Here is a 40,413-nt window from a genome sequence, read left to right as displayed (position 1 = left end):
CCGCCGTCGAGGGGGACACCTCAAACCGGGCCGCCGCCCCACGCCGCGTCTGGCCGGCTGCAACATCGCGAACGATCCTAAGCCGCAAGTCCGATGAAACCGGTTTTCCCATGGTGCGCATCCTCCCGCGCTCCAGGGAATCAGAATACGCTTCCAAACGAAACTATGCGATTCAGACTTCTTACCGGACGCTCTATCACACGCGCCGCCTCTCCATCACGCCAGGCAACCAAGCTTTTCGACATCAAACGAAAACGGGCGGCCCGAAGGCCGCCCGCTCGATGCATGGGACGTGACGTCCGCGCTCAGTTCGAGGACGTCGTGTCGTTCTCTGCCGCCGCGCGGGCCTCTTCGAGCCAGCCGTTCCAGGTGTCCTGGTGACCCTTGATCCAGGCCTCGGTGTGACGCTCGATGTCGGCTTCGGAATCCTCGCCGTTCTGGATGAGAAGGTTCTCGGCGCTGATGTCGTTGGCCGGCAGCTTCATGATCGAGAACAGCTTGGCCGCCGCCGGATTGGCGTCGGTGAATTCCTTGTTGGCGGCGATCTTCTGAACGTTGACCTCGAAGCCATAGTTCGAGCCGTCCGGCAGCGCGGTGTCGACGCCGCTGCGCGAACCGGGCAGGGCCGACTTCGGCACGTTCAGCCAGGAGACGTCCTTGCCCGGGACGAGCACGCCGGAAACCCAGTAGGGCGTCCAGGTGTAGTAGAGGATCGGCTGGCCGTCCTTGTAGCGCGAGATCGTGTCGGCGATGATCGCCGAGTAGGAACCCTGATTGTGGGTCACGGTGTCGCGCAGATCGAAGGCATCCAGCTGATGCTCGATCACCTTCTCGCAGCCCCAGCCGGGGGTGCAGCCGGTCAGATCGGCCTTGCCGTCGCCGTTGGTGTCGAACAGCTTGGCGATCTCGGGATCCTTGAGCTGGCCGAGATTGGTGATGTCGTGCTCTTCGGCGGTCTTCTTGTCGATCAGGTAGCCCTGGAGCGCGTTGTCGGAATAGACGCCCTCGCGGAAGAGCTTTTCCTTGCCGCCGGCCTCTTCGAAGAAGTCCGCATGCAGCGGATCCCAGCTGTCGGCGAGGAAGGTGCCGTCGCCGTTGGCGACGGCGACATAGGCCGTGGCGTATTCCAGTTCCTTGATGTCGTTGACCGTGTAGCCGAGCTCTTCGAGGCCCTTCATGACCAGCATGGTCTGGAAGGTCTCGCCGGCGAGCGAGGACTTCAGCGGGGTGACGGTGATGCCTTCGCCCGGCTTGTCCTGGGCGGCGGCGGTGCCGGCGGCAAGAATCGCGGCGATGCCGGCCGACGCTGCGAGCGCCCGAAGTGCGCTTTTTCGGATCGGTTTGGTCATGCTCGATCTCCTGTCTATTGGTTTGGTTCACTGAGGATGGCGCCGGACGGATTCCGAGCGCCGGAAGATGCGGACAGGCGCGAGGCGCCCGCCCGCCATGCGGGGGTCAGGCCTCTTCGGGCCGTGTCGCGGCAGCCTTGCCCGTCTGGCCGTTGCGGCCGAGAAAGCGGGTCGCGAAGCCGATCGGTCCGGTGGCATGCCATGCGACGTTGCCGCGATCGCGGCGGGAGACGCCGAGCGACTGGGTCATCCGGTCGATGATGATCGCCAGGATGACGATGCCGAGGCCGCCGACCGTGGCGAGGCCCATGTCGAGCCTGCCGATGCCGCGCAACACCATCTGGCCGAGACCGCCGACGGCGATCATCGAGGCGATGACGACCATGGAGAGCGCCAGCATCAGCGTCTGGTTGAGGCCGGCCATGATGGTCGGCATGGCGATCGGCAGCTGCACCTTGAACAAAAGCTGGCTCTTCGAGGCGCCGAAGGCACGCGCCGCCTCGATCAGATCCGCGGGCACCTGGCGGATGCCGAGATTGGTCAGGCGGACCAGCGGCGGCAGGGCGAAGATGATGGTGACGACGACGCCCGGCACGTTGCCGATGCCGAACAGCATGACGATCGGCACCAGGTAGACGAAGGCGGGGGTCGTCTGCATGGCGTCGAGGATGGGCCGCACGACGCCCGCGACGCGGTCGTTGCGGGCGATCCAGATGCCGAGGGGCAGGCCGACGACGGCGCAGAAGAACACCGCGGTGATGACCAGCGACAGCGTCACCATCGCCTCGTTCCAGGCGCCGATGAGGCCGACGAAGGTCATCGCGACGACGGCGCCGACCGCAAGGCGCGGACCGGCGAGCTGCCAGGCGAGCAGGCCGATGAAGGCCAGCATGACGAGCGCTGGCGTACCGAGCAGGAGAGCGTCGACCCAGGAAAGCACGCCGTCGATCGGCCAGCGGATCGCCTGGAAGACCGGGCGGAACTGCGACACCACCCAATCGAGCAGATGCTCGACCCAGACCTGCAGCGGAATCACCGAATGGTCGAAGGGATGAAGCGGATCGAAATGCTGCACTGGCGCGGGAGCGGCATTGCTCAGCCAATCCGGCGTCGCTGCGGCATCGGCGCCGCCGCCGGCGGGAGCAGCCGCGCTGCCGGCCGCATCGGCGCCGGAGCCGCCACCACCGCCCCAGGGGTTCGGCGCCGCGGCGCCGCCAGCGGTCGCAGCGTCGGGGGCAGGGGCGGCCGCGCCGGCCGCTTCGCCAGAGTTTCCTGCGCCCGCCGTGGAGTCTGAGCCCGTCGCCCATGGGTTCGAGCTCTGGGCCAGCAGCACAGCGTCGCCGTGGCCCGTTGTCTGGATCGACGGATGTGTCACTGCGTCAGTCAGGGATTCAGTCATGGGCGGCCTCCGCGCGGTCGAGCGCCTGCAGCAGCCGGCTGCGCGAGACGACGCCGAGATAACGGCCGCCGGCGTCGACCACCGGCAGCCCGCAGGGCGCCGCGGCCACCGGGGTGATGATCGAGCCGATCGTGGCGCCGGCCTTCAGCGGCTCGATATTCGGCAGGAAGGCCGTCTGCATGCTGGCATTCTCGCGCCGCAGAGCTGCCTCCAGCGAGGCGACCGAGACGACGCCATGGAATTGCTGCCGGGCGTCGACGACATAGGCGAACTCACGATCGGCCTCGGTCACGCGCTTCAGCGCGACACGCAGATTGTCGTCGCGCTCATAGACGGTGACCTGCTTCTTGGCGGCGATGTCTCCGGCGGTGATGATGTTGGTGACGTCGACGCCCCGGAAGAAGGAGCGGACATAATCGTCGGCGGGATTGTTGAGGATCTCGTCGGGGGTGCCGACCTGGACGACGCGGCCGCCCTCCATGATGGCGATGCGATCGCCGATGCGCATGGCCTCGTCGAGATCGTGGGAGATGAAGACGATCGTCCGCCGGTGTTCGGCCTGAAGCTCGAGGAGCTCGTCCTGCATTTCCGAGCGGATCAGCGGATCGAGAGCGCTGAAGGCCTCGTCCATCAACAGGATCGACGGATCGTTGGCGAGCGCCCGGGCAAGGCCGACGCGCTGCTGCATGCCGCCGGAAAGTTCGTTCGGGTAGGAACTGCCATAAGGGGCAAGACCGACCTGCTCGAGCGCCGCATTGGCGCGCTTCTCGCGGGTCGGTACGTCGACGCCGGAAAGCTCGAGGCCGAAGGCGGCGTTCTGCAGCACGGTCAGATGCGGCAGCAGCGCGAAGGACTGGAACACCATCGACACGTGCTTGCGCCGGAACTCCATCAGTTCCTTCTCGGACATCTTGGCGATGTCGGCGTCCTTGACGATGATCTCGCCGGCGGACGGCGCGATCAGGCGGTTCAACATGCGCACGAGGGTGGACTTGCCGGAGCCCGAAAGGCCCATGACGACGAAGATCTCGCCTTCCTTCACCTCGAAGCTGGCGTCGGAGACGCCAAGCATCATGCCGGTTTCGGCGAATATCTGGTTCTTGTCCTTCCCGGACCGATAGAGTTCGATCGCGTCCTGTGGGCGATCGCCAAACACTTTGAAGAGGTTGCGAACAGTGAGCGCGTTCGTTTCACTCAAATCGACGGCCTCGGTCTCGATAATGGAATGCGGCGGAAATCTTTGCGGTGCGGGATGATCATGGCCGTTGTCTAGGAAATTATGGTGGTGCTGTCGAGTCTGTGGCCGGGCGCCAGCTTCCCTTCGTGGAGCATTGCCGCACTGCGAAGGGGCCGGAGCCGACGCAGAAAGCCCGGCGCGATGGTCGCGCCGGGCCTCGTTCTGCCGGCAACCCCGAGAAAAGCGGGGCCAGAGCGGGTCGGATCAGTTCGACGAGCTGTCGCTGCCGTCGTTCTCGGTCGAACCCGTCTTCGTCGCGTCGTCGTTGTCCGAGGACATGCCGCTCGTGCCCGACTGACCACTCTGCGCGCCCTGGCGCTGCGAGCCCATCACGCGACCGCTGGTGTCGATCATCATCACGACCTGCTCGCCATCCGGAGTGGTCGCGCCGACGAGATAGGCTGCGTCCATGATCGAAGCGTCCTCGTAGCCGGCGGACTTCAGCGCGCTCAGAACCTTCTTCTGGGACGCTACCATGTCCTCGGCCGACATGTTGCTCACGCCGGACTTGGCGTCTGCGCCCGAGGTGGTCGTGCCGGTGGTGCCGGACTGGTTCGTCACGTTGGTCTGGTCGCTCTTCGCCGCGTTCGACCCGGCGTTGCTCGACTGGGCGAGCGCCGGCGCAGCGGTGAATGCGAGGATCGTCGTCGCGAGAATCGTCTTCTTCATAATATTTCCTCCAATTGTTGCTGCGACGCGACTGTGCGCGTCACTCGTGAAGGACAATCCGGGTTGTCGGCGATCGTTCCTAGATCTGCATTACGAGATCATTACAATACATTAACCCGCGAAACGCCGACGGCGATGCTGTTCCTGTTCTTGGGGAGCGGGAAAGTTGCACCGGACAAGGCCAGCCGCGCAGCCCGCAGCGATAGGTGCAAAGGTCCGCGCGCGCGGCGCCTTCGAAGAGAGGCGTAGCCGGCCACGCAGCCCTGCGCCTCGGCGCCCGACTGGCAGGCGACGGTTTTTCCCATGCCGGGAAACGGAGGGCCTGGGAGCGGCGGCCGGGACGGCGCGGGAAAGGTTCAGATCACCGGGCCGGTGATTTCATCGGCGAGGCGGCCGGCGGCGTCCTGGGCGGATTTGAGCGCCGGATAGACGGCGAGCACCTGCATATAGGTGTCGAACGCCTTTTCCTTTTCGTCGAGGCGCTCGAGGATCATCGCCAGTCCCATCATCGCGCCCCAGTGGCGCGGTTCGCGCGCCAGGGTCTGCTCGATGTCGGCGAGCGACTTGCCCCAGCGGTCCATCGAGAAGTTCAAAGTGGCGCGGCGATTCCATGCCTCCGCATAGCCGGGATCGAGGACCAGCGTCTGGTCGAGGACGTCCATCGCCGCGGCGTTGTCCTTCTTGCCCATCGCCTTGGCCGCCCGCTGCATCAGGAGGTCGATGGTGGCGCTGCCCGACCGGCGCCATTCTCGCTCGATTCGCGCGGCGAGCCGACCGGCCTTGGCGCCGTCGGGCTCCTTGCGCAGTTCCGAGAACAGCCGGTCGATCTTCTCCTCGGGTGTCTCGTCGGGCTTGGCGGCGTCCTCCGCCTGATCGATCGGCGCCGCGTCGGGCTGGTCGTCTGGAATCGGTGCGCTGCCGAAGGCGTCCGGGGCATCGTTCGGCGATTCGTCCGGCGGCGGGACGATCATCGGCGAGTTGTCGTCGCCCGGTGGAGGGAGGAGATCCGGTGCCTTCCCGTCGCCCGGCGCGCTGTCCGGCGGCGCCAAGAGTGGCGGAGCGCTCTCCTGCGCGGCGGCAGGGATGGCCGGTGACAAGGCGAGCGCGAGGGCTATGGCGACAGACGAGGTGATCCGCATCGGGAAAGATTCGTCCATCGCCCCGCCGCTGTCAATTTGACGATGTCGTGAGGCATCCAATGCGAAAAACCCGCCCGGGACGAATCCGCGGGCGGGTCTCAAGGATTGCAAGGTCAGCGCGCCCGGCGACGAGCCGGGGCTGCGGCTTCAGCCCTGGCGGGCCTTGAAGCGCGGCGCTTCCTTGTTGATGATGTAGATACGGCCCTTGCGGCGAACCATGCGGTTGGCGCGGTGGCGGGACTTCAGGGCCTTGAGGGAATTCTTGATCTTCATGACTTCACCGGATCGATCGTCGCGACGATCGGGTCCTTCCGCTCCGCCGCATGTTGAATAGCGTACCGTCTCGGGCACGTCGTGTGGCTGCGAGATAGCCAGAAGACGAAATGATGTCAATCTCGATCACCGGGAAATCGCGGCCACATTACCGAAAAAGCAGGGCTCAGACGCCGCGCGAACGCGGCAGGACGCGGGTGACGTGGCCCATCTTGCGGCCGCGGCGGGCCTCCGCCTTGCCATAGAGGTGGAGCATGCTGCGGGGCTCGGCGACAAGCTGGGCGAAGCGGCCGACGTCGTCGCCGATGAGGTTTTCCATCACGCAGTCGAAATGGCGCTCGGGGCTGGCCAGCGGCAGGCCGGCGACGGCGCGGATATGCTGCTCGAACTGAGAGGCGAGGCAGGCGGCCTCGGTCCAATGTCCGGAATTGTGGACCCGCGGGGCGATCTCGTTGACCAGGAGCGCGCCGTCTTTGGCAACGAAGAATTCGACGCCGATGACGCCGACATAATCGAGCTTCGTCAGGATTTTCGCGGCGACGTCCCCCGCGGCCTGCGCGAGCGCCGGGGTGACCTGGCCGGGGACCGTCGACGTCTTCAGGATGCCGAGGCTGTGGACGTTTTCGGCCGGATCGAAGGCAGCGATTTCGCCGTCGCGGCCGCGCGCGGCGACGACCGACATCTCGAAGCTGAAGGGCACCTTCTTTTCGAGGATGGCCGGGGCGCTGCCGATCGCCTCGAAGGCGTCGGTGAAGGTGGTGTCGGCGCTGATCCGGGCCTGGCCCTTGCCGTCATAGCCGAAGCGCCGGGTCTTCAGGATGCAGTCGCCGCCGAGATCGAGGAGGGCGTGGCCGAGCTCGTCCGCCCGGTCGATCGCCCGCCATTCTGCGGTGGCAACGCCGATGCCGTTGAGAAACGCCTTTTCGACCACCCGGTCCTGGGAGACTTCCAGCGCCTCGGCGGGCGGGAAGAGGGGCGTCTGCCCGAGCGCCTGGCGGAGCGGGGCGACGGCGACGTTCTCGAATTCGTAGGTGACGACGTCGGACAGTGCGGCGAGGCGCTTCAGGCAGGCCTCGTCGTCATAGGGTCCGACGACGGTGGTGTTCGCCACCTGGCTCGCCGGGCAGGCCGAATCGGGGTCAAGGACGGCGATCTTGTAGCCGAACCTGGCGGCGGCCATCGCCAGCATGCGGCCGAGCTGGCCGCCGCCGACGATGCCGATGGTCGATCCGGGCTGCAACGCGCTCACGCTTCGTCCCTCGGCGTTTCCTCCACCGAAGCCGTCTGGGCGGCGCGATAGGCGTCGAGGCGCTCGGCCAAGCCCTCATCGGACAGCGCCAGGACTGCGGCGGCCAGCAGCGCCGCATTGACGGCGCCGGCCCTGCCGATGGCGAGAGTCCCGACGGGAATGCCGGCGGGCATCTGGACGATCGACAGGAGGCTGTCCTTGCCCGAAAGCGCGCGGCTTTCCACCGGCACGCCGAACACCGGCAGCGGCGTCATCGCCGCGGTCATGCCGGGGAGATGGGCGGCGCCGCCGGCCCCGGCGATGATCACCTTGAAGCCTGCCTCGCGCGCGCCCGCGGCAAAGCGATAGAGCCGCTCGGGCGTGCGGTGGGCCGAGACGATGCGGGCCTGATGGCCGATGCCCAGCTGCTCCAGCGTCTCGGCGGCGTTCTTCATCACCGGCCAGTCGGACTGGCTGCCCATGATGATCGCGACGGGTGTCGACGGCATGCTCACGCGCTGATGTCCGGAATGATCTGATCCTCGAGGTCCTGCAGCCGGTCCTTGATGGCGAGCTTCTTCTTCTTCATGCGCTGCACGCGCAGGCGGTCACATCCCATCGCTTCCATCGCGTTGACCGCCGCGTCGAAATCCGCATGTTCCTGGCGAAGCCTCGCCACTTCGAGCCTGAGGCCCGCCTGCTCCTGTTCCCCCATCTGTTTCCTTTCGAGACACTTCGTCGCGGGGCCGAACGGCTTCCCGAGGAAGCTCTTGCCACACCGTCACAATTTGTAAACCGGCCAAGTGCGTGACCCGGCGGAATCTTGCTTCCTCGTTCGACAGTACCAAAGTTCTATGACACGCTCGCCCGGTTTCAGTCACGGCTGAAGTCTGGCGTGCCGGACCCCAACCCTCGAAGGGAGATGCCCATGTCCTTGAACACCCACATCACGACGCTGGAGCAGCGCCATTCTGCCCTCGATCAGGAGATTACGGCAGCGATGGTCTCGAAACCAGCCATGAGCGATGCGGAACTCGGGGAGATGAAGCGCAGGAAGCTGAAGCTGAAGGAGGAGATCGAGCGGCTGAGGCGCGAAGAGCAGTAAGAGGAGAGCAGTCATCGAGACGCGTCGAGCCGCGATGCGTCGACGCACTGCCGAACGTGGCGTCAGCCACGTTCGGATCGCGAGGGGCCGTCGAGGCCCTTTTTCTTCGCCCTCCGGATCACCGGCCGCCTCACTCTTCGGTCATCTTCCTCAAGACGTATTTCTGGATCTTGCCGGTCGAGGTCTTCGGCACCTCGGCGAAGCGGATCTCCTTCGGACATTTGAAGCGGGCGAGTTTTTCGCGGCAGTGGGCGATCAGCTCTTCGGCGGTGACCTGCCGGCCGGGCTTCAGCTCGACGAAGGCGAGGGGCACCTCGCCCCATTTGTCGTCGTGCCTGGCCACGACGGCAGCGGTCTGCACCGCCGGGTGCTGATAAAGGGCGTTCTCCACCTCGATGGACGAGATGTTCTCGCCGCCGGAGATGATGATGTCCTTCGCCCGGTCCTTCAGTTCGATGTAGCCGTCCTCGTGGCAGACGCCGAGATCGCCCGAGTGGAACCAGCCGCCGCGGAACGCCTCGGCCGAGGCTCCGGGGTTCTTCAGATAGCCGCGCATGACGATGTTGCCGCGGAACATGACTTCGCCGATCGTCTCGCCGTCGGCCGGCACCTTCTCCATCGTCTCGGCATCCATCACCGCCAGATCCTCGAGCGCCGGATAGCGGACGCCCTGGCGTGCCTTCTTCGCGGCCTGACCCGGCCCGTCGAGCGCATCCCACTCCGCCTTCCAGGCATTGACCACCGCGGGCCCGTAGGTCTCCGTCAGGCCATAGAGATGATTGACCGCGAATCCGGCGTCGCGCATCCCAGCCAGCACCGACTGGGGCGGCGGGGCGGCGGCGGTGTTGAAGGTGACGGTGTGGCTGAAGTCCCGCTTGTCGGCCTCATCGGCGTTCACCAGCGTCGCCATGACGATCGGCGCGCCGCACAGATGCGTCACGCCGTGATCGGCGATGGCGTCGTACACCGCCTTCGGCCGGACCCATCTGAGGCACACATGGGTGCCTGCCTGCAGCGCCAGCGTCCAGGGGAAGCACCAGCCGTTGCAGTGGAACATCGGCAGGGTCCACAGATAGACCGGATGGCCGGTCATGCCGGCCGCGACGATGTTGGCATAGCCCATCAGCGCCGCGCCGCGATGGTGGTAGACGACGCCTTTCGGATTGCCGGTGGTGCCGGAGGTGTAGTTCAGCGAGATCGCGTCCCACTCGTCGGTCGGCATATGCCACTCGAACGCCGGATCGCCCTCGGCCAGCAGCGCCTCCCATTCGAGGCTGCCGATCGGCTGGCCCTTCTTTGCCGGCGCATCTTCGGGAAAGTCCGGATCGTCATAGTCGACGACGAGCGGCGTAACGCGCGCCTTGTCCAGCGCCGCGGCCATGACGGCGGAAAACTCGCGATCGACGACGACGATCTTCGTTTCGGAATGATCGAGCTGGAAGGCGATGATCTCGGCGTCGAGGCGGGTGTTGATCGACAGGAGGACGGCTCCGGCCATCGGCACGCCGTGGTGGGCTTCGAGCATTGCCGGCGTGTTGGAGAGCATCACCGCGACGGTGTCGCCGCGGCCGATGCCGCGCTGCGCGAGGGCCGAGGCGAGACGGCGCGAGCGGGCGTAGAAGTCGCGGTAGGTGCGGCGCAGCGAGCCGTGGATGATCGCGATGCGTTCGGGATGGATCTGGGCTGCCCGCGACAGATGGCTGAGCGGCGTCAGCGGCTGGTAGTTCGCGGCATTGCGATCGAGATCTTCGTCATAGATGCCCATCAGGTCCTCCCGTCGATTCGTCCGTCGGTCTCTGCCGACTTCCTTCCCATGTCCCGCGCCGTCACAAGAGCGCCGTCGCTCCGTCATAGACGAGTTTCAGCCCGATCGGCAGCAGCAGCCAATAGATGATTTTATAAAACAGTACCGTCTCGGTCCGCCTGACCAGCCAGACGCCGGCGAGCGTCGCGATCGGCGCGAGCGGCAACAGCGCGGCGGAGGTGGCGAGGTTGTCGTGGGAGAACTGGCCGAGCAGGAAATACGGCACGAGCTTCATGGCGTTGACCGCGGCGAAGAAGATCACCGACGTGCCGGCGTAGACCGGCGGTGCGATCTTCAACGGCACGACGTAGACCTGATAGGGCGGCCCCCCGGCATGGCTGACGAAGCTGGCAAAGCCTGCCGCCGCACCCCAGAAAGCGCCCTTCACCGGCTGTTGCGGCCGCGCCGCGCGGGCCCGCCGCTGCTCGCCGAAGAACCAGTTGGCGAAGAACCACAGCGTCAGAAGGCCGATGGTCATCCGGAAGGCATCCTCGGACACCGAACTGGCGGTGAGGTAGCCGGCGAGGACGCCGAGCGCGGCCGCCGGAAGCATGGTGAGGACGACGCCGCGATCGAAATTGCCGCGCCAGGCGACGAGGCCGATCACGTCCATGACGACGAGGATCGGCAGGAGGACGCCGGCGGCGGTCACCGGATCGACGGCGATCGCCATCAGCGGAACGCCGATCAGGGCTCCGGTGCCGCCGAAGCCGCCCTTGGACAGGCCGATCATGACCACCGCCGGAATGGCGACGAGGTAAAACAGCGGGTCGGTGATCACGGGAATGCGAGGTCCTTCTCCTGCGACCGGCTTAGGCGGGCGGCCTTTCGTCTGCAAGAGCGGTTCCGGGCATCGACGCGGCGACAGGGGCGTCCGTGCGCGGCTCTTTGCTATCGTCAGGATCTAATAAAGCTTCTATAAAACAGAGTTTTGGCGTCGATTAATGAAGTTCCAGATGAAGTCGAGTGCATGATGGAAGCGGACGGCGAACGCCGGTGACGCACCACATGCCTCGATCGCGGCCTTCGCCGGCGGCCTTCACACTCCCGCCCGACTGGAGTATCGACGACGCACCATGATTTCCAATCCGATCCGCCCCCAGCTCGTGCTCGTCACGACGCCGCTCACCGACGCCGACGCCGAATCCAGGATGCGCGCTGCGCTGTCCGGCGGCGACGTCGCCTCCGTGCTCATCGATCCGGCCGGACGCGACGACGACGCGTTCCAGGCCTTTGCCGAGACGCTCGTGCCGCTGATCCAGGCGGCGGGGGCGGCGGCGATCGTCATCGACGACAGCCGCGCCGCCGGGCGGACCAAGGCCGACGGTCTGCACCTGTCGGGGGGCGACCTGGAGACGCTGGGCGATGCGGTGTCGCGTCATCAGCCACGGCTGATCGTCGGGGCGTCGGGTTTCGAGACCCGGCACGAGGCGCTGGAAGCCGGCGAGCTCATGCCCGACTACATGCTTTTCGGTCGTTTCGGCGCGGAAGCGGAGGCCGCGCCCCATCCCAAGAGCCTGGCGCTGGCCGAATGGTGGGCGGAGATCGTCGAAGTTCCGTGCATCCTTCTGGGCGGCGGCGATCTGGCGACGCTCGAGGCGGCGGCGGAGACGGGGGCGGAGTTCATCGCCCTGTCTGAGGCCGTATTCGGCGCGGACGCCGATCCGGAGGCTGCCGTCCGTGCCGCCAACCAGACGTTCGACGCCTTTTTCGAGCGGATATCCCAATGACCAGCCGGGTTTGCCGCAATCATCGGCCGAGCCGCCGCTTTGCCGGCCTTGCGGTGGCGGGCGTCGTGGCGGCGCTTTTCGGCGGTGGTGGGGCAGGGCTGCCGGCGGCGATCGCGGCTGACGCAAGCGTGGCAACGCCGTCCGAACGGCCGCAGCGGGACAAGCCCCCCGCCGACGCCCCTCGCACGGCTCAAGCCGTGGAGACGCCCGCCACCGCCAAGGACCCGGCAGGTGCCGCCGAAACCCCGGCGAGCGAGGCGGCAAAGCCGGCGCCCGGGCCGACCAAAACCGATCTCGCCTATGGCGCCTTCCAGCGCGGCTATTATCTCACCGCCGTGGAACTCGCCGAGCCGCTCGCCAATCTCGGCGACCCGGCGGCGCAGACCCTGCTCGGCGAGATCTATTCGCGCGGGCTCGGCGTCGCGCGCAACCTTCAGGAGGCGGCGCGCTGGTACAAGGCGGCGGCCACGGCAGGCAATTCCGAGGCGCAGTTTCGCTACGCGATGATGCTGATCGAGGGGTCGGCCGTCAAACAGGACGAGGCGCAGGCGCGCGACCTGATGAAGGCGGCGGCCGAGGCGGGGCTGCCGCTCGCCGAATACAATTTCGGCCAGATGCTGATCGAGACCTCGCCGGCCGGCGGCTTCAGCGAGGCGGCCCGCTATTTCCAGCGCGCCGCCAGCGCCGGCGTGCCCGAGGCGCAGTACGCCATGTCGCAGCTCTATGCGAACGGCCGGGGCGTCACCGCCGATCCCGCCAAGGCGCGGGCCTTCCTGCACGCTGCGGCGCTCAACGGCTTCACCATCGCCCAGATCGAATACGGAATCTGGCTGATCAACGGCAAGGGCGGCGAGGCCAAGCCCGAGGAAGGCTTTCGCTTCCTGAAACATGCCGCCGACCTCGGCAATCCGATCGCCATCAACCGCGTCGCCCATCTCTACAAGGACGGGATCGGCACCGAGCCGGACGTTGCCGCTGCGGCCAAATGGGCGGTGCTCGCCAAGCGGATGAAGAACAGCGACCCGGGACTCGACGATTTCTTCCGCGGTCTGGACGCCGACGCGCAGAAGGCGGCGCTGGAGGCGGCCAACCGCTTTCGCAGCGGTTGAACGGCCGCTCCTGCCACCCGCGGCTTGAACGGGACGTGGATTTATGGTCTTGAGCGCCGACCGGAGGCGAGAGCAGCGAGCGGCGAGCGCGGCACCAGCGAGGGTGCATGGCGACGTAGCGCCACCGCGCCCTGAAGCCTTCTGAAGATTTGCGGCCGGCGATCCATCTGCGGCCGAACCCGAACGACACGAATTCGAGAGTTCCCATGAAGATCAACGGCAACGAAATCCGGCCCGGCAACGTCATCGAGCACGATGGCGGCCTGTGGGTGGCGGTGAAGACCGCGCATGTGAAGCCCGGCAAGGGCGGCGCCTTCGCGCAGGTCGAACTGAAGAACCTGATCGACGGCACCAAGCTGAACGAGCGCTTCCGCGCCGCCGAGACGGTCGAGCGCATCCGGCTCGAGCAGAAGGACTACCAGTTCCTCTATGCCGAAGGCGAGATGCTGGTGTTCATGGATTCGGAGACGTTCGAGCAGTTGGAACTGCAGCAGGCATTCGTCGGCGAACGATCGGCTTTCCTGCAGGACGGCATGACGGTGACGGTGGAAAGCCACGAGGATCGGCCGATCGGCATCAAGTTGCCCGATCAGGTGGTGTTGACCATCGTCGAGGCCGATCCGGTCGTGAAGGGCCAGACGGCGACCTCGTCCTACAAGCCGGCGGTGATGGAAAACGGCGTGCGCGTCATGGTGCCCCCGTTCATCGAGGCGGGCGAGAAGATCCTCGTCGACACCAACGAGATCACCTATCTGCGCCGCGCCGACTGACGGCCGTCTCCGAAGAGGTCGGCGGGCGTGGATGTGCCCTCGACCGCATTGGCACATATCCTGAAAGGTCAAGATGGCCCGTTCCGCGCTGCTCAACGTCATGACGCAGGCCGCCATGAAGGCCGGCCGCTCGCTGATCCGCGACTTCGGCGAGGTGCAGAACCTGCAGGTCTCGGTGAAGGGACCGGCTGACTTCGTCTCGAATGCCGATCACCGGGCCGAGGAGATCGTCTTCACCGAACTGTCGCGCGTCCGCCCGGACTGGGGCTTCCTGATGGAGGAGCGCGGCACGGTCGAGGGCAGGGATCCGCAGCATCGGTGGATCGTCGATCCTTTGGACGGCACCACCAACTTCCTGCACGGCATTCCGAACTTCGCCGTCTCGATCGCGCTCGAGCGCGACGGTCAAATCGTCGCGGGGGTGGTGTTCAATCCGGCGCAGGACGAACTCTTCGTCGCCGAAAAGGGCGGCGGCGCCTTCGTCAACGATCGCCGCATTCGCGTTTCGGCGAGAACGCGCCTGCCGGAGGCGCTGTTCGGCGCCGGAGCACCCTTCCTCGGTCGCGGCGACCACGCCGGCTATCTCTACGAACTGCGCCAGGTCATGGCCGAGACGGCGGGCATCCGCCGGATGGGAGCAGCCTCGCTCGACCTCGCCTATGTCGCGGCCGGGCGGTTCGACGGCTTCTGGGAACGCGCCCTGAAGCCGTGGGACGTCGCGGCCGGAGCGATCCTGGTGCGCGAGGCCGGCGGCTTCATCACCGACATCGAAGGCGGCAGGTTCGACCACGTCACCGGCGACGTCGCCTGCGGCAACGAGCCACTCCACAAGGCCCTCGTCGCGCTGCTCGGCGAGGCAACGAAGAAGCGGGCCGCAGCCCGGGCGGGCGACGGCACGGCCCCTGGCCAATGAACGGCCCGGCTGGCGTCGCAATAGTGCCGCCGGCGGGATCATTTCGGCCGCTGACATTTCCATTCCGGACGATCTTTACTATGGTTTTCCGTGCTGGATCCGTGATCGCCCGCCAGAATCGGTTCCAGTCGTGGCGCAGCAGCGCCTGATCGGGACGCAGCCGGCGTGACGACGGATTTCCTTTGGCGGGCCAAAGAGTTGAGTGAAGCATCCGATGCAGGTCTTCGACGCGCCGACTGAAAAGACGGGAAGGCCGGTCGACTTCGATCCGAACCGGCTGTCGAGCCCGCTCGTCTTCCTCTGGTCGATGCTCGTCTTCCTGGCGCTGGCAGGCTTCGTCGCCGCGATCCTCGGACGGCAGATCTCGACCGCCTTCACCACCAATCCCGGTCTCAACGGCCTGATCGTCGGCGTCCTCTGCGTCGGCATCCTGCTCGCCCTCGTCCAGGTGATCCGGCTGTCGCGGGAGGTGCGGTGGGTGAATGCCTATCGCGACGGTTCGGCGGACTTCGAGAAGCTGCGCGATCCGGTCCTGCTTGCGCCGATGCGGGCGCTGATCGGGCGCCGGCGCTCGGTCTCGCTGTCGACCATGTCGATGCGCTCGATTCTCGATTCGATCGCGACACGTCTCGACGAAACCCGCGACATCGCCCGCTACCTCATCGGCCTTCTGGTCTTTCTCGGCCTGCTCGGCACGTTCTGGGGACTGTTGCGGACGATCGGCTCGATCGGCACGACGATCCAGGGGCTCGACCCTTCGGCGGGCGACACCAATTCGATCCTCAACTCGCTGAAGGCCGGCCTGTCAGCGCCGCTGGCGGGCATGGGCACGGCGTTCTCGTCCTCGCTCTTCGGCCTTTCGGGGTCGCTCGTCCTCGGCTTTCTCGACCTTCAGATCGGCCGGGCGCAGAACCGTTTCTACACCGAGCTCGAAAACTGGCTCTCGTCGATCACCGACGTCGGCTCGGACATGGTTCTGCCGGCTTCGCCGGTGAAGGATGGCCGCGACGGAACGGAAGAGTTGCGGCTTCTGTCCGACCGGCTGAACAAGATGATCAGCGAGCAGAGCGCCAGCCCCCGCACCAGCGCGGCGATGGCCAATCTCGCCGAGAGCATCCAGGGCCTCGTCCAGCACATGCGCTCGGAGCAGCAGCTGTTGCGGGACTTCGTCGAGGGGCAGGCGGAAGAGCAGCGGGAACTGCGCATCGTGCTCGACAAGCTGGCCGGCCAGATCGGCCACGACAGGCCGTCGCTGTCCGGCGAAGGCGGGGCAGGCAGGAAGTTCCGTTCCGACCAGGAGATCTGACGCGCCATGGCCCTGTCCCGGAACCGTCGCAGCGAGCGGACCATCGATTACTGGCCGGGATTCGTCGATGCCCTGTCGACGCTGCTCCTCGCCATCATGTTTCTCTTGTCGGTCTTCGTCCTGGCGCAGTTCCTGCTCAGCCAGGAGATCAGCGGCAAGGACGCGGTTCTCGACCGTTTGAACAGCCAGATCAACGAGTTGACGCAGCTGCTCTCCCTGGAACGCTCGACCAGCCAGGACTATCAGGACCAGATCGCCACGCTCCAGGCCTCGCTCTCCTCCGCCGAGGAGGCGCGCTCGCGGCTCCAGCAGGCGCTCGATAGCGGCAGCGGCTCGGCCGCCACCGCCAACGCCCAGGTGGCCGAGCTCGAAGGCGCTTTGGAAGACCAGCAGGCGGTGTCCCAGCGGGCGCGCTCGCAGATCGAACTCCTCAACCAGCAGCTCTCGGCGCTGCGCCAGCAGATCGCAGCGCTGGAGGATGCGCTGGAGGCTTCCGAATCGCGCGACAAGCAGAGCCAGACCCGGATCGCCGATCTCGGCCGCAGGCTCAACGTCGCGCTGGCCCAGAGGGTGCAGGAGCTGTCGCGCTATCGCTCGGACTTCTTCGGCCGGCTGCGCGAGATTCTGTCCGATCGCGACAACATCCGCGTCGTCGGCGACCGCTTCGTGTTCCAGTCGGAAGTGCTGTTTCCCTCGGGCTCGGACGTCCTGCAGCCTGCAGGAACCGAGGAGATGGCCAAGCTTGCCGACGCGGTCAATGAACTCGTCAAGGAAATCCCGTCCGACATCAACTGGATCATCCGGGTCGACGGGCACACCGACAGCGTCCCCGTCTCGGGCAACAGGTTCCAGGACAACTGGGAGCTTTCGAGTGCGCGCGCCGACGCCGTCGTGCGCTTCCTGATCGAGCAGGGCGTGCCGCCGACCCGTCTCGCCGCCACCGGCTTCGGCGAATTCCAGCCGCTGGAGGAGGGCGACAGCCCCGAGGCGCGGGCCCGCAACCGCCGCATCGAGTTCAAGCTGACCGAACGGTGAGGGGTGGGGCGTCGCCTTCGCACTCGCCTCGCGACCCTCTTCGTGCCATTTCGTCGCTGGTGAAAGCGGCGGCGAGTGCGCCCATATTGCGATGATGACAAATCTGATCGTCTGGCATGACGGATCCTGCCCTCTCTGTCGCAGAGAGATTGCGTTGATGCGGCGGCTCGACCGGCGCGGCGCGATCACCTTCGTCGATGCGACGAGCGCTGACGATGTGTCCTGTCCGATCGATCGGGCCGACCTCCTGTCGCGCTTCCACGCCAGCGAGGACGGGAGGCTCCTGTCGGGCGCTGCGGCCTTCGCCGCCATGTGGCGGCAGATCCCGGTTTTGCGCCCGCTCGGCCTTGCCGCCCGCGCGCCTTTGGTCCTTGCGATGCTCGAACGGGGCTATGTCGCGTTCCTGAGGATCCGGCCGCGCCTTCAGCGTCTCGTTGCTCGGGAGGAAACGGCATGAGGCCGGTTCCGGACCGCCCCCTGCCGGGCCAGGAGAGCGTCTGGGACTTTCCCCGACCGGCGATCGCCGAAGCCTGCCCGGCGCGTGTGGTGATCGAGCATCGCGGTCGGATCGTCGCCGACACCACGGCGAGCGTCCGCACGCTGGAGACCAGCCATCCACCGAGCTACTACATCCCGAAGGCGGACATCGCCCCCGGATTGTTGCGGCGGGCCGCGGGAACCTCGTTTTGCGAGTGGAAGGGCTCGGCGGTCTATTTCGACGTCGTCCTGGACGGGCTGGAGCTCCCCCGCGTCGGCTGGAGTTATCCAAATCCCAGTCCGGCGTTCCACTCGCTGCGCCATCACGTCGCCTTCTACGCCGCGCCGTTCGATCGCTGCAGCGTCGACGGGGAGACGGTGTCGCCGCAGCCCGGCGACTTCTACGGCGGCTGGATCACCGACAGGCTCACGGGGCCGTTCAAGGGCGTTCCCGGCAGCCGCGGCTGGTAGATGGCGAGCGGGAGACCGCGGGTCGGGTCGAACTCGGCGGACGTCGCGACCCGAGACGGGGCCGGCATACGGCGCCGGCCCCTGGCAGTCATCGGACTTCGCGACAGTTGTCGCCTCAGTTGGCTGTGATCGTCGCGGTGACGAGCTTGCCGTCGACGCGGATCGGGCCGTCCTCCTTGGCGCCGAGCGTATATTCGAAGACGCCCATTTCCTTGCCGCCGGCCTCGGAATGGACCATCAGCATGAGCATGTCGCCGGATGCGACGTCCTCGGTGAGTTCGGCGGAAACGTTCTCGTTCATGCCTTCCGTCAACGGCGCGTGGCCGACAACCGGGCCCGGCTTCATCTCCGCGTCGGTGCGGTGGATGACGAGCCAACCCTGCTCGGGCGCCGTCACGGACGTGGCCATGACCGAGCCGCCGGACACGTCCTGATCGGTAGCGGTGACGCCTGGCGTCATGTCCTGTGCGAAGGCCGCGCCAGTGAGACCGGCGGTGGCGAGGAGGGCGATGGTGATGCGTTTCATGGAGAAACCCTTTCTCTGGTGAAGAACGTGGCGTTCACCAAAAGATACGTTTCGCATTCTGTATGGATTGCCTTTTCACGACGCTGTCAGATACTTCGAATGCGCGATGACAATCTTGTCAGAGCGGCCAGAAAATCCGGTCGATACGTTGACAGTACTATTTTCCAGTACGGTTATAGGTTGCTTGTCCGGAACATTCATGTTGTGGCGGCACCGACAATCCAGGCGTTCCATTGCCGTTTGAATGACGAAGCCGGACGATCGAAGACAGCGTCAAGGACGACATGCTCGCGTTGTCGGCTCAAGATGTTGCGAGCGCCGTGGCCGCCCACTCCGCGCGGCCTTCGTCGCTCCCGTCGGTAAAGGTCGCGATGGTCGGCGACTTGTCGACATCGGGAAAATGATGGACGGCGTTGACCGAGTGGGGCCCGCCGCCGGAATGGCCGATCGCCCGGCCGGCGCCGTCCAGTGTGCCGATCATCAGACCGAGGCCATAGCCGTGGGACGTCCATGGCCGGCCGGGGATCGCGCCGCCGATGGCGTGTCGGTGGAGCATTGCCGTCAGCGTGTCCGGCGACAGCAGCCGGCCGGGGATCATCAGCGCCGACAGGATCGCGGCGGCATCGCCGGGGGTGCCGACGACGAGGCCATGATAGACCCAGCGGGGATCGTAGCTGTGCAACGCCGGCCAGTGGATGTCCACAAGGTCGCCCGGTTGCATCGCGACCCGGGCACTGGTGAGGCCGAGCGGCGCGAAGACGAGACGGCGCAGCGCCGCGTCGAGGTTTGACGCCGTCGCCGCCTCGATGGCCTCGCGGACGAAGAGATAGCCGACATTGCTGTAGGCCCAGCTCGTGCCCGGCACAAAATCCAGCGTGTCGACGCCGACGGCAGCAAGAAGACGCGCGCGGGGCCATGCCGCTTCGCCGCGCCCGACGGCGGCGTGATATTCGGCAAGCTGGCCGTAGTTCGGCACGCCCGCCCGATGCTGGAGAAGTTGGCGCAGCGTGTAGCGCTGGCCCTGAAAGGGCGCGTCGAGGTCGAGCAGGCGTTCTTCGGTCAGCCGCAGGGCGGCGATCGCGAGGATCGTCTTGGTGAAGCTCCACCAGGGAAAGATCGCGTCGGTCCGGCCGAAATGGTCGGCCCGGCCGTCCGCCGCCAGTCTGACCGCATGAATGTCCGACAGATCCATCCGCGCCATGTCCGTTGCCGCCCGCCGAAGCCTCATGACGACGAGGGGAACGCCCCGTCCGCCCCGCCAGCCTTTCGTGACAGTCTACTCCGCCGCGTCGTCGAGCCGCCCGGCCTCGAATTGCAGCTTGGCGAGGCGGGCATAGAGGCCGCCCTTGGCGGTGAGGCTCTGGTGGTTGCCTTCTTCGGCCACCCGACCTTGGTCGAGGACGAGGATGCGGTCGGCCTTCAAGACCGTCGACAGGCGATGGGCGATGACGAGGGTCGTGCGACCGACCATCAGCTCGTCGAGCGCCTTCTGGACCAGCACCTCGCTCTCGGCGTCGAGGGCGGAGGTCGCCTCGTCGAGGAGGAGGATCGGCGCGTCGCGCAGGAGTGCCCTGGCGATGGCGATGCGCTGGCGCTGGCCACCGGACAGCGTCACGCCGCGCTCGCCGAGAAGGGTGTCGTAGCCGCCGGGAAGCGCCGTGACGAAGCCGTCCGCAAGCGCCTGACGGGCAGCTCGCGTCACCTGTTCGGGGCAGGCCTTGGGATCGCCGAAAGCGATGTTGTCCCGCGCCGAGGCGGCGAAGATCGTCGTATCCTGCGGCACCAAGGCGATGCGCGATCGCAGATCGACGAAGTCGGCATCGCGCAGATCGACGCCGTCGACCAGGATGCGGCCGTCCGAGGGATCGTAATAGCGCTCGATGAGGGCGAAGACCGTCGACTTGCCGGCGCCGGACGGGCCGACGATCGCCACGGTCTCGCCCGGCTCGACGGCAAAGGAAAGCCCGTTCAGGGTCGGCAGATCGGGCCTGCTCGGATAGGCGAAGGACACGTTTTCGAAGACGACGCGGCCCTTGGAAGGAGCGGGCAGGGCGATCGGGCTTGCCGGGGCGACGATCGCCGGTTCTTCGGCGAGAAGCTCCGACAAGCGCTCTGCGGCGCCGGCGGCGAGCGAGAGTTCGCCACAGACCTCCGACAGCTGGCCGAGTGCTCCGGCGGCAAAGACCGCATAGAGCAGGAACTGGCTGAGCGTGCCCGCCGACAAGGTGCCCGAGGTGACGCGGGCGGCGCCGATCCACAGGACCGCGACGACCGAAGCGAAGATCAGGAAGATCGCGATGGCGGTGAGCAGCGCCCGCGCCTTGATAGAGGAGCGGGCGGCGCCGAAGGCCTCGTCGACCGAGGTGCCGAAATGGCCGGCGACGACGCGTTCGGAGGTGAAGGCCTGGACGGTGCGCATCGCCCCGATGGCTTCCGACGCATAGGCGGTGGCCGTCGCCAGCGTGTCCTGGGCATGGCGCGAACGGCGCCGGACGCCGCGGCCGAAGGCGACAAGCGGCAGGACGATGAAGGGAATCGCCGCAATGACGATGAGCGACAGCGCCGGGCTCGTCGCCACCATCATGGCGAGCGCCCCGAGGAAGAGAATTGCGTTGCGCAGGAACAGCGAGGCGGTGGAGCCGACGGCGGCCTTCACCTGCGTGGTGTCGGCGGAAAGCCGCGAGACGAGCTCGCCCGACTGGGCGGTGTCGTAGAAGGTCGGCGACAGTTTCGTCAGATGCGAAAAGACCGCCTTGCGAAGATCGGCCACCACCCGCTCGCCGAGGGTGATGACGAAGAAGTAGCGGCCGGCGCTGGCCAGCGCGAGGACGGCGGCGAGCACCATCAGCATGCCGAAATAGGCATTGATCAGCCCGGAGTCCGATTCGATGAAGCCGTGATCGATCACCCGGCGAACGGCCAACGGCACCGACAGCGTCGTCACCGCCGCCAGGGCCAGGAAGAAGCAGGCCCCGGCCACCATGGCCTTGTACTTCATCATGTAGGGAACGAGGCTGCCGAGGGGCTTCAGTTTCCGGCGCGTTTTGTCCCGGCCTTGGATCGCCGTCTCATCGTCGCGCAAAACAAACTCCGTCATCCAGTCAGAGGCGTCCGTTCACGAGCGGTCCATGTCGGGCCGCCCGGACCTTGTGCCGGCCCCGGGTCTGATGTATAGGCTCGAACCCGATTTTGGAAGCGATCAAAGCTCTGCGATCCCCGCGACATCCGGACAGGCTCTTCGGCGACAGGCCGTGGCTTTCCGATGCGTCGGGGATGTTTTGGCGAAAGAAGTTCAAGGACCAGGCGCGATGAAGAAAGACATCCATCCCAAGTACCACGCCATCACCGTGGTGATGACCAATGGCACCGAGTACCAGACCCGCTCGACCTGGGGCTCCGAGGGCGACAAGCTGAACCTCGACATCGACCCGACCAGCCATCCGGCCTGGACCGGCGGCAACCAGCACCTGCTCGACCGCGGCGGCCGCGTCTCGCGCTTCAAGAAGCGCTACGACGGTTTCGGGATCTGAGCTTTCGTCGGCAACGACAAACGAGTGTTTTCGACAAGGCCAGGGGCGGCAACGCCTCGGGCCTTTTCTTTGTTTGTAGCCCGCGTCCTTCAGTTCGATTCCACGCGCTCGGACCTGCGGTCTCGATCTTCCGATCGGTTCTCAGGCCCCGCGGCCTCTGGCACCCCGCTCGGCCAGCGTGATGCCGCCGAGGACGCAGGCCAGCGCCAGGACGTGGAACGGATGGAGCTCCTCGCCGACGATCAGGACGGCGAGCAGGGCACCGAAGACCGGCACCAGATTGATGAAGAGATTGGCGCGGTTCGGGCCGATCATCTCGACGCCGCGGATATAGAGCGACTGGGCGATCAGCGACGGGAAGATGACCGTGTAGAGGGCCGCCGCCGCGCCTTGGAAATCCGGCAGCTGCGTCATGCCGAGGGCGAATTCGATGCCTGCATAGACGATGGAGATCGCCAGCGAGGCGCAGGAGAGGACGAAGATCGTCGACAGCCAGTGAATCGGTGGCTTGAACCTCAGCGCCACCGTGTAGCCGCCGTAAAACAGAACGGCGAGCACCATCAAGGCGTCGCCGCGGTTGAGGTCGAGGGACAGGAGCGTCGACAGATCGCCGTTCGCCGTCGTCACAGCCACGCCGACCAGCGTCAGGGCGAAGCCGACGATCTGCAGCCAGGCGACGCGCATCCGAAACAGGATGAAATTGGCCAGGAAGACCACCAGCGGCATCGCCGACTGCTCGATGGTGATGTTGATCGCGGTGGTGAAGTTGGCCGCGAGATAGAAGATCGCATTGAACGATGCGAATCCGACCATCCCGAGGATCGACAGATAGACGAGGCGCGGGCGGATCACCGGCCAGTCGGTCCGAACGTGGGGCAGGGCGAAGGGGGCGACGATAAGCGTCGCGAAGAACCAGCGCACCAGCGTCAGCAGCATGGGCGATATGTGGCCTGCGGCCATCTTGCCGGCGACGGCATTGCCGGCCCAGAGAAGCGCAACTGCGGTGAGAACGAGATAAGGGTGGACGCGCGGCAATTTCTCTTCCCGATCGCCGACGCCATCCTCTCGTGCGCCGGAGGCAGTCGCGGCGGTGTCCCGTCTAGTCGGGATTGCCGGAACTGGCCAGACCCCCTTATTGTTTCACAGAACTCGCCTGGCCGACGCATTATTGGCAAGTTCTGTGAGTCTACGACGTTGATCGTCCGCCTTCATGGACAGGCAGGGCATCGACGCGTTACAGGCCAACTGGCATTTGGGCCGTCAAGCTTGACGAAGGTCTCGTATCGCAAACCTTCGGCGGCATCTCGTCGCCGTTGCTCGGCCGGCGCGCCAGGAGCGCTGCCGGTTGGATTTCGTGGGGAAGTACATGGCAAACGTCGTGGTCATCGGATCGCAGTGGGGTGACGAAGGAAAAGGCAAGATCGTCGACTGGCTCTCCGAGCGGGCCGACGTCGTCGTGCGTTTCCAGGGTGGCCACAATGCCGGGCACACGCTCGTCGTCGACGGTGTCTCCTACAAGCTGTCGCTCCTGCCTTCGGGCGTCGTGCGCCAGGGCAAGCTCTCCGTCATCGGCAACGGCGTCGTCTTCGACCCGCACGCCTTCGTCGCCGAGCGCAAGCGGCTGACCGAGCAGGGTGTGACGATCGATCCGTCGAGCCTTCGCATCGCCGACAACGCCGCGCTGATCCTGTCGCTGCACCGCGAACTCGACGCCACCCGCGAAAACGCCAATTCGGGCACCAAGATCGGCACGACCGGGCGCGGGATCGGCCCGGCCTACGAGGACAAGGTCGGCCGCCGGGCCATCCGCGTCATGGATCTCGCCCATCCCGAATCCCTGCCTGAGCGGATCGAGCGGCTGCTCGCCCATCACAACGCGCTGCGCCGGGGTCTCGGCCAGGAGGAGATCGACGCCGCGGCGATTCTCGAGGAGCTGACCTCGGTCGCCGGCGAGATCGTGCCCTATATGGACCGGGTGTGGCGGCTGCTCGACGAGCGGCGCAAGGCCGGCGCGCGCATCCTGTTCGAGGGCGCGCAAGGGACGCTTCTCGACATCGATCACGGCACCTACCCCTTCGTCACCTCGTCCAATACCGTGGCCGGCCAGGCGGCGGCGGGGTCCGGTCTCGGACCGGGCAGCCTCGGCTTCGTTCTCGGCATCACCAAGGCCTATACGACGCGGGTCGGCGAGGGGCCGTTTCCGAGCGAACAGGACAACGAGATCGGCCAGTTCCTCGGCGAAAAGGGCCGCGAGTTCGGCACGGTGACGGGGCGCAAGCGCCGCTGCGGCTGGTTCGACGCCGTGCTGGTGCGCCAGGCGGTGGCCATCAACGGCATCGACGGGCTGGCCCTGACCAAACTCGACGTGCTTGACGGGCTCGAGGAAATCAAGGTCGTCACCGGCTACGAACTGGACGGAAGGCGGATAGACTATCTGCCGGCAAGTCTATCCGAGCAGAAGCGCGTCGAACCGATCTACGAAAGCTTCGAAGGCTGGCAGGCGACGACGGCCGGCGCCCGCAGCTGGAGCGACCTGCCGGCCCAGGCGATCAAATATGTCAGGCACATAGAGGAGCTCGTGGCGGCGCCCGTGACGCTGTTGTCGACGTCGCCCGAGCGCGAGGACACAATACTTGTTCGCGATCCGTTTCAGGACTAAAGTCGAAATCGGACGGACTTAATCCACCACGACAAGCGAGTGACTGCATTCCATGGCGGATCTAAGCGGCGTTCTACGCAAGACCATCGACGGCCTTCCGCGCGCCTCGCCGCAAATGCGGGAGAAGGTCTACGAAAAGGCCCGGGCCGCGATCCAGCGTCAGATCGGCGCGGCCAATCCGCCGCTGGCCGAGAACGTCGTGACGGCGCGGCTCGCCGCGCTCGAAGACGCGATCACCCGCACCGAGGAGCACTACGTCGCCCAGGAGGCGGCCGCCGCGGAGCAGGCGGGAGCGTCGACCTCGCCCGCCGCAGCGCAGCCCGCCGCGCCGAAACCGGCTGGCGCCTCGTCACCGCAGCCGGCGCGCCCGCAACCTGACCAGCCATCCGCCGCCCAACCGGCCCAAGTGCCGCAGCCCCAGCCTCCAACGGTGACGCAACCTGCCGCGAATCGGCCGGCGGCGCAGGGCCCGAATCCCGCACAGGTGGCCGCTCCGGCGCCCCAATCACCGCCGGTACGGAAGCCGGAACCCGAACCGGCGAAGGCCGCGCCGGCCCAGCCGCCGCAGGCACGCCCGGCGCCGGAACAAGGACCGCCCAAGGCCGAGCAGGCTCCCACCCAACCGGCGCCGAGGCCGGCGGCTCCCCCGAAGGCCGACCAGCCGGCACCTGCGGCCCCCGCGGCGGCGCAGCGGCCGGGCGATGGCGGCGCAAGCCCGAGGCAGGCGCCGCCGCCACCGGCGCGACCGACGCTTCCCGCGGCGACCATGCCGGGCGCAGCACAAGCGCCTGCCGACGCGCGAGGCGAGGCGGCTGCACCGTTTTTCCCCCCCGAGACAGTGGAACCCGATGCCGGCGATCACCCGCCGGCAATCGGCGCGCCGTTCCTGGTGCCGGAGGAGCGAAGCGCCCGCCGATCCGGCGCCCCGGCATCCGGTCCCGCGGCGCACGAGCCGGCGCGGGACGAGGCGGTCGACGGCGACGACGACCTGCGCGTTCCCCACGACATCCGTCTCGACGACAACGACATTCCGGAGGCGGACGTCAGCGCGCCGCGCTATTCCGCGCGCCGCTCGGGGCGCTCATCCGGCCGCGCCGGCAAGGTCGCTGCGGCGGCTGCCGTCGTGCTGCTGCTCGGTGCCGCGGGCACGGCGGGCTGGATCTATCGCGAAGACATCGAGGCTCTTCTCGTCGCTCCAGCGGATATCGGCACGATCGCCGAGCGGTCCGGCACCGAAACGCCGCCCGCAGCGAACGAGAGCACCACGACCGCGGGCGAGGCGGAGAGTGAGACTGCCTCCGCCGAGGAACCACCGGCATCGACCCGGCGGTTCACGCAGCGGCTTTTGCCGGACGGAACGGAGGTGGACGAGGGACCGGCGCGGAAGACGCCGAATGCCTTCGACGAGGGCACCAACGTCGCTGCGGCGACGAACGTCGACCCGGGCGCGGCACCAGCTGGCGCGACGCCGACGATCTCGAGCGAGATCGGCGAGAACCCGGCCATCGTCGGCGCCGAGGCGCCGGGCGTCGCGACGCCTGAAACCGGTGCGGCCGCGGATGCGGAGAATGCGGACGGCGCGGCGACGGAGCCCGCCGCTTCCACGCCGTCGGACGAGCCGGGCGTCGCCCAGAGCAGCGCCGGCCTGCCCGTCGCTCAGAAGGCCGTATTCTATCAGGAAAAGACCGAGGATCTTCCGGCCACGCAGGAGACCGGAACGGTCGTCTGGTCGCTGGTGGACGAGCCTGGATCGGACGGCTCACCCGCCGAGCCTGCCGTGCGCGCCGTCGTCGACGTGCCGGAAGAGAAGCTCAAGATGACCATGACGATCAAGCGCAATGCCGATTCGACGCTACCGGCCAGCCACGTCATCGAACTGGAATTCGACGTGCCGTCGGACTTTTCCGGTCGCAGCGTCGCCAACGTCCAGCGGCTGGCGCTGAAGGAGACCGAACAGGCGCGGGGCGAGCCGCTGATCGGCGTCGCCGGCAAGATCTCCGACAATTACTTCATCATCGCGCTGAACAATCTCGACCAGGCCGTCCAGAACAATCTCTCGCTGCTCGAGAACCAGAAATGGATCGACATTCCGATCGCCTATCAGAGCGGCCGCAGAGCGCTGATCTCGGTCGAGAAGGGCATTCCGGGCGAACGCGTCGTCAAGGACGCGCTGAAGGCCTGGCAGGCGAAGACGTGATGTGGAGCGGCAAGGAGGCTGACGCGTCCGGCCGCAGAACGCACCACACCGGGCCTCGACGTCGTCTTGATCGCTACCCCACGTGACGTGAGTTGCGAACCGCCCGGGACGAGGGGATCGTAGCCGGGCGGAGGCCCCCAGCAGCCACACATGGCGGCTTGCCACAAACAGGTGCCACCGCCTTGCGGTGCCCGTCTCAGCCGGCTTGCGGGCCGAGCCGTTGCATCAGTGCGATGGCGCCGTGGGGCGCACGGGGTTTCCCGGAGCGGATGAAATAGGTGAAGACGTCACGCGGCGTCTTTTCGGCAGACACCTCCGGATCGGCCTTGCGCAGGTCGCCGGGCTCGCCGCCCGCGGCAAAGGTCTCGAGCCGCTGCGCCCATTCGTCCAGCACGTCGGGATGATAGCAGCTCTCGACGCTCTCGTCGCCGCGCTGCAGCCTCAGATAGACGAAATCGGCGGTGACGTCGGCGATCTGCGGATGGTCGTCGCTGTCGGCGCAGACGATGGCGACGCCGGCCTTGCGGCAGAGTGCGGCGAATTCGGGAACGACGAAGCTCTCGTGGCGCGGCTCGACGACATGGCGAAGCGGGATGCCGCCGGCAGATTTGGGCAGCAGCGCCAGAAAGCCGGCGAAGTCGGCCGGATCGAACTGTTTGGTCGCGGCGAATTGCCAGAGGATCGGGCCGAGATGGTCGCCGAGTTCGGCGATGCCGGAGTTCACGAAGCGCTCGATCGATTCGCCGCCTTCGGCCAGGATCTTGCGATTGACGGCAAAGCGCGGCGCCTTCAGCGAGAAGACGAAGCCCTCCGGCACCTCGCTCGCCCATTTGGCGTAGGTTTCCGGCTTCTGGCTGCGATAGAAGGTGCCGTTGACCTCGATCGTCGTCAGCTTCGAGGCGGCATATTCCAGCTGGCGCTTCTTCGGCAGATCGGCCGGATAGAAGGACTCGTTCCAGGGATCGAAGGTCCAGCCGCCGATGCCGGCGCGGATGGTGCCGCTCATGATCGTCTCCCGATTGTGGTTGGCGGATACGCTCGCTACATTGATGACGTGTCGATGGAGCAGACGATGACGGTCGTCACCATTCAAAAAGCCGAGACAGGCCTGTCCGAACTGCTCAACCGGGTCGAGGCGGGCGAGGAGATCGTGATCGCACGGGGCGACGAACCGGTGGCGAAGCTGGTGCGGGTCGATCCCGCCAAGCCCAAGGTTCGGGGATATGGCGCACTTGCCCATCTGCGCGACAAAATCCCGTCCGACCTGTTTCTCCAGCCGATGTCCGAAGACGAACTGGCGGCTCGGGAAGGCGAGTACTCGTTCCCCGGCGATAATGGCGAGTGAGAGTCCTTCTCGATACTCACGCATTTCTCTGATGGCTCACCGCCGATCCGCATCTCAGCGATTCGGCCAGATCGGCAATCGAGGACATCGAAATGGATCGTTATGTAAGCGCAGTCACGGCCTTCGACCTTGCGAATAAAGTCCGAACTGGGAAGCTGGAGGCTGCGCGGGATATCATTGAGAGGTTCGATGACTTCATTGCGCAAGGCTGTTTCGCCAAATTGGACGTCACCCATTCCCATGCCCTCCTGGCTGGCCAGATGCTCAGGGTTCATAAGGACCCGTTTGACCGTCTTCTCGCCGCGCAGGCGAGGACCGAAGAACTGGCTTTGATTACAGTAGACCAAGCCTTCGACCAGTTTGGTATCACACGACTGTGGTAGGCGCGGATGCCCCAGTGGCGCTGGCGCTGCAGCCTGCAAACGTCACTCCGCCGCCTCCTTCTTCACCCGTGGCCGCCGCTCCAGCAGCTCCTTCATGAACTGCCCCGTATAGGACCGCTCGACCTTGACGATGTCCTCCGGTGTGCCGGTCGCGACGATCTGGCCGCCGCCGTCGCCGCCTTCCGGGCCGATGTCGATCACCCAGTCGGCGGTCTTGATGACCTCGAGATTGTGTTCGATGACCACCACCGTGTTGCCGCGGTCGACGAGGTCGTGCAGCACTTCGAGGAGCTTGGCGACGTCGTGGAAATGCAGGCCGGTCGTCGGTTCGTCGAGGATGTAGAGCGTCTTGCCGGTGGCCTTGCGCGACAGTTCCTTGGCGAGCTTGACCCTTTGGGCCTCGCCACCGGACAGGGTGTTCGCCTGCTGGCCGATCTTGATGTAGCCGAGGCCGACCTCGTTCAGCGTCACCAGCTTGTCGCGAACGACCGGGACGGCGGCGAAGAAGCTCACGCCCTCCTCGACCGTCATGTCGAGGACGTCGGCGATCGACTTTTCCTTGAAGGTGACTTCCAGCGTCTCACGATTGTAGCGCTTGCCCTTGCAGACGTCGCAGGTGACGTAGACGTCGGGCAAAAAATGCATCTCGATCTTGATGACGCCGTCACCCTGGCAGGCCTCGCAGCGCCCGCCCTTGACGTTGAAGGAGAAGCGGCCGGGCTGGTAGCCGCGCGCCTTGGCTTCGGGCAGCGCCGCGAACCAGTCGCGGATCGGGGTGAAGGCGCCGGTATAGGTGGCGGGATTGGAGCGCGGCGTGCGGCCGATCGGCGACTGGTCGATGTCGATGACCTTGTCGAGGAGTTCGAGCCCCTCGATGCGGTCGTGCTCGGCGGGGATGTCACGGCCGTTGGCGATGCGGCGCGACGCCGCCTTGAACAGGGTCTCGATCAGGAAGGTCGACTTGCCGCCGCCGGAGACGCCGGTGACGCAGGAAAACACGCCGAGCGGCAGCTCGGCCGTGACGTTCTTGAGATTGTTGCCGCGCGCGCCGACGACCTTCAGCCGCTTGGCCTTCGCCGCCTTGCGGCGGGTTTCCGGCACCGGCACGCCGAGATCGCCGGACAGGTAGCGGCCGGTGAGCGATTTCGGATGGGCCATGATGTCGCCCGGCGTTCCCGAGGCGATCACCTCGCCGCCGTGGATGCCGGCCGCCGGGCCGATGTCGACGACGTAGTCGGCGGCGAGGATCGCGTCCTCGTCATGCTCGACGACGATGACGGTGTTGCCGATGTCGCGCAGATGCTTCAGCGTGTCGAGCAGGCGGGCGTTGTCGCGCTGGTGCAGGCCGATCGACGGCTCGTCGAGGACGTAGAGCACGCCGGTGAGGCCGGAGCCGATCTGCGAGGCGAGGCGGATGCGCTGGCTCTCGCCGCCGGACAAGGTGCCGGAGGCGCGCGACAGGGTGAGATAATCGAGGCCGACGTCGTTGAGGAAGCGCAGCCGCTCGCGGATCTCCTTGAGGATGCGGACGGCGATCGCGTTCTGCTTGTCGTTCATCGAGGCGGGCAGGGCCTCGAACCAGCCGGCGGCGTCGCGGATCGACAACTGGGTGACCTCGCCGATGTGCCGGCCGGCGATCTTCACGGCCAGCGCCTCGGGCTTCAGCCGGTAGCCGTTGCAGGCCGGGCAGGGCGTCGCCGACATGAAGCGCTCGATCTCCTCGCGCATGAAGGCCGAATCGGTCTCCTTCCAGCGGCGGGCGAGATTGTTGACGACGCCCTCGAAGGTCTTGGTCGTGGTGTAGGAGCGGATCCCGTCCTTGTAGCGGAACTCGATCTTGTCGCGGCCGGTGCCGTAGAGGATCGCGTCCTTCGCCTCGTCCGGGAGTTCCACCCAACGGTCGGTCTGCTTGAAGCCGTAGGCCTGGCCGAGGCCGTCGAGGGTCTGTCCGTAATAGGGCGAGGTGGACTTCGCCCATGGCGCGATGGCGCCGGCCTTCAGGGTCAGCCCTTCGTTCGGGACGATCAGCTTCGGGTCGACCGCCTGCTGCGAGCCGAGGCCGTCGCAGGTCGGGCAGGCGCCGAAGGGATTGTTGAAGGAGAACAGTCGCGGCTCGATCTCGGAAATGGTGAAGCCGGAGACCGGGCAGGCGAATTTTTCCGAGAACAAGAGCCGCTCGTGGGTCTCGTTCTTGCTGCGGTTGGCGCCGGCATCGGCCAGCCGCTCCTTCGGCAGCGGCTTGTCGGCGAATTCGGCGACGGCGAGGCCGTCGGCCAGACCCAGCGCCGTCTCGATCGAATCGGCGAGGCGGGACTTCATGTCTTCGCGCACCACGATTCGGTCGACCACCACGTCGATGTCGTGCTTGTATTTCTTGTCGAGCGCGGGCGCCTCGGCGATCTCGTGGTATTCGCCGTCGATCTTGACCCGCTGGAAGCCCTTGCGCTGCAGCTCGGCCAGCTCCTTGCGATACTCGCCCTTGCGACCGCGGATCATCGGGGCGAGGAGATAGAGCCGCGTGCCGTCCTCCAGCGCCAGCACCCGGTCGACCATCTGGCTGACGGTCTGGCTCTCGATCGGCAGACCGGTAGCCGGCGAATAGGGCACGCCCACTCGGGCGAAGAGCAGCCGCAGATAGTCGTAGATCTCGGTGACCGTGCCGACGGTCGAGCGCGGGTTCTTCGAGGTGGTCTTCTGCTCGATGGAGATGGCCGGGGAGAGGCCGTCGATCTGGTCGACATCCGGCTTCTGCATCATCTCGAGGAACTGCCGGGCATAGGCCGAGAGGCTCTCGACGTAGCGGCGCTGGCCCTCGGCATAGATCGTGTCGAAGGCGAGCGACGACTTGCCCGAGCCCGACAGGCCGGTCATGACGATGAGCCTGTCCCGGGGCAGATCGAGATCGACGCCCTTCAGATTGTGCTCGCGCGCGCCGCGAATGGAAATCGTCTTCAATTCGGCCATGCCGGTCCGTCTACTATCTCTGTCTGAAGGGCAGGCCCCTACTTAAGGCCCGGCCCGCGCGACTCCAAGGCGATGCGTTGGAGAAACGGTTTTTCGCGACTCGCCTCTTGCGTGTTCCTTCTTTGTTCTATAGCGTCCCTGCTGCCGGTGCAAGTGGCTCCGGCAGGCCGAGCATCGGCGGAGGTGAGGGCCGTACGGGACGGCGCGGGGCCTGTCTGGTGCAGGAATGTGGTGCGTCCAAGTTGTCGGGCTCCGCTCTGATGATTGCGTGTCGTGCACAAAATTGGGCTTGCGCGCGGAAGATGGGGATGGGACGGCCCGCCGGCTTTCGCCGGAGCGGGCGCTCGTCTAGGGTCTTGCCAAGTTTTTTCGAAGTTGGAGTTCGATCATGGCGGGAAGCGTCAACAAGGTCATTCTGGTGGGTAATCTCGGTGCCGACCCGGAGATCCGGCGGCTGAATTCCGGCGATGCCGTCGCCAATCTGCGCATCGCCACGTCCGAGACCTGGCGTGACAAGGCGTCTGGCGAACGCCGCGAACGCACCGAATGGCACAACGTCGTGATCTTCAACGAGAACCTCGTGAAGGTCGCGGAGCAGTATCTGAAGAAGGGCTCGACGGTCTATATCGAGGGCCAGCTCCAGACCCGCTCCTGGGACGATCAGTCCGGGCAGAAGAAATACATGACCGAAGTGGTCCTGCAGCGCTTCCGCGGCGAGATGCAGATGTTGGGCGGCCGGGGCGACGGCGGCGAAGGCGGCGGCAGCCGGGGCGGTGGCGGCTATGATCGCGGCGGCGGTGGTGGCGGCGGCGGTTACGATCGCGGCGGCCCCGATCGTGGCGGCGGCGGCAACGATCGCGACTATGGTGGTGGCGGCCGGTCCAACGACCTCGACGACGAGATCCCGTTCTGAGCCCCGTGATCGGGAGCTTGGTGCAGAGAGGCTGAAGCGGCGGAGGCGAGGCGGATGCCGACGAAACCGGTCGTAGCGAGGTCTGCGGCAGCCGTCGCGGTCGTCCGGCGAATGGCGCCGATGATCGCCCTGGCGGCAAGCCTCGCCGTCTCGCCAGTCGGTGGTGCTGCGAGCGCTGCTGCCGCTGCTGGTGCAGCAGGCGAGGACACAGCGACGCCGGGGGCGGAAGCGGCTGCGGTCTCGCAGGTGGAGTGGCCCGCCAAGAACCTGTCGCGGATCGGGGTGGTTTCGGCCTTCGAGCCGGAATGGCAAAGCCTCAAGGCCGACCTCTCCGACGCCGAGACGGTGAGGATCAACGGCGTCGACTTCGTGACGGGCAAGCTCGCCGGCAAGGACGTCGTGCTGTTCCTCAGCGGCGTCAGCATGGTCAACGCAGCGATGACGACGCAGCTGGCGCTCGATCGGTTCGGCATCGAGGCGATCGTCTTTTCGGGGATCGCCGGCGGCGTCGATCCGGCGCTCGACATCGGCGACGTCGTGGTGGCGGACCGCTGGGCGCAATATCTGGAAGCGGTTTTCGCCAGGAAGGATGGCGAGGACTGGAAGCTGCCCTCCTACGCCAAGAGGGCGATGCCCAATCACGGCATGATCTTTCCGCAGCCGGTTGAGGTTCGCTCCAGGCGGGCGGAGACCGCGGAGGAGATTTTCTGGTTCGAGGCCGACGGGACGCTTCTCAATGTGGCACGCCAGGTTGCCGGAAAGGTCGCACTCGAGCGCTGTGCCGGAGAGGCCTGTCTGACGCGGGCGCCGCATGTCGTTGTCGGCGGTTCGGGCGTCTCCGGCCCGGTCTTCGTGGACAATGCCGAGTTCCGGCAATATGTGGCCGAGGCCTTCGACGCTTCGGTGCTCGACATGGAGAGCGCCGCCGTCGCCCATGTCGCCTATGCCAACGCCGTCCCCTTCATCGCCTTTCGCAGCCTCTCCGATCTTGCCGGCGGCGGTGAGGGCGAGAACGAGATGGCGACGTTCTTCGCTCTGGCCTCGGAAAACTCCGCGCGGGTGGTGAAGGCCTTCGTCGCGGCGATGCCGACGGGCGGGAAGTGACGCAAGTCTCCAGCGACGGGCGAGGCGGCGGATGATGGGCGCCCATGCAATGTCGGGATGACACGCCTGAGACGTCGCTCGGCCAAGGGTGGTCCACGGCCGGCCACGGGTGGATGACGCGACACCGAGGACGCGGCAGCGATGCGTGTGAGATTCAACCGGCGGAATGCGTCTCCTGGTCCTCCCGGGCCAGATCGCGATGGCCCGATTGTGACTGCACCTCGACATAGACCTTGCGGACGATGGGAAACCGCTCGCGAATCCGCCGCTCGATCTCGCTGACGAGGGCCTCGATGCGTTGCGAGACGACGCCATCCTGGAAGTCGATGCTCATGGTGAGGAGGACGTCCTGCGGGCCGAGATGGAGGGTCTTGAACTCGTTGATCGCAAGAATTTCCGGGCGGGCGCCGAGCTTCTCGCGGATCAGTGCCTCGATCTCGGGGTCGGCCGTTTCGCCGATCAGAAGGCTCTTCACCTCGATGGCCAGCAGGATCGCCGTGACGCCGAGCAGGAGACCGATGAGGATCGAGCCGATCGCGTCGAAGACGTGGTTTCCGGTCGCCCATGACAGGCCGATGCCGATCGCGGCGATGACGATGCCGATGCATGCCGCCGTGTCCTCGAACAGGACGACGAAAATCGACGGGTCCTTCATGTCGTGAAAGTCGCGCAGCAGGCCCTTGCCGCGTCGCCGGTGCTGGAACTCGCGAAAGGCGATCGACCAGGAATAGCCCTCGAAGCAGAAGGCGAGGAACAGGACGCCCAGCGCGATGAGCGGCGAGGTCAGCTCCGCTTCCCCGGAGACGATGCCGATCACCCCCTCATAGGTCGAGAAGCCGGCGCCGAGGGCAAAGAGGAAGATGGCGACGAGGAAGGACCAGAAATACACTTCGGCGCCGTAGCCGAACGGGTGTTTCTCGTCGGCCGGTTTCTTGGAATGGGCGAGGCCGATCAGGAGAAATCCCTGATTGGCGGTGTCGATCACCGAATGGACGCCCTCGGCGAACATCGACGAGGAGCCGGTGAAGGCGGCGGCGGCGAATTTCGTGACGGCGATGGCGAGATTGGCGCCGGCCGCGGCGATGATGGCGCCCTTGCTGCCCTCGGAGCCGCTTGCGTCATGGCCCCCACGTCCTGCCTTCGCCATTCGTGCTCTCCAAGTCGTGATCGAGGACACAACACGGCAGGCGGCGAAACGTTGCGTTGATTACGTTCTTCGCCGAGCGTTCCGTGACCGGATGACCTCTCGAGCCGTCAGCCAGCCGTGGTCAGCCCGTCGCCCCGGCGGCAAAGCCGCCCGACCGGACGAGTACCGCCGCACCGTCGGCAACGAACTGCACCGCGAGCGCGGCGAGAAGGACGCCGAGGAGGCGGGAGATCACCGCCCGGCTGGTGACGCCAAGAAAGCGGTCCAGCTGGTGGGCGACGGCGAGAAAGGCGAAGGTCGCGGCGACGGCGACGAATATCACGCCGAGCAACGCGGCCGTGCCGACGACGCCCGGAAGATTGCCGGACAGCAGGATCACCGCCGAAATCGCGCCGGGACCGGCCATCAGCGGGATCGCCAGGGGGAATGCTGCGACGTCGTGGCCATCGGTATCCTCGACCGCCTGGCTGGCGCTTTTCTGCTTGCGCTCCGAGCGCCGCTCGAAGACCAGTTCGAAGCCGATCCAGAAGAGGAACAGGCCGCCGGCGATGCGGAAGGCGCCGAGAGTGATGCCCAGCACCTCGAGCAGCGCCAGGCCGGTGAGCCCGAAGAGGGCGAGGATGGCGAAGGAAATAATCGAGGCTCGCAGCGCGATGGCGCTGCGCTCGGTGGAACTCGCTCCCGGAGTCAAGGCGAGGAAGAGCGGGACCAGCCCGAACGGATCGAGGATCACGAAGAGCGTGACGAAGCCATTGAGGAGGATGTCGAACATTCGCTCGAGCCCCGTTCCGGAAGTGGTGAGCCCGGCGTAACAGCTTCCTGGCGAACGGGCTAGGCGCAGGTATCCCGCGCCGCGCGAAGCGGCGATTCGCCCGTCACGGCCCGCCGGCACCCGGCGAACACACAGCTTTTGCGGGTTTCTTTGGCGCTGCTCACAAGCGATTGATTTCGATGGACGTTTCGTCCCTTCGCGGCACCCGCGTCATTTGCGCTCGCGGCCCTGCCGCGCTATAGCGAAGCGAGCAAATTCCCGCTGATCAGGACCTCTCTTGGCAGACGAAAACGACAAGACACCGCCGCCGCCCCCGCCTTCCGGGTCTGGCAGCGGAATCGACACGATCTCCATCATCGACGAGATGCAGCGCAGCTATCTCGATTACGCCATGAGCGTGATCGTCTCGCGTGCGCTGCCGGACGTCCGCGACGGTCTGAAGCCGGTGCATCGGCGCATTCTCTACGCGATGCACGAGATGGGGCTGAACTCCACCAAGTCCTACCGCAAGTCCGCCGGCGTCGTCGGCGAGGTGATGGGTAAGTTCCATCCCCATGGTGACTCGGCCATCTACGATTCCCTCGTGCGCATGGCGCAGGACTGGTCGCTGCGCGCACCGCTGATCGACGGACAGGGCAATTTCGGCTCGATCGACGGCGATCCGCCGGCGGCGATGCGCTACACCGAGTGCCGGCTGCAGAAGATCGCCGACCCGATGCTCGAGGACATCGACAAGGAAACCGTCAATTTCCAGGAGAATTACGACGGCCGCGAGATGGAGCCGGTCGTCCTGCCGGCGCGCTTCCCCAACCTCCTCGCCAACGGCTCCGGCGGCATTGCCGTCGGCATGGCGACCAACATCCCGCCCCACAATCTCGGCGAGGTCATCGACGGCACCGTCGCGATGATCGACAATCCGGCGATCACGCTGGACGAGTTGATGGAGCACATCCCGGGCCCGGACTTCCCGACAGGCGCGCTGGTGCTCGGTAGGGCGGGCATCTATTCGGCCTATTCGACCGGCCGCGGCTCGATCCTGATGCGCGGCAAAGTGCATGTGGAGACGGTGCGCGGCGAGCGCGAGGCGATCATCGTCACCGAGGTTCCCTATCAGGTGAACAAGGCCTCGATGATCGAGAAGATGGCCGAGCTGGTGCGCGACAAGCGCATCGAGGGCATCTCCGACATCCGCGACGAATCCGACCGCGAGGGCTACCGGGTGGTCGTCGAGCTGAAGCGCGACGCTTCGTCCGACGTCGTTCTCAACCAGCTCTATCGCTTCACCCCGCTGCAGACCTCCTTCGGCGCCAACATGGTGGCGCTGAACGGCGGCAAGCCGGAGCAGTTGACGCTGTCCGACATGTTGTCGGCCTTCGTCGCCTTCCGCGAGGAGGTGGTGAACCGGCGGACGAAATACCTGCTGCGCAAGGCGCGCGAGCGCGCCCACGTGCTGGTGGGCCTCGCCATCGCGGTCGCCAACATCGACGAGGTCATCAAGCTGATCCGCCAGGCGCCGGACCCGGCGACGGCGCGCGAGCAGCTGATGACGCGCGAGTGGGACGCCAAGGACGTCGCCCCGCTGATCCGGCTGATCGACGATCCGCGCCACCGCATCACCGAGGAGGGCACCTATCGTCTCTCCGAGGCGCAGGCCCGCGCGATCCTCGATCTGCGCCTGCAGCGCCTGACGGCGCTCGGCCGCGACGAGATCGGCGACGAATTGAACAAGATCGGCGCCGAGATCCGCGAATATCTCGAGATCCTCTCCTCGCGGACCAAGGTGCGCGAGATCATCAAGGCCGAACTGATCGCCATCCGCGACGAGTTCGCGACGCCCCGCCGCACCCAGCTCACCGAGGGCGCGGCGGACATGGAGGACGAAGACCTCATCCCGCGCGAGGACATGGTCGTCACCGTCAGCCATGGCGGCTACATCAAGCGCGTGCCGCTCGGCACCTATCGGGCGCAGCGTCGCGGCGGCAAGGGCCGCTCGGGCATGTCGCTCAAGAACGACGAGGATTCGGTGACGCGGCTGTTCGTCGCCAACACCCACACCGCCGTCCTGTTCTTCTCTTCGCGCGGCATCGTCTACAAGGAGAAGGTCTGGCGGCTGCCGCTGGCGACGCCGCAATCGCGCGGCAAGGCGCTGATCAATCTCCTGCCGCTGGAGAAAGGCGAGCGGATCACCTCGATCCTGCCGCTGCCGAGCGACATGGACGCTGCCGAGCGGCTGAACGTCATGTTCGCGACCACCCGCGGCACGGTCCGGCGCAACAAGCTGTCGGATTTCGTCCAGGTGAACCGCAACGGCAAGATCGCCATGAAGCTCGACGAGGAGGGCGACGAGATCCTCGCCGTCGCGACTTGCAGCGAAGACGACGACGTGCTTCTCACCGCCACGTCGGGCCAGTGCATCCGCTTCCCGACGACGGATGTGCGCGTCTTTGCCGGCCGCAATTCCGTCGGCGTCAGGGGCATCTCGCTGGGCGAGGGCGAGACGGTCGTTTCGATGGCGATCCTCAGGCATGTCGACGCGACGCCCGCCGAGCGCGCCTCCTATCTGAAGATGCGCCGGGCCGTCGATTACGACGCCGGCGCCGATCAGAACGGTGAGACACCGGCGGTCGAGGAGGAGGGCGTCGAGGACGTCGCCCTCAGCCCGGAACGCTACGGCGAACTCGGCGCGCGGGAGGAATTCATCCTGACGATCAGCGAGTTCGGCTACGGCAAGCGCTCTTCGTCCTACGAATTCCGCACTTCCGGACGCGGCGGCAAGGGCATCCGCGCCACCGACACCAACCGGCTCGACAAACTCGGCCAGCTGGTCGCCGGCTTCCCGGTGGAGCGCGAGGACCAGCTGCTGCTGGTCACCGATCGCGGCCAGGTGATCCGGGTGCCGATCGAAGGCATCGGCATGAAGGGCCGGGCAACCGGCGGCGTCACGATCTTCCGAACTGCGGATGGCGAACGCGTCGTCTCGGTCGAGCGCATTCCCGACCAGGGAGCGGACGAGGCCGGTGAGGCTGAGGAGGACGTGACCGATCTTAGTGCCGTTCCTGAGGATGGCGGCCCGGAGGATGGCGGCAGCGCGGCGCCGGACGTCGATCCCGATGCTTCTGAAGAAGACGGGCCCGAGGATCCGCAGGGCTGATCAAGCACGGCCGATCCGAAGACGACAGGCTCGAAACGACGAAAGGCCATTCCGCGGCAATGCGGAATGGCCTTTTGGTTATCAGACTGTGGTTGTTGCGCGCCTACCGCCGGCAGGCTCCACCACTCGCGCCGGCCGTTACAAACCGATGCTCGTCAAGATGACGGGCAAAGAGTGTGGGCGGATGGATAGGAGGGAGCACCCACACCGAAACGCGACAGATCTTCGACACATAAAAGCGAGAGATCTCCCGAAAGTCGCGGGCAAAGATGGTGCATGGTATCGACGAACGTAACAGCGGCCTCGGTACCGCTGGTAATTCGTTTGATCGCCACGGACGGCGTCGTGGCGATGATGCGGTTTTCTTTCCCAAGCCAATGGGCTCGGCTAATTATCGGACGGTTCGACGCCTCAGCGGCGGCCGACGCCGAAACCGGAGCGGCTCTTGGCCAGAACTTTTACCCGGGCATCCTGGCGTTCTTCGTTGAGCGCGATGGCAGTCGCCGTCACGAGGGTCACGATCATGGTCATCGACAAGGCGATCATCAGCATTTGCGCATCTCCATTTTGACCCTCAAACTGCCGAAGGATGCAATTCGTTCCAAGTTTTAGCGACTGCGTGCCATGACGGGGTTGCTTGCCGACACGCAGACACATTCATCATCCGGCCGCGGACCTCATGAAAGTGTATATGCGGCTCGTCGGATGCCAATAAAATTCCGTCTTTGATGCGCAACTCGGCGTGATGAGGAGTGAGACATGACTAGACGGGCGTTTTATCCGGGATCCTTCGATCCGATGACCAACGGTCACCTGGCCGTGTTGGAGCAGGCTATGCGGCTGTTCGACGAGGTCGTCGTGGCGATCGGCGTCCACCCCGGCAAGACGCCGCTGTTTTCCTTCGACGAGCGAGCGGATCTGATTCGGCAGGCGGTCGTCGGCATAGACACTGCAGCCGCCGTCACGGTCGTCTCCTTCGACGGCCTCGTCGTCGAGGCGGCGCGCGAGGCGGGCGCGGTGGCGCTGGTGCGGGGCGTACGCGACGGCACCGACCTCGACTACGAGATGCAGATGGCCGGGATGAACGGCGCGATGCGCCCGGAGATCGTGACGCTGTTTTTCCCCGCGACTCCGCAGACGAGGCCTATTACCGCCACATTGGTTCGCCAGATCGCGGCCATGGGCGGGGATGTTTCGCGTTTCGTTCCGGCCCATGTCGCGACGGCGATCAGGGGGAAACGCAGTCCGCGCTAGCGGACCGGACATCGATTGGGGTGACAGAATGAAACTCTTCGCAACGCTCGGCCTTGCGGCCGCGATCTCGATTGCCGCCATGCCGGCCTTTTCGCAAGGCTCGGCCGATCCGGAAAACACGCTGGTGATCACGACCAAGGACGGCGAAATCGACATCCAGCTGCGGCCGGATCTGGCGCCGGAGCACGTCGAGCGGATCAAGGAACTCGCCCGCGAGAAGGCCTATGACGACGTCGTCTTCCACCGGGTGATCGACGGCTTCATGGCGCAGACCGGCGACGTCGCATTCGGCAAGGAAGGCGCCGCGGGCTTCGATCCGAGCCGGGCCGGCATGGGCGGATCCGACAAGCCGGACCTCAAGGCCGAGTTCTCGCAGGAGACCTTCGATCGCGGCACGGTCGGCATGGCCCGGTCGCAGGACCCGAATTCCGCCAATTCGCAGTTCTTCATCATG

General features: G+C 66.2%; 38 protein-coding genes and 2 pseudogenes (1 of these 40 cut by a window edge). 20 read left to right on the top strand and 20 right to left on the bottom strand.

Translation table 11 applies throughout. The features are described 5' to 3' along the window. Positions 1–296 (top strand): hypothetical protein (locus tag GTK09_RS27180; protein ID WP_203561014.1); only part of this gene is annotated, 296 nt, incomplete at its 5' end. Positions 297–305: 9 nt separating this feature from the next. Here GTK09_RS27180 and proX read toward each other — a convergent pair. From proX to GTK09_RS13195, 9 genes are all read right to left on the bottom strand, one after another. Further along, positions 306–1,349, bottom strand: a complete 1,044-nt coding sequence (proX, locus tag GTK09_RS13235) for a glycine betaine/L-proline ABC transporter substrate-binding protein ProX (RefSeq protein ID WP_163463635.1) — start codon at positions 1,347–1,349, stop codon at positions 306–308. 106 nt (positions 1,350–1,455) lie between these two features. Beyond that, on the bottom strand, positions 1,456–2,748 hold the full coding sequence (gene proW / locus GTK09_RS13230; protein WP_163463634.1) for a glycine betaine/L-proline ABC transporter permease ProW: 1,293 nt from the start codon (positions 2,746–2,748) through the stop codon (positions 1,456–1,458). After that, positions 2,741–3,946 carry a glycine betaine/L-proline ABC transporter ATP-binding protein ProV gene (gene proV / locus GTK09_RS13225; protein ID WP_163463633.1) on the bottom strand — a complete coding sequence of 402 codons (1,206 nt, stop codon included), beginning with the start codon at positions 3,944–3,946 and terminating at the stop codon, positions 2,741–2,743. Before proV ends, proW begins: the two co-directional genes overlap by 8 nt. 243 nt (positions 3,947–4,189) lie before the next feature. Continuing rightward, positions 4,190–4,654, bottom strand: a complete 465-nt coding sequence (locus GTK09_RS13220; RefSeq protein WP_163463632.1) for a hypothetical protein — start codon at positions 4,652–4,654, stop codon at positions 4,190–4,192. A gap of 356 nt (positions 4,655–5,010) precedes the next feature. Continuing rightward, positions 5,011–5,811 (bottom strand): tetratricopeptide repeat protein, encoded by an 801-nt coding sequence (locus GTK09_RS13215; protein ID WP_163463631.1) that lies wholly within the window; start codon positions 5,809–5,811, stop codon positions 5,011–5,013. Positions 5,812–5,940: 129 nt separating this feature from the next. Next, the gene (gene ykgO / locus GTK09_RS13210) at positions 5,941–6,066 is read right to left on the bottom strand and encodes a type B 50S ribosomal protein L36 (RefSeq protein ID WP_084411784.1); all 126 of its coding nucleotides are present in this window, start codon (positions 6,064–6,066) and stop codon (positions 5,941–5,943) included. 166 nt (positions 6,067–6,232) lie between these two features. After that, complete coding sequence (locus GTK09_RS13205) at positions 6,233–7,315, bottom strand: 5-(carboxyamino)imidazole ribonucleotide synthase (RefSeq protein WP_163463630.1); 1,083 nt, start codon at positions 7,313–7,315, stop codon at positions 6,233–6,235. Continuing rightward, positions 7,312–7,803 carry a 5-(carboxyamino)imidazole ribonucleotide mutase gene (gene purE, locus GTK09_RS13200; RefSeq protein WP_163463629.1) on the bottom strand — a complete coding sequence of 164 codons (492 nt, stop codon included), beginning with the start codon at positions 7,801–7,803 and terminating at the stop codon, positions 7,312–7,314. The genes GTK09_RS13205 and purE overlap by 4 nt, the downstream gene beginning before the upstream one ends. A gap of 2 nt (positions 7,804–7,805) precedes the next feature. Beyond that, positions 7,806–8,009 (bottom strand): YdcH family protein, encoded by a 204-nt coding sequence (locus GTK09_RS13195; protein ID WP_163463628.1) that lies wholly within the window; start codon positions 8,007–8,009, stop codon positions 7,806–7,808. Between the two features lie 213 nt (positions 8,010–8,222). On the opposite strand from GTK09_RS13195, the gene GTK09_RS13190 reads away from it, so the two are divergent. Next, on the top strand, positions 8,223–8,399 hold the full coding sequence (locus tag GTK09_RS13190) for a YdcH family protein (RefSeq protein ID WP_163463627.1): 177 nt from the start codon (positions 8,223–8,225) through the stop codon (positions 8,397–8,399). A 130-nt stretch (positions 8,400–8,529) separates the two neighbouring features. On the opposite strand, the gene GTK09_RS13185 is transcribed toward GTK09_RS13190, so the two are convergent. Both GTK09_RS13185 and GTK09_RS13180 read right to left on the bottom strand, forming a co-directional pair. After that, on the bottom strand, positions 8,530–10,164 hold the full coding sequence (locus tag GTK09_RS13185) for an acyl-CoA synthetase (RefSeq protein WP_163463626.1): 1,635 nt from the start codon (positions 10,162–10,164) through the stop codon (positions 8,530–8,532). A 61-nt stretch (positions 10,165–10,225) separates the two neighbouring features. After that, entirely contained in the window at positions 10,226–10,984 is a 759-nt protein-coding gene (locus tag GTK09_RS13180; RefSeq protein WP_312869838.1) for a sulfite exporter TauE/SafE family protein, read from the bottom strand. A gap of 295 nt (positions 10,985–11,279) precedes the next feature. On the opposite strand from GTK09_RS13180, the gene GTK09_RS13175 reads away from it, so the two are divergent. The 8 genes from GTK09_RS13175 (at position 11,280) to GTK09_RS13140 (ending at position 18,014) form a co-directional block, all read left to right on the top strand. Then, positions 11,280–11,933 carry a thiamine phosphate synthase gene (locus GTK09_RS13175; protein ID WP_163463625.1) on the top strand — a complete coding sequence of 218 codons (654 nt, stop codon included), beginning with the start codon at positions 11,280–11,282 and terminating at the stop codon, positions 11,931–11,933. Continuing rightward, positions 11,930–13,042 carry a tetratricopeptide repeat protein gene (locus GTK09_RS13170; RefSeq protein ID WP_163463624.1) on the top strand — a complete coding sequence of 371 codons (1,113 nt, stop codon included), beginning with the start codon at positions 11,930–11,932 and terminating at the stop codon, positions 13,040–13,042. The genes GTK09_RS13175 and GTK09_RS13170 overlap by 4 nt, the downstream gene beginning before the upstream one ends. Before the next feature lie 206 nt (positions 13,043–13,248). Further along, on the top strand, positions 13,249–13,812 hold the full coding sequence (gene efp, locus GTK09_RS13165) for an elongation factor P (protein WP_163463623.1): 564 nt from the start codon (positions 13,249–13,251) through the stop codon (positions 13,810–13,812). A 73-nt stretch (positions 13,813–13,885) separates the two neighbouring features. Then, complete coding sequence (locus GTK09_RS13160; protein ID WP_163463622.1) at positions 13,886–14,725, top strand: inositol monophosphatase family protein; 840 nt, start codon at positions 13,886–13,888, stop codon at positions 14,723–14,725. A gap of 214 nt (positions 14,726–14,939) precedes the next feature. Then, entirely contained in the window at positions 14,940–16,031 is a 1,092-nt protein-coding gene (locus tag GTK09_RS13155) for a MotA/TolQ/ExbB proton channel family protein (protein ID WP_163463653.1), read from the top strand. A gap of 6 nt (positions 16,032–16,037) precedes the next feature. Beyond that, a complete protein-coding gene (locus tag GTK09_RS13150) occupies positions 16,038–17,066 on the top strand; it encodes a peptidoglycan -binding protein (RefSeq protein WP_163463621.1) in 1,029 nt (342 codons plus the stop codon). A 91-nt stretch (positions 17,067–17,157) separates the two neighbouring features. After that, on the top strand, positions 17,158–17,523 hold the full coding sequence (locus GTK09_RS13145; protein ID WP_312869835.1) for a thiol-disulfide oxidoreductase DCC family protein: 366 nt from the start codon (positions 17,158–17,160) through the stop codon (positions 17,521–17,523). Further along, a complete protein-coding gene (locus GTK09_RS13140) occupies positions 17,520–18,014 on the top strand; it encodes a DUF427 domain-containing protein (RefSeq protein ID WP_163463620.1) in 495 nt (164 codons plus the stop codon). The genes GTK09_RS13145 and GTK09_RS13140 overlap by 4 nt, the downstream gene beginning before the upstream one ends. 115 nt (positions 18,015–18,129) lie before the next feature. Here GTK09_RS13140 and GTK09_RS13135 read toward each other — a convergent pair whose 3' ends face one another. The 3 genes from GTK09_RS13135 to GTK09_RS13125 form a co-directional block, all read right to left on the bottom strand. After that, positions 18,130–18,540, bottom strand: coding sequence for a DUF7282 domain-containing protein (locus GTK09_RS13135; RefSeq protein ID WP_163463619.1), 411 nt, complete (start codon positions 18,538–18,540; stop codon positions 18,130–18,132). Positions 18,541–18,841: 301 nt separating this feature from the next. After that, positions 18,842–19,741: a serine hydrolase domain-containing protein gene (locus tag GTK09_RS13130; RefSeq protein WP_203561013.1), complete on the bottom strand. Its 900-nt coding sequence runs from the start codon at positions 19,739–19,741 to the stop codon at positions 18,842–18,844. A gap of 75 nt (positions 19,742–19,816) precedes the next feature. Beyond that, complete coding sequence (locus GTK09_RS13125; protein WP_163463618.1) at positions 19,817–21,637, bottom strand: ABC transporter transmembrane domain-containing protein; 1,821 nt, start codon at positions 21,635–21,637, stop codon at positions 19,817–19,819. 211 nt (positions 21,638–21,848) lie between these two features. On the opposite strand from GTK09_RS13125, the gene rpmE reads away from it, so the two are divergent. Next, positions 21,849–22,070, top strand: a complete 222-nt coding sequence (gene rpmE / locus GTK09_RS13120) for a 50S ribosomal protein L31 (RefSeq protein WP_163463617.1) — start codon at positions 21,849–21,851, stop codon at positions 22,068–22,070. Positions 22,071–22,211: 141 nt separating this feature from the next. On the opposite strand, the gene GTK09_RS13115 is transcribed toward rpmE, so the two are convergent. Beyond that, the gene (locus GTK09_RS13115) at positions 22,212–23,105 is read right to left on the bottom strand and encodes a DMT family transporter (RefSeq protein WP_246217883.1); all 894 of its coding nucleotides are present in this window, start codon (positions 23,103–23,105) and stop codon (positions 22,212–22,214) included. 331 nt (positions 23,106–23,436) lie between these two features. Here GTK09_RS13115 and GTK09_RS13110 point away from each other — a divergent pair, with 331 nt between their 5' ends. Further along, positions 23,437–24,729: an adenylosuccinate synthase gene (locus tag GTK09_RS13110; RefSeq protein WP_163463616.1), complete on the top strand. Its 1,293-nt coding sequence runs from the start codon at positions 23,437–23,439 to the stop codon at positions 24,727–24,729. A gap of 52 nt (positions 24,730–24,781) precedes the next feature. Further along, complete coding sequence (locus GTK09_RS13105; protein ID WP_163463615.1) at positions 24,782–26,926, top strand: hypothetical protein; 2,145 nt, start codon at positions 24,782–24,784, stop codon at positions 26,924–26,926. A 196-nt stretch (positions 26,927–27,122) separates the two neighbouring features. Here the strand turns inward: GTK09_RS13105 and GTK09_RS13100 are convergent, their stop codons facing one another. Beyond that, a complete protein-coding gene (locus tag GTK09_RS13100) occupies positions 27,123–27,932 on the bottom strand; it encodes a DUF72 domain-containing protein (protein WP_163463614.1) in 810 nt (269 codons plus the stop codon). Between the two features lie 66 nt (positions 27,933–27,998). On the opposite strand from GTK09_RS13100, the gene GTK09_RS13095 reads away from it, so the two are divergent. Then, entirely contained in the window at positions 27,999–28,271 is a 273-nt protein-coding gene (locus GTK09_RS13095; RefSeq protein WP_163463613.1) for a type II toxin-antitoxin system Phd/YefM family antitoxin, read from the top strand. Positions 28,272–28,318: 47 nt separating this feature from the next. Beyond that, a pseudogene (locus GTK09_RS13090) lies at positions 28,319–28,654 on the top strand (type II toxin-antitoxin system VapC family toxin); the annotation flags it as partial. Positions 28,655–28,696: 42 nt separating this feature from the next. Here GTK09_RS13090 and uvrA read toward each other — a convergent pair. Next, on the bottom strand, positions 28,697–31,618 hold the full coding sequence (uvrA, locus tag GTK09_RS13085) for an excinuclease ABC subunit UvrA (protein ID WP_163463612.1): 2,922 nt from the start codon (positions 31,616–31,618) through the stop codon (positions 28,697–28,699). Positions 31,619–32,006: 388 nt separating this feature from the next. On the opposite strand from uvrA, the gene ssb reads away from it, so the two are divergent. Together ssb and GTK09_RS13075 are read left to right on the top strand one after the other, a co-directional pair. Further along, positions 32,007–32,531 carry a single-stranded DNA-binding protein gene (gene ssb / locus GTK09_RS13080; RefSeq protein ID WP_203561012.1) on the top strand — a complete coding sequence of 175 codons (525 nt, stop codon included), beginning with the start codon at positions 32,007–32,009 and terminating at the stop codon, positions 32,529–32,531. 54 nt (positions 32,532–32,585) lie between these two features. Beyond that, a complete protein-coding gene (locus GTK09_RS13075) occupies positions 32,586–33,635 on the top strand; it encodes a 5'-methylthioadenosine/S-adenosylhomocysteine nucleosidase (RefSeq protein ID WP_203561011.1) in 1,050 nt (349 codons plus the stop codon). Positions 33,636–33,789: 154 nt separating this feature from the next. Here the strand turns inward: GTK09_RS13075 and GTK09_RS13070 are convergent, their stop codons facing one another. Together GTK09_RS13070 and GTK09_RS13065 are read right to left on the bottom strand one after the other, a co-directional pair. Continuing rightward, positions 33,790–34,782 carry a cation diffusion facilitator family transporter gene (locus tag GTK09_RS13070; RefSeq protein WP_163463611.1) on the bottom strand — a complete coding sequence of 331 codons (993 nt, stop codon included), beginning with the start codon at positions 34,780–34,782 and terminating at the stop codon, positions 33,790–33,792. A gap of 121 nt (positions 34,783–34,903) precedes the next feature. Beyond that, positions 34,904–35,554, bottom strand: a complete 651-nt coding sequence (locus GTK09_RS13065) for a MarC family protein (RefSeq protein ID WP_163463610.1) — start codon at positions 35,552–35,554, stop codon at positions 34,904–34,906. A gap of 364 nt (positions 35,555–35,918) precedes the next feature. On the opposite strand from GTK09_RS13065, the pseudogene gyrA reads away from it, so the two are divergent. Then, positions 35,919–38,550, top strand: a pseudogene (gyrA, locus tag GTK09_RS13060) (DNA gyrase subunit A); the annotation flags it as partial. 566 nt (positions 38,551–39,116) lie between these two features. Here gyrA and GTK09_RS13055 read toward each other — a convergent pair. Further along, positions 39,117–39,257: a hypothetical protein gene (locus GTK09_RS13055; protein ID WP_163463608.1), complete on the bottom strand. Its 141-nt coding sequence runs from the start codon at positions 39,255–39,257 to the stop codon at positions 39,117–39,119. Between the two features lie 207 nt (positions 39,258–39,464). Between GTK09_RS13055 and coaD the strand changes: the two genes are divergently transcribed. Next, positions 39,465–39,959, top strand: a complete 495-nt coding sequence (gene coaD, locus GTK09_RS13050) for a pantetheine-phosphate adenylyltransferase (protein ID WP_163463607.1) — start codon at positions 39,465–39,467, stop codon at positions 39,957–39,959. A gap of 28 nt (positions 39,960–39,987) precedes the next feature. Beyond that, on the top strand, positions 39,988–40,413 hold the 5' portion of the coding sequence (locus GTK09_RS13045; RefSeq protein ID WP_163463606.1) for a peptidylprolyl isomerase. It continues 165 nt past the right edge of the window; only the first 426 of its 591 coding nucleotides appear in the window; the start codon lies at positions 39,988–39,990; the stop codon falls past the right edge of the window.

Origin of the sequence: Jiella pacifica, assembly GCF_010500815.1 — a bacterium.
Classification (GTDB): domain Bacteria; phylum Pseudomonadota; class Alphaproteobacteria; order Rhizobiales; family Rhizobiaceae; genus Jiella; species Jiella pacifica.
This window is presented reverse-complemented; position numbering and strand designations above follow the sequence as displayed.

Bases quoted from the DNA above. Each gene is read 5' to 3' on its own strand.
- GTK09_RS13185 (WP_163463626.1), bottom strand. From the start codon at position 10,164: ATGGGCATCTATGACGAAGATCTCGATCGCAATGCCGCGAACTACCAG.
- rpmE (WP_163463617.1), top strand. From the start codon at position 21,849: ATGAAGAAAGACATCCATCCCAAGTACCACGCCATCACCGTGGTGATG.
- GTK09_RS13055 (WP_163463608.1), bottom strand. From the start codon at position 39,257: ATGCTGATGATCGCCTTGTCGATGACCATGATCGTGACCCTCGTGACG.
- GTK09_RS13095 (WP_163463613.1), top strand. From the start codon at position 27,999: ATGACGGTCGTCACCATTCAAAAAGCCGAGACAGGCCTGTCCGAACTG.
- efp (WP_163463623.1), top strand. From the start codon at position 13,249: ATGAAGATCAACGGCAACGAAATCCGGCCCGGCAACGTCATCGAGCAC.
- proX (WP_163463635.1), bottom strand. From the start codon at position 1,349: ATGACCAAACCGATCCGAAAAAGCGCACTTCGGGCGCTCGCAGCGTCG.
- GTK09_RS13195 (WP_163463628.1), bottom strand. From the start codon at position 8,009: ATGGGGGAACAGGAGCAGGCGGGCCTCAGGCTCGAAGTGGCGAGGCTT.
- GTK09_RS13150 (WP_163463621.1), top strand. From the start codon at position 16,038: ATGGCCCTGTCCCGGAACCGTCGCAGCGAGCGGACCATCGATTACTGG.
- GTK09_RS13145 (WP_312869835.1), top strand. From the start codon at position 17,158: ATGATGACAAATCTGATCGTCTGGCATGACGGATCCTGCCCTCTCTGT.
- GTK09_RS13220 (WP_163463632.1), bottom strand. From the start codon at position 4,654: ATGAAGAAGACGATTCTCGCGACGACGATCCTCGCATTCACCGCTGCG.
- GTK09_RS13190 (WP_163463627.1), top strand. From the start codon at position 8,223: ATGTCCTTGAACACCCACATCACGACGCTGGAGCAGCGCCATTCTGCC.
- coaD (WP_163463607.1), top strand. From the start codon at position 39,465: ATGACTAGACGGGCGTTTTATCCGGGATCCTTCGATCCGATGACCAAC.
- GTK09_RS13155 (WP_163463653.1), top strand. From the start codon at position 14,940: ATGCAGGTCTTCGACGCGCCGACTGAAAAGACGGGAAGGCCGGTCGAC.
- GTK09_RS13100 (WP_163463614.1), bottom strand. From the start codon at position 27,932: ATGAGCGGCACCATCCGCGCCGGCATCGGCGGCTGGACCTTCGATCCC.
- ssb (WP_203561012.1), top strand. From the start codon at position 32,007: ATGGCGGGAAGCGTCAACAAGGTCATTCTGGTGGGTAATCTCGGTGCC.
- GTK09_RS13110 (WP_163463616.1), top strand. From the start codon at position 23,437: ATGGCAAACGTCGTGGTCATCGGATCGCAGTGGGGTGACGAAGGAAAA.
- GTK09_RS13160 (WP_163463622.1), top strand. From the start codon at position 13,886: ATGGCCCGTTCCGCGCTGCTCAACGTCATGACGCAGGCCGCCATGAAG.
- GTK09_RS13130 (WP_203561013.1), bottom strand. From the start codon at position 19,741: ATGGCGCGGATGGATCTGTCGGACATTCATGCGGTCAGACTGGCGGCG.
- GTK09_RS13215 (WP_163463631.1), bottom strand. From the start codon at position 5,811: ATGGACGAATCTTTCCCGATGCGGATCACCTCGTCTGTCGCCATAGCC.
- GTK09_RS13170 (WP_163463624.1), top strand. From the start codon at position 11,930: ATGACCAGCCGGGTTTGCCGCAATCATCGGCCGAGCCGCCGCTTTGCC.
- GTK09_RS13105 (WP_163463615.1), top strand. From the start codon at position 24,782: ATGGCGGATCTAAGCGGCGTTCTACGCAAGACCATCGACGGCCTTCCG.
- purE (WP_163463629.1), bottom strand. From the start codon at position 7,803: ATGCCGTCGACACCCGTCGCGATCATCATGGGCAGCCAGTCCGACTGG.
- GTK09_RS13070 (WP_163463611.1), bottom strand. From the start codon at position 34,782: ATGGCGAAGGCAGGACGTGGGGGCCATGACGCAAGCGGCTCCGAGGGC.
- GTK09_RS13135 (WP_163463619.1), bottom strand. From the start codon at position 18,540: ATGAAACGCATCACCATCGCCCTCCTCGCCACCGCCGGTCTCACTGGC.
- GTK09_RS13175 (WP_163463625.1), top strand. From the start codon at position 11,280: ATGATTTCCAATCCGATCCGCCCCCAGCTCGTGCTCGTCACGACGCCG.
- GTK09_RS13075 (WP_203561011.1), top strand. From the start codon at position 32,586: ATGCCGACGAAACCGGTCGTAGCGAGGTCTGCGGCAGCCGTCGCGGTC.
- GTK09_RS13140 (WP_163463620.1), top strand. From the start codon at position 17,520: ATGAGGCCGGTTCCGGACCGCCCCCTGCCGGGCCAGGAGAGCGTCTGG.
- GTK09_RS13065 (WP_163463610.1), bottom strand. From the start codon at position 35,554: ATGTTCGACATCCTCCTCAATGGCTTCGTCACGCTCTTCGTGATCCTC.
- ykgO (WP_084411784.1), bottom strand. From the start codon at position 6,066: ATGAAGATCAAGAATTCCCTCAAGGCCCTGAAGTCCCGCCACCGCGCC.
- proW (WP_163463634.1), bottom strand. From the start codon at position 2,748: ATGACTGAATCCCTGACTGACGCAGTGACACATCCGTCGATCCAGACA.
- uvrA (WP_163463612.1), bottom strand. From the start codon at position 31,618: ATGGCCGAATTGAAGACGATTTCCATTCGCGGCGCGCGCGAGCACAAT.
- GTK09_RS13125 (WP_163463618.1), bottom strand. From the start codon at position 21,637: ATGACGGAGTTTGTTTTGCGCGACGATGAGACGGCGATCCAAGGCCGG.